This window comes from Virgibacillus litoralis, assembly GCF_017873675.1.
Classification (GTDB): Bacteria; Bacillota; Bacilli; order Bacillales; family Amphibacillaceae; genus Lentibacillus; species Lentibacillus litoralis.
The window spans coordinates 57,672-115,342 of the sequence record NZ_JAGGKK010000013.1 but is presented as its reverse complement, the minus strand read 5'-3'; the positions used below and the strand labels follow the sequence as shown (position 1 = coordinate 115,342).

60 protein-coding genes and 1 other RNA gene (1 of these 61 only partly in view) are annotated in these 57,671 nt (G+C 35.6%); 7 read left to right on the top strand and 54 right to left on the bottom strand.

The genetic code is table 11. The annotated features are described in order from the left end of the window. Positions 1 to 97: 97 nt before the first annotated feature. Genes J2Z82_RS12360 through J2Z82_RS12350 form a run of 3 tightly spaced genes read left to right on the top strand, consistent with a single transcriptional unit; the run spans position 98 to position 2,431 of the window. Positions 98 to 244, top strand: a complete 147-nt coding sequence (locus tag J2Z82_RS12360; RefSeq protein ID WP_245251623.1) for a cytochrome c oxidase subunit 2A — start codon at positions 98 to 100, stop codon at positions 242 to 244. Between the two features lie 25 nt (positions 245 to 269). Continuing rightward, positions 270 to 773 carry a cytochrome c oxidase subunit II gene (locus tag J2Z82_RS12355; RefSeq protein ID WP_209481097.1) on the top strand — a complete coding sequence of 168 codons (504 nt, stop codon included), beginning with the start codon at positions 270 to 272 and terminating at the stop codon, positions 771 to 773. Beyond that, positions 773 to 2,431 (top strand): b(o/a)3-type cytochrome-c oxidase subunit 1, encoded by a 1,659-nt coding sequence (locus tag J2Z82_RS12350; protein ID WP_209481096.1) that lies wholly within the window; start codon positions 773 to 775, stop codon positions 2,429 to 2,431. The genes J2Z82_RS12355 and J2Z82_RS12350 overlap by 1 nt, the downstream gene beginning before the upstream one ends. A 170-nt stretch (positions 2,432 to 2,601) precedes the next feature. Here J2Z82_RS12350 and J2Z82_RS12345 read toward each other — a convergent pair whose 3' ends face one another. From J2Z82_RS12345 to J2Z82_RS12315, 7 genes are all read right to left on the bottom strand, one after another. After that, complete coding sequence (locus J2Z82_RS12345) at positions 2,602 to 4,092, bottom strand: carboxypeptidase M32 (protein ID WP_390313454.1); 1,491 nt, start codon at positions 4,090 to 4,092, stop codon at positions 2,602 to 2,604. Between the two features lie 22 nt (positions 4,093 to 4,114). Beyond that, the gene (locus J2Z82_RS12340; protein WP_209481094.1) at positions 4,115 to 5,242 is read right to left on the bottom strand and encodes a THUMP domain-containing class I SAM-dependent RNA methyltransferase; all 1,128 of its coding nucleotides are present in this window, start codon (positions 5,240 to 5,242) and stop codon (positions 4,115 to 4,117) included. A 747-nt stretch (positions 5,243 to 5,989) separates the two neighbouring features. Beyond that, positions 5,990 to 6,372, bottom strand: an RNA gene (rnpB, locus tag J2Z82_RS12335) — RNase P RNA component class B. Between the two features lie 67 nt (positions 6,373 to 6,439). Beyond that, positions 6,440 to 6,742, bottom strand: coding sequence for a cell division regulator GpsB (gene gpsB, locus J2Z82_RS12330; RefSeq protein WP_092492744.1), 303 nt, complete (start codon positions 6,740 to 6,742; stop codon positions 6,440 to 6,442). A gap of 313 nt (positions 6,743 to 7,055) precedes the next feature. After that, on the bottom strand, positions 7,056 to 7,457 hold the full coding sequence (locus J2Z82_RS12325; RefSeq protein WP_209481093.1) for a cytidine deaminase: 402 nt from the start codon (positions 7,455 to 7,457) through the stop codon (positions 7,056 to 7,058). A 66-nt stretch (positions 7,458 to 7,523) separates the two neighbouring features. After that, a complete protein-coding gene (locus J2Z82_RS12320; protein WP_209481092.1) occupies positions 7,524 to 7,886 on the bottom strand; it encodes a DUF1798 family protein in 363 nt (120 codons plus the stop codon). Positions 7,887 to 7,960: 74 nt separating this feature from the next. Beyond that, entirely contained in the window at positions 7,961 to 8,221 is a 261-nt protein-coding gene (locus J2Z82_RS12315; protein ID WP_209481091.1) for a hypothetical protein, read from the bottom strand. A 148-nt stretch (positions 8,222 to 8,369) separates the two neighbouring features. Here J2Z82_RS12315 and J2Z82_RS12310 point away from each other — a divergent pair, with 148 nt between their 5' ends. Then, positions 8,370 to 8,474 (top strand): spore protein, encoded by a 105-nt coding sequence (locus J2Z82_RS12310; protein ID WP_209481090.1) that lies wholly within the window; start codon positions 8,370 to 8,372, stop codon positions 8,472 to 8,474. Positions 8,475 to 8,511: 37 nt separating this feature from the next. Here the strand turns inward: J2Z82_RS12310 and J2Z82_RS12305 are convergent, their stop codons facing one another. Then, a complete protein-coding gene (locus tag J2Z82_RS12305; RefSeq protein WP_245251619.1) occupies positions 8,512 to 9,555 on the bottom strand; it encodes a DUF2515 family protein in 1,044 nt (347 codons plus the stop codon). 60 nt (positions 9,556 to 9,615) lie between these two features. Here J2Z82_RS12305 and recU point away from each other — a divergent pair, with 60 nt between their 5' ends. Together recU and J2Z82_RS12295 are read left to right on the top strand one after the other, a co-directional pair. After that, positions 9,616 to 10,230 carry a Holliday junction resolvase RecU gene (recU, locus tag J2Z82_RS12300; RefSeq protein WP_209481089.1) on the top strand — a complete coding sequence of 205 codons (615 nt, stop codon included), beginning with the start codon at positions 9,616 to 9,618 and terminating at the stop codon, positions 10,228 to 10,230. Between the two features lie 18 nt (positions 10,231 to 10,248). Then, the gene (locus J2Z82_RS12295) at positions 10,249 to 12,993 is read left to right on the top strand and encodes a PBP1A family penicillin-binding protein (protein WP_209481088.1); all 2,745 of its coding nucleotides are present in this window, start codon (positions 10,249 to 10,251) and stop codon (positions 12,991 to 12,993) included. 65 nt (positions 12,994 to 13,058) lie between these two features. Here J2Z82_RS12295 and nth read toward each other — a convergent pair whose 3' ends face one another. The 15 genes from nth to J2Z82_RS12220 form a co-directional block, all read right to left on the bottom strand. After that, entirely contained in the window at positions 13,059 to 13,718 is a 660-nt protein-coding gene (gene nth, locus J2Z82_RS12290; protein ID WP_209481087.1) for an endonuclease III, read from the bottom strand. Then, positions 13,719 to 14,411 carry a DnaD domain-containing protein gene (locus J2Z82_RS12285; RefSeq protein WP_209481086.1) on the bottom strand — a complete coding sequence of 231 codons (693 nt, stop codon included), beginning with the start codon at positions 14,409 to 14,411 and terminating at the stop codon, positions 13,719 to 13,721. It lies immediately after the preceding gene. Positions 14,412 to 14,559: 148 nt separating this feature from the next. After that, positions 14,560 to 15,852, bottom strand: a complete 1,293-nt coding sequence (gene asnS, locus J2Z82_RS12280; protein ID WP_209481085.1) for an asparagine--tRNA ligase — start codon at positions 15,850 to 15,852, stop codon at positions 14,560 to 14,562. A gap of 17 nt (positions 15,853 to 15,869) precedes the next feature. Continuing rightward, positions 15,870 to 17,054 (bottom strand): pyridoxal phosphate-dependent aminotransferase, encoded by a 1,185-nt coding sequence (locus tag J2Z82_RS12275; RefSeq protein WP_209481084.1) that lies wholly within the window; start codon positions 17,052 to 17,054, stop codon positions 15,870 to 15,872. Between the two features lie 12 nt (positions 17,055 to 17,066). Further along, complete coding sequence (locus J2Z82_RS12270; RefSeq protein WP_209481083.1) at positions 17,067 to 17,600, bottom strand: cell wall elongation regulator TseB-like domain-containing protein; 534 nt, start codon at positions 17,598 to 17,600, stop codon at positions 17,067 to 17,069. Between the two features lie 448 nt (positions 17,601 to 18,048). Beyond that, a complete protein-coding gene (dinG, locus tag J2Z82_RS12265) occupies positions 18,049 to 20,853 on the bottom strand; it encodes an ATP-dependent DNA helicase DinG (RefSeq protein ID WP_209481082.1) in 2,805 nt (934 codons plus the stop codon). A gap of 128 nt (positions 20,854 to 20,981) precedes the next feature. Next, positions 20,982 to 21,365, bottom strand: coding sequence for an aspartate 1-decarboxylase (gene panD / locus J2Z82_RS12260; protein ID WP_209481081.1), 384 nt, complete (start codon positions 21,363 to 21,365; stop codon positions 20,982 to 20,984). An 11-nt stretch (positions 21,366 to 21,376) separates the two neighbouring features. Further along, positions 21,377 to 22,246 (bottom strand): pantoate--beta-alanine ligase, encoded by an 870-nt coding sequence (panC, locus tag J2Z82_RS12255; RefSeq protein ID WP_209481080.1) that lies wholly within the window; start codon positions 22,244 to 22,246, stop codon positions 21,377 to 21,379. Position 22,247: 1 nt separating this feature from the next. Continuing rightward, the gene (gene panB, locus J2Z82_RS12250; protein WP_209481079.1) at positions 22,248 to 23,087 is read right to left on the bottom strand and encodes a 3-methyl-2-oxobutanoate hydroxymethyltransferase; all 840 of its coding nucleotides are present in this window, start codon (positions 23,085 to 23,087) and stop codon (positions 22,248 to 22,250) included. Beyond that, positions 23,077 to 24,081: a biotin--[acetyl-CoA-carboxylase] ligase gene (locus J2Z82_RS12245; protein WP_209481078.1), complete on the bottom strand. Its 1,005-nt coding sequence runs from the start codon at positions 24,079 to 24,081 to the stop codon at positions 23,077 to 23,079. Before J2Z82_RS12245 ends, panB begins: the two co-directional genes overlap by 11 nt. Then, entirely contained in the window at positions 24,057 to 25,259 is a 1,203-nt protein-coding gene (locus tag J2Z82_RS12240; RefSeq protein ID WP_342453632.1) for a CCA tRNA nucleotidyltransferase, read from the bottom strand. Before J2Z82_RS12240 ends, J2Z82_RS12245 begins: the two co-directional genes overlap by 25 nt. A gap of 27 nt (positions 25,260 to 25,286) precedes the next feature. Continuing rightward, on the bottom strand, positions 25,287 to 26,408 hold the full coding sequence (bshA, locus tag J2Z82_RS12235; protein WP_209481076.1) for an N-acetyl-alpha-D-glucosaminyl L-malate synthase BshA: 1,122 nt from the start codon (positions 26,406 to 26,408) through the stop codon (positions 25,287 to 25,289). Continuing rightward, positions 26,405 to 26,827: a methylglyoxal synthase gene (gene mgsA, locus J2Z82_RS12230; protein ID WP_209481075.1), complete on the bottom strand. Its 423-nt coding sequence runs from the start codon at positions 26,825 to 26,827 to the stop codon at positions 26,405 to 26,407. The genes bshA and mgsA overlap by 4 nt, the downstream gene beginning before the upstream one ends. A gap of 14 nt (positions 26,828 to 26,841) precedes the next feature. Next, positions 26,842 to 27,639, bottom strand: coding sequence for a 4-hydroxy-tetrahydrodipicolinate reductase (dapB, locus tag J2Z82_RS12225; protein WP_209481074.1), 798 nt, complete (start codon positions 27,637 to 27,639; stop codon positions 26,842 to 26,844). A gap of 43 nt (positions 27,640 to 27,682) precedes the next feature. After that, positions 27,683 to 28,021: a nucleotide pyrophosphohydrolase gene (locus J2Z82_RS12220; protein ID WP_209481073.1), complete on the bottom strand. Its 339-nt coding sequence runs from the start codon at positions 28,019 to 28,021 to the stop codon at positions 27,683 to 27,685. Between the two features lie 181 nt (positions 28,022 to 28,202). Here J2Z82_RS12220 and J2Z82_RS12215 point away from each other — a divergent pair, with 181 nt between their 5' ends. Continuing rightward, positions 28,203 to 29,075: a YitT family protein gene (locus J2Z82_RS12215; RefSeq protein WP_209481072.1), complete on the top strand. Its 873-nt coding sequence runs from the start codon at positions 28,203 to 28,205 to the stop codon at positions 29,073 to 29,075. Between the two features lie 520 nt (positions 29,076 to 29,595). Here J2Z82_RS12215 and J2Z82_RS12210 read toward each other — a convergent pair. The 31 genes from J2Z82_RS12210 to J2Z82_RS12065 form a co-directional block, all read right to left on the bottom strand. After that, positions 29,596 to 30,279, bottom strand: coding sequence for a zinc metallopeptidase (locus J2Z82_RS12210; RefSeq protein WP_209481071.1), 684 nt, complete (start codon positions 30,277 to 30,279; stop codon positions 29,596 to 29,598). A 67-nt stretch (positions 30,280 to 30,346) separates the two neighbouring features. After that, positions 30,347 to 30,619, bottom strand: coding sequence for a sporulation protein YpjB (locus tag J2Z82_RS19775; protein ID WP_390313442.1), 273 nt, complete (start codon positions 30,617 to 30,619; stop codon positions 30,347 to 30,349). Between the two features lie 65 nt (positions 30,620 to 30,684). Then, the gene (lhaT, locus tag J2Z82_RS12200; RefSeq protein ID WP_209481069.1) at positions 30,685 to 31,263 is read right to left on the bottom strand and encodes a lipoprotein heptaprenylglyceryl N-acetyltransferase LhaT; all 579 of its coding nucleotides are present in this window, start codon (positions 31,261 to 31,263) and stop codon (positions 30,685 to 30,687) included. 183 nt (positions 31,264 to 31,446) lie between these two features. Beyond that, positions 31,447 to 32,226 carry a c-type cytochrome gene (locus J2Z82_RS12195; protein ID WP_209481068.1) on the bottom strand — a complete coding sequence of 260 codons (780 nt, stop codon included), beginning with the start codon at positions 32,224 to 32,226 and terminating at the stop codon, positions 31,447 to 31,449. Positions 32,227 to 32,245: 19 nt separating this feature from the next. Continuing rightward, positions 32,246 to 32,920 (bottom strand): menaquinol-cytochrome c reductase cytochrome b subunit, encoded by a 675-nt coding sequence (gene qcrB, locus J2Z82_RS12190; protein ID WP_209481067.1) that lies wholly within the window; start codon positions 32,918 to 32,920, stop codon positions 32,246 to 32,248. A 6-nt stretch (positions 32,921 to 32,926) separates the two neighbouring features. After that, positions 32,927 to 33,439 (bottom strand): QcrA and Rieske domain-containing protein, encoded by a 513-nt coding sequence (locus J2Z82_RS12185; RefSeq protein ID WP_209481066.1) that lies wholly within the window; start codon positions 33,437 to 33,439, stop codon positions 32,927 to 32,929. 252 nt (positions 33,440 to 33,691) lie between these two features. Further along, on the bottom strand, positions 33,692 to 34,156 hold the full coding sequence (locus J2Z82_RS12180) for a DUF2487 family protein (protein ID WP_209481065.1): 465 nt from the start codon (positions 34,154 to 34,156) through the stop codon (positions 33,692 to 33,694). A gap of 96 nt (positions 34,157 to 34,252) precedes the next feature. Continuing rightward, positions 34,253 to 34,825, bottom strand: coding sequence for a ReoY family proteolytic degradation factor (locus J2Z82_RS12175; protein ID WP_209481064.1), 573 nt, complete (start codon positions 34,823 to 34,825; stop codon positions 34,253 to 34,255). Between the two features lie 343 nt (positions 34,826 to 35,168). After that, complete coding sequence (locus J2Z82_RS12170; RefSeq protein ID WP_209481063.1) at positions 35,169 to 36,434, bottom strand: tetratricopeptide repeat protein; 1,266 nt, start codon at positions 36,432 to 36,434, stop codon at positions 35,169 to 35,171. Positions 36,435 to 36,546: 112 nt separating this feature from the next. Next, a complete protein-coding gene (gene aroA / locus J2Z82_RS12165) occupies positions 36,547 to 37,821 on the bottom strand; it encodes a 3-phosphoshikimate 1-carboxyvinyltransferase (protein WP_209481106.1) in 1,275 nt (424 codons plus the stop codon). Positions 37,822 to 37,864: 43 nt separating this feature from the next. Then, complete coding sequence (locus J2Z82_RS12160) at positions 37,865 to 38,965, bottom strand: prephenate dehydrogenase (RefSeq protein WP_209481062.1); 1,101 nt, start codon at positions 38,963 to 38,965, stop codon at positions 37,865 to 37,867. Then, the gene (gene hisC / locus J2Z82_RS12155; protein WP_209481061.1) at positions 38,962 to 40,068 is read right to left on the bottom strand and encodes a histidinol-phosphate transaminase; all 1,107 of its coding nucleotides are present in this window, start codon (positions 40,066 to 40,068) and stop codon (positions 38,962 to 38,964) included. Before hisC ends, J2Z82_RS12160 begins: the two co-directional genes overlap by 4 nt. Before the next feature lie 17 nt (positions 40,069 to 40,085). Beyond that, positions 40,086 to 41,165, bottom strand: coding sequence for a 3-dehydroquinate synthase (gene aroB, locus J2Z82_RS12150; RefSeq protein ID WP_209481060.1), 1,080 nt, complete (start codon positions 41,163 to 41,165; stop codon positions 40,086 to 40,088). After that, positions 41,165 to 42,331: a chorismate synthase gene (gene aroC, locus J2Z82_RS12145; RefSeq protein WP_209481059.1), complete on the bottom strand. Its 1,167-nt coding sequence runs from the start codon at positions 42,329 to 42,331 to the stop codon at positions 41,165 to 41,167. Before aroC ends, aroB begins: the two co-directional genes overlap by 1 nt. Before the next feature lie 662 nt (positions 42,332 to 42,993). Next, positions 42,994 to 43,770 (bottom strand): CheR family methyltransferase, encoded by a 777-nt coding sequence (locus J2Z82_RS12140; RefSeq protein ID WP_209481058.1) that lies wholly within the window; start codon positions 43,768 to 43,770, stop codon positions 42,994 to 42,996. A 123-nt stretch (positions 43,771 to 43,893) separates the two neighbouring features. After that, complete coding sequence (gene ndk / locus J2Z82_RS12135; RefSeq protein WP_209481057.1) at positions 43,894 to 44,340, bottom strand: nucleoside-diphosphate kinase; 447 nt, start codon at positions 44,338 to 44,340, stop codon at positions 43,894 to 43,896. Positions 44,341 to 44,664: 324 nt separating this feature from the next. Further along, on the bottom strand, positions 44,665 to 45,636 hold the full coding sequence (hepT, locus tag J2Z82_RS12130) for a heptaprenyl diphosphate synthase component II (protein WP_209481056.1): 972 nt from the start codon (positions 45,634 to 45,636) through the stop codon (positions 44,665 to 44,667). 45 nt (positions 45,637 to 45,681) lie between these two features. Beyond that, entirely contained in the window at positions 45,682 to 46,392 is a 711-nt protein-coding gene (locus tag J2Z82_RS12125; RefSeq protein ID WP_209481055.1) for a demethylmenaquinone methyltransferase, read from the bottom strand. Positions 46,393 to 46,395: 3 nt separating this feature from the next. Beyond that, positions 46,396 to 47,190: a heptaprenyl diphosphate synthase component 1 gene (locus J2Z82_RS12120; RefSeq protein WP_209481054.1), complete on the bottom strand. Its 795-nt coding sequence runs from the start codon at positions 47,188 to 47,190 to the stop codon at positions 46,396 to 46,398. Positions 47,191 to 47,430: 240 nt separating this feature from the next. Then, positions 47,431 to 47,703: an HU family DNA-binding protein gene (locus J2Z82_RS12115; RefSeq protein WP_092492704.1), complete on the bottom strand. Its 273-nt coding sequence runs from the start codon at positions 47,701 to 47,703 to the stop codon at positions 47,431 to 47,433. Positions 47,704 to 48,069: 366 nt separating this feature from the next. Then, positions 48,070 to 49,548, bottom strand: coding sequence for a stage IV sporulation protein A (gene spoIVA, locus J2Z82_RS12110; protein WP_209481053.1), 1,479 nt, complete (start codon positions 49,546 to 49,548; stop codon positions 48,070 to 48,072). A gap of 215 nt (positions 49,549 to 49,763) precedes the next feature. After that, complete coding sequence (locus J2Z82_RS12105; RefSeq protein ID WP_209481052.1) at positions 49,764 to 50,492, bottom strand: hypothetical protein; 729 nt, start codon at positions 50,490 to 50,492, stop codon at positions 49,764 to 49,766. A gap of 10 nt (positions 50,493 to 50,502) precedes the next feature. Beyond that, the gene (locus J2Z82_RS12100; protein WP_209481051.1) at positions 50,503 to 50,700 is read right to left on the bottom strand and encodes a DUF2768 domain-containing protein; all 198 of its coding nucleotides are present in this window, start codon (positions 50,698 to 50,700) and stop codon (positions 50,503 to 50,505) included. 214 nt (positions 50,701 to 50,914) lie between these two features. Next, the gene (locus J2Z82_RS12095) at positions 50,915 to 51,175 is read right to left on the bottom strand and encodes a stage VI sporulation protein F (RefSeq protein ID WP_209481050.1); all 261 of its coding nucleotides are present in this window, start codon (positions 51,173 to 51,175) and stop codon (positions 50,915 to 50,917) included. A 59-nt stretch (positions 51,176 to 51,234) separates the two neighbouring features. Next, complete coding sequence (locus tag J2Z82_RS12090; protein ID WP_209481049.1) at positions 51,235 to 52,272, bottom strand: NAD(P)H-dependent glycerol-3-phosphate dehydrogenase; 1,038 nt, start codon at positions 52,270 to 52,272, stop codon at positions 51,235 to 51,237. Between the two features lie 13 nt (positions 52,273 to 52,285). Further along, the gene (der, locus tag J2Z82_RS12085; protein WP_209481048.1) at positions 52,286 to 53,596 is read right to left on the bottom strand and encodes a ribosome biogenesis GTPase Der; all 1,311 of its coding nucleotides are present in this window, start codon (positions 53,594 to 53,596) and stop codon (positions 52,286 to 52,288) included. A gap of 93 nt (positions 53,597 to 53,689) precedes the next feature. Continuing rightward, on the bottom strand, positions 53,690 to 54,292 hold the full coding sequence (locus J2Z82_RS19770; RefSeq protein ID WP_425348064.1) for a YphA family membrane protein: 603 nt from the start codon (positions 54,290 to 54,292) through the stop codon (positions 53,690 to 53,692). A 156-nt stretch (positions 54,293 to 54,448) separates the two neighbouring features. Then, positions 54,449 to 55,579 carry a 30S ribosomal protein S1 gene (gene rpsA, locus J2Z82_RS12080; protein WP_209481047.1) on the bottom strand — a complete coding sequence of 377 codons (1,131 nt, stop codon included), beginning with the start codon at positions 55,577 to 55,579 and terminating at the stop codon, positions 54,449 to 54,451. 94 nt (positions 55,580 to 55,673) lie between these two features. Beyond that, positions 55,674 to 56,258, bottom strand: a complete 585-nt coding sequence (locus tag J2Z82_RS12075; protein ID WP_209481046.1) for a lysophospholipid acyltransferase family protein — start codon at positions 56,256 to 56,258, stop codon at positions 55,674 to 55,676. 12 nt (positions 56,259 to 56,270) lie between these two features. Further along, positions 56,271 to 56,948, bottom strand: a complete 678-nt coding sequence (gene cmk / locus J2Z82_RS12070; protein WP_209481105.1) for a (d)CMP kinase — start codon at positions 56,946 to 56,948, stop codon at positions 56,271 to 56,273. Between the two features lie 224 nt (positions 56,949 to 57,172). After that, positions 57,173 to 57,671 carry the 3' portion of a flagellar brake protein gene (locus tag J2Z82_RS12065; protein WP_209481045.1) on the bottom strand. It continues 152 nt past the right edge of the window, so only the last 499 of its 651 coding nucleotides appear in the window; its start codon lies beyond the right edge, outside the window; its stop codon occupies positions 57,173 to 57,175.

Below are 57,671 nucleotides of genomic sequence, written 5' to 3'. Positions count from 1 at the left end.
ACAATTTATGAATTATCGTGTAAATCAACAATTTTCATTTTTGATAGGTGTATCATTAAAGATAGAACAGTAATTTGATTTTATGGGGGTGAGTAATTTGACGAGTCTACATCATCAAAAGGACGAAAAAGCTAATAAAAAAGAAAGTCCAGACTTAAAAGGAACATTCATTTCGGTTATGATGCTTGGACTATTTATTTTGGCTAGTTGGTTTGGTGTATATGCTCTTTTTGTTATTAGATAAAAAAGAAATATGGGAGATGTTTTAAATGCATTTACACAAATACGAAAAGATTTGGCTAATGTTTGGGGTAGGATCACTTGTGGTATTCCTTCTTGTTATAGGTATCGGTGCATTTTATAAGGGAACACATCCACAAAGCCAGATGACAACAATTGATCCACAAAATGTCGAAGCAAATGAGGCATTTAAACAAGAAAATCTTGGTTTGACTAAGGTAGATGAAAATAAATATATTCTTAATGTTGTTGCTTCAGCATTTAATTATGATTTAGGTGTTGATGAGGAAGGGGCTCAGGTGAAATCTATCAGAGTACCCAAGGGATCAACTGTTTTGTTCCATGTAACGTCAAAAGATGTTGTTCATGGATTTGAACTTGCTGGAACGAATGTAAACATGATGGTTGAACCTGGTTATGTCAGCAGTTATGAAACTGTAATGGAAAAACCCGGTGAATATACTTTAGTTTGTAATGAATATTGCGGGACAGGACATCATTTGATGTACGCTACTGTGGAGGTGTATGAATAATGATTAATGAAAAATTAGGTTTATCTAAACAGGAAACGAAATTATCTATGGCTTATATTTATGTAGCTTTTATCGCCCTGCTAATTGGAGGTCTAATGGGATTACTCCAAACATTGGTTCGTTCCGGGACATTCACACTTCCATGGGGTATTGACTATTATCAAGTATTGACTGTTCACGGCGTTATATTAGGGCTTGTCTTAACAACATTCTTTATTATTGGATTCCAGTTTACGTTAATTAATAAAACAATTGGATTAACAGTTAAACAGCGTAAGATCTCCTGGGTTGGCTTTTGGGTTATGCTCGTCGGTACTGTTATGTCTTCAATCACAATTTTATTAGGTAAAGCAAGTGTACTCTATACCTTTTACGCTCCATTAAAAGCACATCCGGCCTTTTATATTGGGTTGGCATTAGTAATTATTGGAAGTTGGGTTGCTTGCTTTGTTAACTTCAGGCAAATGTTCTTATGGAGAAAATATCATAAAAATGAAAAGTCACCTCTATTAGCATTTATGGTTGTTATAAATATGTTGCTATGGTTTATTGCAACATTAGGTGTAGCATCTACAGTATTGATTCAGTTTATTCCTTGGTCACTTGGTTATGCTGACACGATAAATATCTTAGTAAGCAGAACATTATTTTGGTATTTTGGACATCCGTTAGTTTATTTCTGGCTGCTTCCGGCATATATGGCTTGGTACGCTATAATCCCTAAAATTATTGGTGGAAAAATATTTAGCGATTCGTTAGCTCGTCTAGCCTTTGTCCTATTTTTAATGTTTTCCATTCCGGTAGGGTTTCACCATCAACTAACCGAACCTGGAATTGACCCAATGTGGAAATTTATTCAAGTTGTACTAACATTTATGGTTATTATACCTTCTTTGTTAACTGCCTTTTCCATGTTTGCAACGTTTGAAATTACGGGACGCAAAAAAGGATTTCAAGGCATATTTGGCTGGGTAAAACATTTGCCATGGAAGGATGTAAGATTCTTTGCACCGATGGTAGGTATGCTTGCATTTATTCCCGCTGGGACTGGCGGTATAATTAATGCTTCTCACCAGTTAAATGCAGTCGTGCACAACACGATTTGGGTAACAGGACACTTTCACTTGACTGTTGCAACAACTGTTATTTTAACCTTCTTTGGAATTTCTTATTGGTTGATTCCGGCTTTAACCGGAAGAAAACTGACAGCTGAAATCAATAAATTAGGTATAATTCAAACGATTATATGGACAATTGGTATGACCATTATGTCTGGTTCAATGCATATTGCAGGTTTATTTGGAGCACCACGTCGATCAGCTTATTCAACATATGGCGGTACCGAACAAGCGTCAGAGTGGATTGGTTATCAGTACTCACAGGCGATTGGCGGTTCAATTTTATTTATAGGTATCATATTGATGGTGTATATATTTATTAAATTAGCTTTCTTTGCACCAAAAGGAATAGAAGAGTTTCCTATTGCAGAAGAAGAACCAGATGCAGAACCTACACCAAAATTCCTGGAAAATTGGAAACTTTGGATTGGGTTAACAATTGCACTGATTCTATTTGCATATACCATTCCGTTTATAGAAATTATTCAGCATTCACCTCCAGGCTCTCCACCATTTGCTTGGCCGATTGGAAATAACTGATAATGCTACATTAGAAAAACTTATTATTAAAGGGGTTCTATAAAAGCGTATATTGCTTTTCAATAGAACCCCTTATACTTTGCAGTGCAATCTTTAATTGCGTTTATTCAGTAGGAGAGAGAATTCTTAACTGCCTAAAAAAACAGGGGAGCTTCCCCTGTTTTTGCATATTAAAGATTATATAATTTGGTGTATTTATTTGTCAGATAATTCACAAGATAATCCGGATTTAATTCTTCCTTTGTTACATCTTCGATTATTTCAAGTGGTTTTTTCATTTTCCCATACTGATGAATATTCTCTGTCAGCCAATTGCGTATTTGATCAAACTGATTATTTTTTATTAAATCATCTACATTCATCTTAGTCTTCATTGTGTTATGAAACTGTGCTGCATACATATAGCCTAACGCATAGGAAGGGAAATAACCGAAATCACCTCCGGACCAGTGAATATCCTGTAAGACTCCCTCTCTGTCAGTTGGTGGTTTTATTCCAAGGTATTCCTCCATCTTTTCGTTCCAGAGATGTGGTAAATCACTAACACTAATTTCATTATTAATTAATGCCTTTTCTAGTTCATATCGAATCATAATATGAAGTGAATAGGTTAGCTCATCTGCTTCAATTCGAATTAATGATGGTTTCACTTCATTAACAGCACTGTAAAATTCACGTAATGGAAGGTGCTGGAAATGCTTTGGTGCATATGACTGAAATAACTCGTAATTACTATCCCAAAAAGACTTATTTCTTCCCACAAAGTTTTCCCAGAACAGTGACTGTGATTCATGTATCCCCATGGAAGTGCCGGTTGCTAACGGTGTATTAATTAGTTTCTTGCTAATGTTTTGTTCATATAAGGCATGTCCGCCTTCGTGAATCGTACCAAAAATAGCTGTTCGAAAGTCTTCTTCGTCATAACGAGTGGTTATACGTACATCATTCATATTTAATGAGATGGCAAATGGATGTACAGTTTCATCAAGACGTCCTGAAGAGAAATCATAACCCATTTGCTCTAAAATCTTAATAGTAAAGTCTTCCTGGTTTTTTTTAGGGAAATGTCCTATTAAGACAGCAGGATCCGGCTTATGGCTGCTCTGGTTTATTTTGTTCAATAACGACGATAAGGATTTTCTAACTTCAGGGAATACTTTATCAAGCGTTTCAGTTGTAACGCCAGGTTCATAATTATGTAAAAGAGCATCATAGATATTATCCTCATAACCCCAATACGCTGCAAACCTTTGATTATATGCGACTAACTCCTCCAGATAAGGTTGAAAAAGAGAGAAATTATCTGTCTCTCGTGCTTCCTGCCAGATGGACTCTGATCTAGACTGAAGCATTACATATTCCTTGAATTCATCATTGGGGATTTTTCGATTTCGTTCATATATTTCTTCGCATTCTTTTACAGTCTTTCTAACGATTTCATCTTCGGTATTGTCTTTTAAAAGATCAATAAAATATTTCATCTTTTCTGATGTTTCAAGTTGATGTACTTTCTCAGATAAAAAACCAACTACTTCCGAACGTTGCTCTACTCCCTTTTTGGGAATTTTTGTACGCATATCCCATTGTGTTAGGGTAATTGCTTCACGATAAACATCTAGTTCATTTAATAATTCTTTGAAGTCCTTTTGAGCTTGTGCTATATTATCCACATTGAATTCCCCCTTATCTCTTGCCAAAATACTGATAATAATTTGTTTGGATGAACCCGTTGAATAGTTTCCGCTTTTTAGTAGCCTTTTGTCCGTATTCTTTTTCGAATGCTTCATATGCAGTTAATATATATACACTCCAAGTTGGATGCTGTTTCATTACATTGCCCAAATTCTGGTATATTTTTGCTGCGCCTTCCTGATCTCCAATACGTTGGCCATATGGGGGATTACCTACAATATACCCATTCTCTTTTCGTAAGAACAAATCCTTTACTTGCATTTGTTTCCATGAAATTAGATCTCCTAACCCAGCTTCCTTAGCGTTGTCGTTCGCAACTTTGATCATTTTATGGTCAATGTCAGATCCCGTGATATCCAATTTTTGATCATAGTTTGCTTTATCTTCAGCCTCTTGAAAAGCTTCTTCCCAATACTGGTCTTTGACGAATGGCCAGTTTTCAGAGGCGAATTCACGATTAAACCCAGGAGCAATATTTTGACCAATTAATGCTGCTTCAATCGGGATTGTACCAGATCCGCAAAATGGATCTATTAAAGGCTGCTCTGGCTTCCAATTCGTTAGCTTCAAGAGTGCTGCAGCCATTGTTTCCTTAAGTGGGGCTTCACCTTGTCCAACACGGTATCCTCTTTTATGTAACCCAGCACCTGATGTATCTAATGTTAGTATTGCTTCATCCTTATAAATCGCGACTTCTACTTTGTATAATGAGCCGGTTTCCGGCATTGTTGAAGCGACACCATATTTTAATTTTAACCGTTCAGCTATTGCTTTTTTAACGATAGCCTGACAGTCTGGAACGCTAAATAATGTAGATTTTACAGATTTACCTGAAACAGGAAACTTACCATCTTCCATAATATATTGTTCCCATGGCAGAGCCTTTGTTGATTCAAATAATTCATCGAATGTAGATACCTTGAATACACCTACCTTCAGTTTCACACGATCCCCTGTTCGTAACCACAAGTTACACCTGGGAATTGCAGACACTGGTGCTTGAAATACTACTTTACCGTTTTCGACTTCTACTTCATAGCCGAGCTGTTTTACTTCATTTGCTACTATAGATTCAAGTCCCATAGCAGCTGTTGCGATTAATGTTACCTCTTGTGTCATACATTTAGTCCTTTCATTTCCAAGAATTAGTTATAGTTTACCATATCATTTTAAAATTACTAATAGAAAACTAAGTCTAGGATTACTCATCTTTCGCATCTATAGAATAAGCTCAAACAGCTATTTTGAAAATTTCAAACGTTTTTACTTGCTGCCTTGACAACATTGATAAAAGTTTTTCGTACCTATAAGATATAAACGGCGAACGAGTGAAATTTGTAAGTTTCTCTAACCACGAGCTGGAATATGCCCTTTCCGTGAGCAAGTGCCTAGCTTGTTCTTCCCACAGGAGTCTCGCATATTCCAGCTGCTAGTTTAAATGATTTAATAATTTTTACTTTTTATCCATCACAATGTATAGTTTGTTATATTTTATCAAGTTATAACGAGCAAATCCCAGCGCAGGAAATACACGTAGACTCCTGGGGGAGGATAGGCCTAGATGAGACATCTGAGTGCGTCAGCACGAAGAGGGCTCAACAGCCGCCCTAGGTGCGCGAAGTGTATTTCCGTAGCGGTGTTACTGCACACACACAACCACTAGTTCGTAGTTTATATCAAATATGTACCATTGATCCAAAGTCAACTCAAGTAGTGTTTCTTCAACCTTTATTATCCTTTCAAGGTTTATGCATTCATTTTACGTTACGAAAGTTGAATTCTTATTATAGTTTCTTCCACAACAAAAAACCTTCCTAATTAAGACAATCAGAAAGGTTTGTTAATTTACGTATAGACCATTGAATACTCGGTAAGCCATGTTCTGTTCCAATGTACTCAAACGGTGGTCAACCTTGTACATTGGTCGTAATCATCTATCTACAAGCAATATATTACTTGTCCCTTTTTCGGTTCAATTTCCCTAATCAAGGATGCCCCTACCAATATTTGGGTTGCTCACTCGTGGGGTTTACCGCGTTCCACTCGGAATGTTTCCACTCCGACTACGTCACTGTGGCACTTTCAAGTGTATTAATCCATGTCATAAGAGTTAGGATTTTCCACTGCCATTAACCCAATCAGGTTATCCTGACTTATGATTTCGTCAGGCACGAACACTACAAACGTCTCAGCTTGTGTGAGCATGGACTTTCCTCTGCATACTAAATATACAGCGATTACGTGAGTACTCAACTTTTTTAGTAACTAAATTATAACATATTCACAAGCCTACTTCATTGGTAAAAAAAACTAAATTTAGGAATCAGCGTATTTTTTGCCAAAGACCGATTTCTCAAGATTGGATAAGCGTTTTAAGATGTCATAATTTACTTGATGGTTTGGAGTTGTTGCAGTTCTAGTTCTAGTTTGATCAGACTGTTTCTTTAGTCGGTCGTTTTCCTGCTTTAATTTCTCTATTTCTTGTTCATATGCTTCATAATCCTGAATGACTGTATCAAGAAACTCATCAACTTCTTCCTGATGGTAGCCACGCATTGCTGTTTTAAACTCTTTTTCCAGAATTTCTTTTCCATTGAGCTGAATGCGATTAGTATTCATTTAAAGTCACCTCATACTTTTTTAATTGTTTTTCTCTACTAGTGATTAATAAGTAAATGTCAATTTTAATTGTATTGTTTGTCCCTTTAATTTATGCATGATTTCTTCCTTAACCATAGTATAACATTATTAGGTGAACTTGTCTTTTGGGTTAATAAAATGTTAGGACTTGGCATCCGTTAAATGGATTCTTATGTAGTACATCTTATACTTTGGAATGCAAGCTTTAATATAAGTCTTAATTACTCTTTTGCAGCAAGAAAGTATTCTTACTGCAAAAAAATGAAGCTGAAAGTAACAGCTCCATTTTGATCTATTTTTCGGTTAAATCTTCTGGCTGAAAAGAAAAAGGCAATAGTTCATCCATCGTAACGGATTTAATATCATTATGTAAGTTTGTTAAATGGACTGTTAATTTACTATCAAAAAATTCGCTCATTACCTGCCGACATGAACCACAAGGAGGTACGGGCCGTTTAGTATCAGCTACTACTGCCATTTCTTTGAATTCACGTTCACCATCTGCAATTGCTTTAAAGATTGCTACTCGTTCAGCGCAGCAACTTACAGGATATGCTGCATTTTCAATATTACATCCTGTATATACTTTACCTGATTTGGTTAACAATGCAGCTCCTACAGGGAATTTTGAGTATGGAACGTATGCTTTATTTCGAATAGTAATTGCCTCTTGAATCAATTCTTTTTCACTCATACCATGTTCCCCCTTCACACTAAATGGAAGGTAATTATAATAGATAAAGCTGGTCTTGTAAAGTTTTTACATGTTATTATGCTTAAGCTCTCTTAATAATTGATCCAATACATAGAGTACTGAATGATTTAATTCCATGTACCTTTTTCTCTTTGCATCGATGTAGAAACTATGCATTAATAATAACTCCATATTTTCCTTTGTAGAAGTTACCTGCTGAGGATGGATATTAACTTTACGATCCTTAACAACTTGAAGTGTACTTTCTTCCCATTCCTCTAAGAATAAATATATAGGTGCTGTATATTCTTTTACCATAAGAAAAAATTCTTTATCTTTTTTATTCTCAGGTGGGTTATTTTTTTCGTATCTTTCTTTTAATTTATCTACATGTTCTTTAAATTGCTTTGTTTGTAATTCCAATTCCATAAAAACTGTCCTGCCTTTATAAAAATATTTTCTAACAGGTACATTTTATCATTACTAATTCAAATAAGCACATATTAGGATAATCTTTTTTTAGCTTTCGGTGCATAATTGGACATTAGAAGCTTATCTCTTTTCGTGATTTTTTGGACAGATGAATACACGCGATTAATTTCTTTTTGTTGTTCCTGGAAATTGAAGTCTATGCTATTATCTGTTCCCATCGTAATTTTTTGTTCAATCAGTCTTAATTGATCAGCTAAATCCCCGATTGAATTTCTAAATTTCCTTTTATCTATTCCATGAACCTTCTGATTCATATCCTTAATAATTGCCATAACAACCACCCTTTTTATATAAGTATTAATTACATTTTCGAGGAATATTTAGTCATCCCTTCCCCTTCGACAAAACTAGAAGAAATATGGCAAAACAAGTGTAGTTTCGCTGATATATAGACAAACTAAATGGAAAGGAGGTGTCAATATGGTGAAAAAGAAATCCCAACAAAAAGCAGAAAATGACCGACAAAAGAAGCGAAATCATACAGGAGATAAAAAGTTAGATGGTCCAAATCGTCCATCAACATAATCTTTAGAAAAGGGTTTGTATCATACAAATCCTTTTTCTATTTAATGCTATTTCTTAAGTGATAATAGGCATAAAGTAATTCTCTTCTTTTGTAGAATGACTGGCTGACGTCTGAATTCAAATTGTCTTCTGAGCTTTCCATCCATTTTTTCTTTATCCCCCCTCTTTTATACCAATCCAATCGAATAATATCTTGATGAGTGATTACTGGATACACAGTTCGTAATAAAGGTCCTTTTTCGAACTGTTTTCCAAGAAATTGTTCATAATCCCAGCGAGAACCGGTATGTTCAATTGAATGGGCAAATTCAAGCAACCGATCATAAATCATTGGTTTAAACATGATGGACGCTATACGCTTTCCTAAATCGATACGTTTTGAAAGGTTTGTGAAATCATGTACGTATGTACCATATAAAAGGCTTTTTCTTGTGGGTAAAATAATAGCATTCATAAATAAAAAATCTTGTAATAGGTATGGCAGTCGTAAAAAAATATGATACTTAAAATAAGACTGTTGAATGACAGGTTTTTGTATTATATTCTGTTCATTAATTATTAAGGCAATCATAAGTCTTTCTTTATCATTATCTTTCCAATAATTATTCCATTCTTGAACCATAAACTGTGATACATTTAAATTTGGTAATAGATGGAACATTGATCTGTTTAATTGAATCGAAAGTTTATAAACAAGCAACTGTGGGTACGCATCAGAAAAAATCAGCCAGTTTGCTCGTTCATATGTCATAAACAATTGCTTGTTTTGGTCACTTGAAAGAATTTTTTGAAATGGGGATAAAAATAAATCTGTCATATTCCATCCAGCATTCCGGGATACCATACTTGCAATGAATGCCCATTTTATCTCATTAAACTCCATATAAAAGTTTTGATATGCTTTTGTTCGGGAAATGTTATCGGTGTTATGCTGATTTGTCTTATTTATAATATAATAGAGATAATCATTATTTCTTAGTTTGGGATTCATAATAGCACCTCTTTCAGATGTCTGTTTGATTTTACAAACAAGAAAGATAAATACTTTCTTATCTGCTAAGATAACACCAAAAACTTTCATAAAAATCCCTTTAATGAATGCCAAATTTTTTAATAGTTATCATCTTGTAGTATTTTTGGTATGATATTTAAATATGCAAGGGGGAAAATAATGAATTATCCAAACGGAAAAAAGAATAACGTGAAACAACAATCGTCAGATCCTAAGCTTGGTTTTAGTAACCGTGGGATGACGCTGGAGGATGATATAAATGCGACAAATACCTATTACCTGGATAGAGATAAAGCAATTATTCATAAAAAGCCAACACCTGTACAAATAGTAAATGTACATTATCCTAAACGGAGTGCTGCTGTCATAACTGAAGGCTATTTTAAACAAGCATCTACAACTGACTATAATGGTATATATAAACACAAATATGTTGATTTTGAGGCAAAGGAAACGAAAAATAAAACGCGATTTCCGCTTGCGAATATACATGAACACCAAATAAAGCATATGAAATCGATAATTGATCACGGAGGCGTTAGCTTTTTAATAATTCGCTTCGCAGTATATAATGAAACATATTATATGCCTGCTGAATCCTTCATTCCACTCTGGGATAAGCAGTTTAATGGTGGGAAAAAGTCAATACCATATGAAACCATCAGAGAAAAAGGATATGTAATTCCATTTCACTATCAGGCAAGAGTTAACTATTTAGAAGTAATAGATAAGCTTTATTTTTAGATTGGAGGAAGATGAGCTATGGCAGAAAAAGGCCAGTCTCGTACAGCAAGAAGAAAACAAAAACAATCAAAAAAGAAACCATTATGGAAAAAGATATTATTAATAACAGGTATTGCAGTTCTAGCAATCGGTATTGGTGTAGGTGCACTATTTACCTATTATATTGCTACGGCTCCTGAAATTGATGCGTCTAAATTATCCATCCCATTTTCATCAAAAATATATGATAAAGATGGAGAATTATTTGCCGATTTAGGCGCAGAGCAACGCACGAAGGTCGAGTATAATGAAATTCCCGATGTTTTAGAGGATTCTGTTATTGCTACAGAAGATTCAAGATTCTATGAACACCCTGGAATTGATATATGGCGTATCGGTGGAGCTATAATAGCTAATGTTACCAATGGATTTGGTTCTGAAGGTGCCAGTACAATTACCCAACAAGTAGTTGAGAAATCTTTTTTATCACCTGAAAAGAAAGTTAGCATTAAAGTTCAAGAACAATGGTTAGCTTTAAAACTGGAACAGGAATATTCAAAAGAACAAATTTTAGAGATGTATTTAAACAAAATTTATTATGGTAATGGTGCTTACGGCGTTGCCAAAGCGGCTGAATTATATTTTGGTAAAACTGACTTAAGCAAGCTTAATTTGCCAGAAGCTGCAATATTAGCTGGGTTGCCGCAAAGGCCATCAGCATATAATCCATACAAAAATCCTGAATTAATGAAAAAACGTATGAATACCGTTTTAAGTCTAATGGTTCAGCATGGAAAAATATCGCAGAAACAAGCTGATAAAGCGAGGGAAGTTGATATCCCTTCACTATTAGCTGGCGATCAGCCTGACACAACTCCATATCAAGCGTTCCTCCAAAAAGTACGCGATGAAGTTGAAGAAAAAGTAGATGGCGCGGATATTTATACGGATGGTTTGAAAATTCATACAACTATTGATACAGATGCACAAGAATATGTTGAATTTTTATTATCAGACAGTGAGGATAACCCGATTAATTATCCAGAACCTGTTACAGACCCTGCAAACCCTGATGGTGATAAGGTCAAACTGCAAGCAGGTATGACTGTCCTGGATACAAAAACTGGGGCTATCCGAGCAATCGGTGGTGCACGCGGCGGTCTAGAGAACGATGGTTTAAATTACGCAACTGATATTAGCCGTCAGCCCGGGTCAACATTCAAACCGATAATTGACTATGGTCCAGCAATTGAAAACAAAAAATGGTCAACATATCATCAATTAAATGATGATGGTCCATTTGATATAGCTGGTACAGATGATCAAATAAACACTTGGGTGAACAACGGTCATTATTACGATTGGGTATCAATGCGCTTCGCTTTAGAGCAATCGTTGAATGTTCCTGCTGCTAAAACATTTGAAGAAGTTGGCAGAGGTACGGCAAAAGAATTCGCAAAAGGGTTAGGTATTGAATTTGAAAATGATGAAATACAATTAACTGATTCTATTGGTGGATCCTCAGGTACGAATCCAACGAAATTAGCTGGTGCGTATCGAGCTTTTGCAAATGAAGGTATCTACAATGAGCCTTATGCTGTCACAAAAGTAGAGTTTCCAGACACAGGAAAAACTGTCGATTTAAAGCCCGAGCCTAAACCGGCGATGTCTGACTATACTGCTTATATGATTACAGATATGTTGAAAAATGTTGTTACAGAAGGTACTGGTAAATTAGCCAATGTACCAGGACTGCCTGTAGCAGGTAAAACCGGAACAACAAACCGCGATGATGTAGAAGGTTCTCCAGATTCTTGGTTTAGTGGATATAGCACGAATTATACTATCTCCATTTGGACTGGTTACAATAATAATAATATTGGTATTTCTGACACAAAAATACCGCATGCATTATTTAAAAATACGATGACAGAGTTATCCAAAGATAAGGAGACACCAGACTTTACAAAACCAGATTCTGTCGTAGAGGTTGCTGTTGAAGAGGGATCTAGACCTGCTAAGCTTCCAAGTGACTTCACACCAGATTCGGAGATTGTGACAGAACTATTTGTTAAAGGTAATGAACCGACTGACACATCTGAAAAATATGATCAATTAGATCCTGTTGAAGGTCTAAAGGCTTCTTTTGATAAAGAGTCCAATACTATACAGGCTGAATGGAAGTATAATTCAGATGAGGATGTTTCATTTGAAGTGAGTGCAAGTGTTGATGGTGGAGAAATGCAAAGCTTATCTTCCACCGAAGAAACATCAATTGAAATTTCAAATGTCGAACCTGGTTCTGAATATGAAATACAGGTTGTGGCTGTTAGTAATGAAACAGAAGCTAACTCAAGTGAACCAAAAACAGCGTCAGTTAAAGTTCCTGAGGAAGAAGAAGACGAAGAAGAGGAAGAAAATGGTGAAGGTAATATACCTTCAGTTAGTGATCTGAGCGCTTCAGTGTCTGGCTCGACTGTTGATGTATCTTGGGGATATAATGGACCACCAGCACGTTTTGAAGTGGTTGTCACACAAGATGGCAGTGAGGTTAATAGGCAAACTGTTGAATCCATGGGTATTGTAATTGAAGATGCCCCGCCTGGGTCTTATACCATTACCGTTACACCTATTGGTCAAAATGGGGCTAATCAGGGAGTCAGAGGAGATTCCAGCAGCGCTCAAGCTACTGTTGAAGGTGAATCGGATGAACCGGGCGATGACGGTGGTGGTGGCACCGGTAATGAAAATGACGGTGGCGCCGATGATGAACAAAATAACTAATTAGTTAAAGAGGCAACCTTCTTCATTGAAGGTTGCCTCTTTTTAAGTCTCTATTATTATGTTTGTTAATCAATCATTTCAGCCTTTTTCATCCGTTTCTGCCCTTCCCTGCAAAGTTCCAGTAACGGACATTCCGGGCATTGCGGATTTCTTGCTTTACAGTGATATCTGCCAAAAAATATCATTCGATGATGTGTATCAGCCCACTCATCTTTTGGGACCTTCTTCATTAATGTTTGTTCAACTTCCAACACCGAATCCTTCCACCGACAGATCGCCAGCCTTTTAGCAACGCGCTCTACATGTGTATCTACAGCTATCGCTGGTTCTCTAAATGCAACAGAAGCTACTACATTTGCAGTTTTTCGTCCTACTCCTGCAAGTTTCATTAATTCAGTTTTGGTTTTAGGTACTTCTCCACCATAATCATCGATCAGCATTTGGCATAGCTTTCGAATATTTTTTGCCTTATTTCGATATAAACCAATTGATTTTATATCCTTTTGCAATTCTTCCAATGAGACAGCTAAATAATCTTCTGGTGTTTTATATTTCTTAAACAAAGGTTCCGTTACTTTGTTTACAAGTACATCAGTGCATTGTGCAGATAATAATACAGCGATTACCAATTCAAATGGGTTGGAGTGACGGAGTTCGCACTCAGCTTGAGGATACATTTCCTTCATCACATCTAAACAGTAATTTACTTGATTTTTATTTAGCATTTAATTGTCCTCCCCATCAAGCCAATTATAATAAAAAGATGTATCGCGTTTCTTATTGGTATCAGTTTGTTTTTGTGTTTGTGCTTGGTTTTGATGAAAGGATTTACTAGCCTGGCGAGCTTGTTCAACAGTATGGATTCCTTTCTTTTGCCAGTCTCGAAGAATTCGGTCGATATATTTAAAATTTAGCTTAGCCATTAGTACAGACTCTCGCAATGCAGCCTTAATTAAGGCTGGTTTAAGTTCATCTGCATCCAGCCAGGTATTTATCATTTCGATTTCAAACGGAGACAATGGTCTCCCAAATTCCTGCTCAAATAAAATAAAAATAGTACCATCTTCTTGTGTGCTTACTTTCTCTTCTTCCTTTGTAAATAATTTTTCCCACAGTGGGTTTAAGCTGTATACTTCGCTTAATTGGTCCTGTTCATTTTTCAATTGTTCTATTGACAAAAAGTTTTTTTGGATAAGCTTTCGTAAAATATTTGCACATTCCTTTTCATCAAAAGTTAAATGTGATGCTAGGTCATTAGGGGTAGGAAAGTCATTATTATCCTGCATGAAACGAAGTACTTGTAAAATAAGCATGATTTCTTTTTCATTTAGACCCAATGATGTATAGTCATCAAGTAATTTTATTGGTATTTGCAGTTGATTTGTTATTATATCCTGAAATGAAATCGATTTCTTCATTATGTGTAACACCTCATTTCCCAGTATAGCATGAATTTAATTTTATCAAGATTATAAAATCCCTTGCCATCCATCTGCAAGGGATTTTTACATTATTATAGTGCAAAACTTAGACTCTGTGGATAACCAGAATAGTTTGTCAAGTTCATTAAGGATACAATCGGTTTAATAATCTAGGGAATGGTATAGTCTCTCGCACATGTTCTACACCAGACAGCCATGCAACTGTTCTTTCAAGACCTAATCCAAATCCTGAGTGTGGTACGCTGCCATATTGACGTAATTCCAGATACCATTTATAAGCCGGACCAGTTAAATCATGTTCTTCATATCGCTGTTTCATTAATTCCAAATCATCAATACGCTGAGAACCGCCAATAATTTCTCCATAACCTTCTGGAGCGATTAGATCAGCACATAGAACAACGTCTGATCTTTCTGGGTCTGGTTTCATATAAAATGCTTTTATTTCAGCCGGGTAATTTGTAATGAAAACTGGTTTATCGAAACTTTCAGCGATTGCTGTCTCGTGTGGGGCACCAAAATCAACTCCCCATTCAACATCATCAAACCCTTTATTCTTCAACATCTCGACAGCATCATCATAACTGATCCTTGGGAAAGGTGCTTTGATTTTTTCAAGTTTAGATGTATCCCTTTCAAGGGTATCCAATTCGAGTTTACAATTTGTAAGTACTGATTGAACAACAAAACTCACATACTGTTCTTGCACCTCTAGACTATCATTATGATCCATAAATGCCATCTCTGGTTCAATCATCCAGAATTCAATTAAGTGTCTTCTTGTTTTAGATTTCTCAGCACGGAATGTTGGTCCAAATGAGAATACTTTTCCCAGTGCCATTGCTGCAGCTTCCAAATATAACTGACCACTTTGTGATAAGTAAGCTTCTTCATCAAAATACTGCGTATGGAACAACTCTGTAGTACCTTCTGCTGAAGCCCCAGTTAAAATTGGAGGATCGACCTTTACATAACCATTTTCATTAAAAAATTGGTATGTGGCACGTATAATTTCATTTCTTATTTTCATAACTGAATGTTGCCGTTTTGAGCGTAGCCACAAATGACGATGATCCATTAAAAATTCTGTTCCATGCTCTTTTGGAGTTATTGGATAATCAACTGCTTCTTGAATCAATTTAATGTCACTAACTTGCATCTCATATCCAAATGGGCTTCTTTTATCTTCCACAATATTACCTGTTATGTACATTGATGATTCCTGTGTCATATTCTTGGCAAGTTGAAAGATATCTTCTGCAACATCGCTTTTGGCAACTACTGCTTGCATAAAACCTGTTCCATCCCTGAGTTGTAAAAAGGCAATTTTACCACTCGACCGTTTATTAGAAAGCCATGCTCCAATTGTAACTACTTGTCCTTCATATTTTGGTACTTGCGAAATCGTTGTTTTCAAGAAAATTACCTCCATTGCTATGATTGATGGTTTAACACAAAACGCTTGATTCGCTTTGCGGCTTCTTCTAATAAATCAATTGATGTTGCATAAGATAAACGTACGTTATTTGGTGCCCCAAACCCTGATCCAGGAACTAGTGCAACTTTTTCTTCTTCAAGTAATGCAGTAACCCATTCATCAGCAGATTCAAATCCATTGCTTTTTACTGCGTCAATTACATTTGGAAACAGATAGAATGCACCTTTTGGCCTAATACAGGAGATGCCTGGGATATCATTCAATAATTCCAATAATAATTCAAGACGATTACTGAAAGTAGACCGCATTTCCTCATTTGGATCTTCCTTTGTATTATACGCTGCTAACGCAGCATACTGTGCAATTGATGTAGGATTTGATGTCGAATGAGACGCTAAATTTGTCATTGCTTTAATGATTTCCTTTGGTCCTGCTGCATATCCTATTCTCCAACCTGTCATTGCATGTGATTTCGATACACCATTGACAATTACTGTCTGTTGTTTTAACTGATCTGATAGTGCAGCAATTGAAACATGGTTATCACTGGTATAGATTAATTTTTCATAAATTTCATCTGACACAATTAAGATATTGTGTTCTAAACATATTTCTCCTAGCTTTTTCAGTTCTTCTTCATCATACATCATCCCAGTAGGATTACTTGGTGAATTTATGATAAATGCTTTTGTTTTGGATGTTATTGCCGATTCAAGTTGTTCTGGAGTCAGTTTGAAATTATTTTTTTCATCTGATTCAACGACAATAGGTTTCCCACCAGCTAATTTAATTTGTTCTGGATAACTGACCCAGTATGGTGCTGGAACAATGACTTCATCGTCCTCATTGAGTATCACTTGAAATAATGTGTATAAAGCATGTTTCGCGCCTGTTGTGACAATTATCTGGTCTGTTGAGTATTCTAACTCATTATCTTGTTTAAACTTGCTGACAATCGCTTCTCTAAGGTCCAGAATACCTCCAGATGGCGTATATTTAGTAAAACCATTCTTCATTGCAGATTCAGCAGCCTTAATAATGTATTCTGGCGTATTGAAGTCTGGCTCACCCGCTCCAAGTCCAATAACATCATGACCTTGATTTTTAAGTTCTTTTGCTTTTGCAGTAATTGCTAATGTTGATGATGGCGTTAATGTTTTTACTCTCTTTGCTAAATCCATGTAATCACCTTTCTATTTGAACATATGGTTAAAACGGAATTGTTCAATACGTGTACTATCATAAATGGATAAGTAATCAATAACGTATCGATTTGAATCATCTGTAAACGTAATCTCCCATGATGGCTTATCACCAACTAATGCTGGAGTAATATCAAAAAGATTACAGTTTTTGCAAGATTCATTCCACCCTTTTCGTATAGATTCTTCTGAAATTATTTCAGATTTATCTACAATGGTTATATCTTCAATATTTTTGCTAAAAGGATAGTAAATTATTTTCTGTTTGTTGTTGTTTGTTTCCCCATAAATTATATAATAAGCTTTATCACCGTGAAATCTTTTTACTTTGTCAATTGTTACTATTTCTGTTTCTGCCATCACTTCATCTTTCACATCTTCAAATGATGATGTTTTATCCTGTTGAATAGCATTATATAAATAAATACCATAAATAAAACAAGCAATCAATATAAGTAATGTTACAGCAAAAACCCACTTAAGCCAATCAGGTATGTTAAGCCGTGAATAACGCTTATTTTCCATTGGCCTCAACAAACGGTGAAATAATGTAACCAACTATTTTATAATTAACTGAAGAACAACTAGATGTCTCCAATTTATTATCCATCGTTTTCCCTCCAATAATAAATACTACTTGTTTTATCAAATTTTACTACACATAGTGTTCTTCGTATTTGCGAACAATATAGGTAACGTTGAATAAATAGGATGAATTACAATATATAGTATAACAAGCATTCGTGTAAATTTGTTTTATTTTTATTTATTTCAACAATATCTCCTATCCCATATCATACCATATCATACTGATGTATCACTTGGTACATCAGTATATTTTTTGCCGTTAAGAACGTACAAATACTTTCTTACTGTTTTAGCGCAGTGCAACTAAGGTTTAACCATAAGTCAAGTTTTCTAATATTTAATAATGATCTAAATATGTCACGTCAGTCCACTTATTCACCTATGACTAAAACCAATCCATTGCCTTGTCCATTAGTGCCTGGGTAGAATTATAAGTGGTTGGGACGGAGGGAATTGACTCCGTAAAATATTTTCCATATCGAGCTTTAATAATACGTGCATCACAGACAAAAACAATACCTCGGTCATTAGATGAGCGTATTAACCTGCCAAAACCTTGCTTAAAACGAATAACAGCATTAGGTAATGCTAATTCAAAAAAAGCATTTTTACCTTCTTCTTTTAAATGATTTGATTTTGCTTCGTATACCGGATGATTAGGCGGTTGGAATGGAAGACGCACAATCATTAGGCATGATAAATCATCGCCCGGTATGTCGACACCTTCCCAGAAGGAACTTGTTCCTAACAAAATTGACTGATCAAACGTTTGAAAATTCTTCTTTAATCGGGATCTGCTGCCGCTTGAAATACCTTGTGCAATTAGCATATATTTATTAATATCAATTGTCTCTCTTAACAAATTATATGATTTTCTAAGCATGTCATAGGACGTAAATAACACGAGCATTCTTCCATTTGTTATTTGTGCTAACGACAAAATGGCCTCACATGTGGAATAAATAAAATCATCCAGGTTTCCATGTTTGATATCAGGAAAGTCATCCGGAATCATTAACTGCACTTGATTCTCATAAGAGAATGGAGAATTAATTTTAGTTGTCAGCGTTTGATCAGATTCCAGTCCTAGCCGATTCTTAATAAAAGAAAATGAATTTTTCATTGTCAATGTAGCACTTGTAAGAATAATACTTTGTTTTTGATTAAAGAAATCCTCTGAAAGCAATGTAGACATATCTGTTGGTTCACTGTATAGGTATACAGCGTTTTTTGCTCCATAAGCCTCAATTTCCATCCATTTAACATTTGCAATTCCCTCATCCGATAAAAACAATTGCTCAAGGGAATCAATAATCAATTGAATTGCTTCCATAATTCTGGTTAGTTCTTCCAAATTATTTTTATCAATATCTTTTTCTTTTAAAAGAGATTGTTTTAATTGTGATAGCAAATGAATAAGATCTCTAAGATAGAATGTCAAGCGTGTTGACATTTCTATGATGACATTCCATTGTGCTGAATTTTTTTCTACTTCATCAAAGCGATACTGGATTCTTCCAATATCACTTAATGATTTTTCCTTCTGTTTTTGTTCTATAACATACTGAAAAAGCATACGGAATAAATCATCAACCTCATATTTAGCTTTGTTATAAATGTTATCCCATTCATCCACTGCAAAGCTTTTATTGTTAGCAGGGTAATTTGTAAGTAGCTTACCTAGCCAATTTCCATCATTTGTATCACCTATTTGCGTTAATGTATACTGCACATGGACATAATCAAGCTTTAAACCATAATGTTTTGAAGCTGTTTCTTCCAAATGATGTGCTTCATCAATAATTGCCTTGTCATAGGAGGGTAATAATTGATAATCATTAAACATATCAGTACATAATAATGCATGGTTCGTTATCAAGATATCTGCCTGCTGTGCTTTTTTACGCGCTTTTTGATAATACGAACGTGAAAACCAAGGATTTGTTGGATCAATTGAACCTTCTGTATCTGTTGATACTTTTCTATAAAATAAGTAACCGCTTGAAGGTAACTGGATTTCATCGATATCCCCTGTAACTGTTTCAGTCAACCAAACAAGTATCATTGCCTTAGTCAGCGTTATATCATAGTTATCTGCTTGTTCTGAAGATAATGCACGTTCAAATTTTTCCAAGCTAATATAATGTTGTTTTCCTTTAAGCAAAGCTATCTTAAATGGAATTGGCACCAGTTTATGAATTAATGGAATCTCTTCATCCATTAACTGGGATTGTAGCTGAGTTGTATATGTACTAATAATAATTCTCTTTTTTTCTGATACCGCCTCATAAATTGCAGGGATTAAATAGGCTAACGTTTTACCCGTTCCGGTCTCTGCTTCAATTAAGGCGTGATTTTTCATTCGAAAAGCATCGTAGACGTTTTCGGACATTTCACGTTGCCCTTCTCTTTTTTCATAATTAAGCATTTGTTGGTGCATTGTACCGTCATTTTCATAAATTTCGTCAAGAAAATTTCCAAAAGCTGTTTCGATATCTTTTTTATCTTGTTTCGTTTCATCTGTTGACTTAAAGGCCAACCCTCTGTACGTATCAATATCATCATCTTCATAAACAGAAAAAGCTAGCTCTTGCTGTTGTTCATAAAGCAAGTTATATATGTCTGACTTTAGCATCTTTTCCAGCTTTAATAAATGCGTAACGGTTTCATAAGGTAATGAATTTATCTTCTGCTTTAATTTTAAAAACAATTTCGCTGTCACATATGCATCTGACAAAGCTCGATGTGGATCATTATGCATAATTTGGAGGTGCTCTGCCAATTGCCCCAATTTATAACTGGGAGCCTTGGGATATAACATACGGGAAAGCTCAACCGTATCGATTACCGAGTTACTTAGTTGCCGATAACCATTAGATGCCAGCTCCTCATTCAAAAACCCTAAGTCAAAAGGAACATTATGAGCAATTAAATAGCTATTATCAAATAAATTAATAATTTCTTGAGCCTTTTCTTCAAACATTGGGGCATCTTGTACATCATGATCAGTTATACCAGTCAAATTTGTTATAAAAGATGGAATTGGCATATTCGGATTAAAGAAGCTGGAAAATTCGTCAGTAATTTCATTATTTTGAATAACAACGATTCCAACCTCGATAATTTTATCATGTTCTGCCGGAAAATGACCTGTAGTTTCCAGATCAATCACAACAAATTTTTCATCCATACTTCCACCTATCTCTCATGTTACTTAGCTTTAATTGTATATCCACATTTCTTATTATCGTTTCCGTATAAGCAAAAAAAACTCTTACCATATAAACTGATAAGAGTTCTACCTGATAACCAAAAATATTACATCTCGGTCAGCGGTGGTTCTTGCTCAATAAGTTGCTCAATCTCATTACTGTTATTCATAATGGCAACTTTTGGTTTATATGATGCTAATTCATCATTCGAAATAAGTGCATACGAAACAATTATAACAATGTCATTTGGTTGGACAAGGCGTGCTGCAGCACCATTTAGACAAATAGTACCTGACCCTCTTGCTCCGGGTATCACATATGTTTCAAGCCGTGATCCATTGTTGTTGTTCACGATTTGAACTTTTTCATGTGGCAGCATATCAACCTGATCCAATAGATCCTGATCTATTGTAATACTGCCCACATAATTTAAATTCGCTTCCGTAACTCGCGCGCGATGTATTTTTGCTTTCATCATAGTACGAAACATGAAACTGCCTCCTAGTAAAATTGCTTTATCAGCTTTCCATTTTCATTAAAGATAATATTGTCAATTAATCTTGCGCGATTAAATTGCACTGCAACTGCTAAAACAACATTATTTTTAATGGTGGAGACTGATTGCAACTCTGGATAACTCAGCATTTCGACATAATCGACAGTACCAGAGGTTTCTCTGTTTATTACATCAATTACCTCTTTTACAATAATAGCAGGATTTTGCTCTCCGTCAACCACTAGTTGGTGACCATACTCAAGTGCTTTTTTTAGCCAAACTGCCTGATTTCTTTCGACATTGGCTAAATTCACGTTTCTGCTGCTCTTTGCTAATCCATCATGCTCACGGATAGTTGGTAATGCAATAAGTTGAATAGGAAAATTCAAATCATTTATAAGTGCGTCGACAACTGCTACTTGTTGAGCATCTTTCAAACCAAAATATGTTTTATTCGGGCGTATTATATTAAATAATTTGGTTAAAACAGTTATAACTCCTTCAAAATGACCTGGTCGTGATCGCCCGCATAGAACATTCGCTCTCTCTTCAACCGATAAGGTTATATTCATATTAGTCGGGTACATTTCCTTAACATTTGGAATAAACAATATATCTACTCCTGCCTGTTCTGCAAGCTGGATGTCTTGTTCCTCATCGCGCGGATAATGCTCATAATCTTCATTTGGTCCAAATTGCAAAGGGTTCACAAAAATACTTGTAACGACAACTTCATTATCTTCGGCTGCCTGCTTCATTAATGCTAAGTGTCCTTCATGAAAATATCCCATGGTTGCAACAAATCCTATGCTTTTGGATTTGGATATTTTAATCATTTTTTCCTGCATTACAGTTGTTGAACGTATTATTTTCATATTATCTACCTTCTGTATTGTTTGGTAATAAATCTTTATTCCTAATCATAAACGAATGTTCATCTAGTGGAAAAGTTCTGTCTTTAACATTTGATATATAGGACTCGATAGCCTGTGTTCCGACTTTATTAAAATCAGCATACGGCTTTACGAATTTTGGTAAACGATCCACTCCATACTTTAAAATATCATGATAGACGAGAACCTGTCCATTGCATTCCACACCAGCACCAATTCCGATTGTAGGTATTGAGACTGTATTTGTCACGATTGCTGCAAGCTCCTTAGGAACACATTCCAATACTAAAGCAATAGCACCCTTAGCAGCTAATTGCTTTGCATCATGAAGCAGTTTTTCACCTGCCTCTTTATCTTTCCCTTGTACTTTGTAGCCACCTAGTACATTTACGGATTGAGGTGTTAGACCTAAATGTGCAACAACTGGGATCCCAGCATCTGTTAGACGTTGTACAAGTAATAGAACTTCTTCTGATGCACCTTCTACTTTGACAGCCTGTGCATCTGTTTCTTGAAAGATTTGCTGTGCATTTTGTAAAGATGCTTCTAATGAAACATGATAAGACATAAAAGGCATATCCACTACAATATAAGTGCTTTTAGCTCCACGTTTTACTGCTTTAGCATGATGAATCATGTCATTTACCGTGACTTTCACTGTGGAATCGTACCCTAACATAACCATTCCTAACGAATCACCGACCAGAATCATATCAATCCCAGCTTCCTCAGCAAGTTTTGCAGAAGGATAGTCATATGCAGTTATCATTGTTATTTGTTCTTCTTCCCGCTTCATTTTCTGCAAATCCATTCTACTTAGCATTTTCGCTCTCTCTCCCCATAAACCATTCGATCTCCCCTGAATATATTTTTTTGATTTCATCATTTTCTGTTTTTGTTAGTAATGCTCCATCTTCAGCTATTCCTAAAAATTTGGCTTTCCATTCTTTATGTAACGTCTTTATTTTAATTTGCTCGCCGATTCGATAACCATAGCTCTCCCATTTATATTTCACATCTGGAAATCCGTTTTGCATGAAAGAGTCGTAAGAATTCTCGAATGATTGAAGTACATGCTGGATAAAATCTTTTATATTCCATTGATGTCCGGTTTGAATATGAAGAGAAGTTGCTTTATCTTGTATTTCTTTATCAAAATCTTCTGTTATTTGATTAACATTTATTCCTAACCCAATTACGACATATTGGATTTGATCTTGTTCTGCCTGCATTTCCGTTAGGATACCAGCAGTTTTTTGATCGCTAATTAATATATCATTTGGCCATTTGATCTTTGGTGTTAACGCAGTGTGCTCTGCAATTACATCAGCAAGTACTGTTGCTGATAATAAAGTTAACTGTGGTGCCATTACTGGCAGAAAGTTTGGTCTAAGAATAATACTCATCCAGATTCCTTTACCCTTCGTGGAATCCCATTGGCGATTCATTCTTCCTTTACCCTTCGTTTGTTCATCTGCTATGACTATTGTACCATGTTCAGCATTCTCTTGTGCAGCCTGATGGGCAATTTGCTGAGTAGTAGTTGTTGATGTCTTGTGAATTATCTTTTTTCCAAGCCAACCGGTTCTTAAGCCCCATTGAATTGTGTTTTCACTCACTTTATCCGGGAATTTAACAATTCGATATCCTTTTCTTGAAACTCCTTCTACATGATACCCGTCTTTTTCAAGTTCTTTCATATGTTTCCAGATAGCACTTCGGGATATCTTTAGTTTTTCAGATAAGAACTGTCCAGATACAAATTGTTTGTCGCTGGTTTCTAATAATTCGATTAATCTATTACGTGTGGATTCCATTTTATCCAATCCTTTAAATCAATTTTATGATTCTTTAAATTCCCTGATAACACTTCATGTTCAACTTTAGTTAATGTATTTCCAATCCATGGTCCGCTTTTCAATTGAGGGAACAATCCGCGCACATCATCTCCGGTGATTGCCAGGTCTTTTTTTGACTTGATTGGTAGACTATTGTCTATTTGCACCAGTTCATCTATTAAAACAATCTGATTAAAGATCATATTAACTAATTCTGAAAAAACCTGGTAATAGTTGGATGGTAAACAATATACCAACAAACGATCCAACCCGCAATTTTTATATTGCAATAAAGCATCATTTAGAATCAGGGCTTCATTTTTAACGTTATTTGAGCATTTCCATTCACTAACCCATTTTTTTATACTTATTGTCGGAGCTAAAAAATGAAAAAGCGCAATAACTCCTCCAAATGATTGTATTGCTTGCATGTTCTTCGGAAGGAGTTTGATGATATCTGGGTGTTCATTCATGATAGGTAAATGTTGATAAACCTTTGTATTTGATAAATAGTTAATACCATTTTCGATATAATCCCCAGCAAATAATTTAGCCATTTCATTATTTACTCGCTCAACAGCAATGTTTTCAATTTCGCTTTTAACTAACTTCATATCTTTTATAGTATTGGGGCTGATGTGAAAACCCAGTTGACTGGAAAATCGCAGCGCACGAATAATACGCAAAGGATCTTCCTTAAATCGATCATAACCATTACCAACCGACTGAATTACTTTGTTTTCAATATCGCTTCTCCCGCCGAATAAATCAATAACATCTCCTTTTTTATCCATAGCGAGAGCATTAATTGTAAAATCACGGCGTTTTAGATCCTGATCTATTGTTTGAATAAATTCAACCTTGTCAGGATGTCGTTGGTCCGAATAACTTCCTTCAACGCGAAAAGTAGTGACTTCGTACGACTGATGGCGATGACGCACAATTACTGTGCCATGCTCCAATCCGACTGGAATGACCTTATTAAAAATTTGCTGGATTACACTTGGAGGTGCAGATGTTGCTATATCAATGTCACCAATTTCGCGTTTGAGTAATAGATCCCTTACACATCCACCAACAAAATATGCTTCATAACCAGAATTTTCAATATGATTTAGTACCTCTTTTGCTTCAATAAACGGTTTGGTAAATAACACAGTAATCACCATTATTTCTGTTTAATATTAATTCATTATATCATCATATAAATCTGTATACTGCTGAACAATATCATGCGAATAAAAATGATCTTTGGCATGTGTTAAAGCATCTTTGGAAAATCGGTCTAAAAGTGTTTCATCTTTAAGTAAATGAATTGCGTATTCCGATGCTTTAGTAATATCACCTAACTCAATTATGTAGCCAGTTTTATTATGATCGATTACCTCAGGTATTCCACCGACATTTGTTCCAATACACGGTACCTCACAGGACATCGCTTCTAATAAAACAAGTCCAAAACTTTCCTTTTCTGACATGAGCAACTTCAAATCAGAAATAGATAATAAGTCACTAACTTTCTTTTGTTTGCCTAGAAAAAGAACTTGGTTTGTAAGTCCTAATTTTCCAACTAAATGATATACCTCAGAATATTCAGGTCCATCTCCGACCAAAATTAATTTTGATCTAATATTTTTTTGAATTTTGTAGAATGTATGAATTACATCTTCCACCCTTTTTACTTTACGGAAATTTGATATATGAATGATTACTTTTTCATCGGGTGCGATTCCATATTGTTGTTTAATTCCAGGAGGTTCGTTTTTATAATATTCTTCTTCGTTAACAAAATTATATATAACATTGATATTCTTATCGACACCAATTATATCTTTAGTTTGTTTCACCAAACTATTTGATACGGCTGTAACAGCATCAGACTTTTCTATGCCATGTCTGATCATTTTTTTAAGGGAATGATCAATCCCCAAAACAGTAATATCCGTACCATGTAATGTTGTCACAATTTTTACATCATGTTTTGCAATATCTTTCGCCAGAATTGCACATATGGCATGGGGCATTGCATAGTGTACGTGAAGAATATCCAATTTTTCCTGATCAATCACTTCAGCCATCTTATTTGCTAGAGCAAGGTCAAATGGAGGATATTGAAAAACTGGATAGTGATTTAGTTCAACCTCATGGTAATAGATATTGGGATGTACCCGATTTAACCGGAACGGTAGACTGGATGTTATAAAATGAATCTGATTTCCTTGTTTTGCCATTAGCATCCCAAGTTCGGTAGCAATAATTCCTGACCCACCTACAGTCGGGTAGCAAGTTATTCCAATCTTTTTCATTTGTCAATTTCCTCACTTCTATTTTGCTTTACAATTTCACGCCACTCGAAGTCACCTCTTCCTAATGCTCGTATCACAATCTCAGCTGCAGCTAAATTAGTAGCAAGAGGAATTAAGTGAACATCACAAAGGCGCATTAATGCGCTAACGTCTGGCTCGTGTGGCTGGGCTGTTAATGGATCTCTGAAAAAAATGACAACATCCATTTCGTTATTTGCAATCTTCGCACCTATCTGCTGATCTCCTCCAATTGGACCCGACTGGAATCGGTGAATATTCAGTCCGGTCTCTTCAGTTATTCTAGTTCCCGTAGTTCCGGTTGCAAATAAGTCATGATCCTGTAAGACATGTTTATATGCAATACTGAAATTAATAATGTCCTGCTTCTTTTTATCGTGTGCAATTAATGCGATGTTCATTGGTATCCGCCTCACTACTCCAGTATATTTTCTAATCCGTAGACTAGTTTATTTAAATTCATTACTTCATTAACAGATAGTTTCACCCCATCCATAAATGATTGACGGTTATAGGAATCATGTTTAATTGTTAACGTTTGACCTGGACCCCCATAAACCACTTCTTGATGGGCAACAAGTCCTGGCAGGCGTACACTATGGATTCTAATTCCATCTGTTTCTGCCCCTCTAGCACCTTCCATTACTTCACGTTCGTCGGGATGTCCTTGTTGCTTACTCTCTCTTGTTTCCTTTATCATATCTGCAGTTTTAACAGCTGAACCTGATGGCGCATCTAATTTCTGATCATGATGTTTTTCAATGATTTCTACATCCGGTAAGTATTTTGCGGCTGTCTTGGCAAATTGCATCATCAGAACAGCACCAACTGCAAAGTTAGGTGCAATGATACAACCTATGTTATTCGTACTGGATAAGTCAGACAACATCTTAATCTGCTCAGCTGAAAATCCTGATGTTCCTACTACTGGTCTAATATTGTGTTGAAGAGCTAATTTTGTATGTAAATACCCTGCATCCGGGACTGTCAAATCAATTAAAACATCTGCAGTCACTTCTTGAAAACATACTTCAGGATTTTCAAAGATTGGTACATACAAATCTGGAAGGTCATTAATATCTTTTATTTTTTTGCCATGATTTTTTCGATCAAGACATGCAACCAATTCAAATGATTCCTCATTGTTTACCATATGAACAGCCTCAGATCCCATTTTCCCTCTTGGTCCTGCAATAATTATTTTAATACTCATGTCTATATGCCTCCTGTTATGTCTACTTATACTTGTTAGTGTATTAATCTTTGTGTGTCCAACGATCTTTATCTCTTGATTCTATTTTGTTGATAGATAAATCAAAGGCTTCCGACATATCTATGTCAAGTGAATTTGCAAAGCAAGTAAGAACGAATATGATATCACCAAGTTCTTCATCAATATTCTTCTGTGTTTCAGATGATTTTTTAGGTTTTTCACCATAGTAATGGTTTACCTCTCTTGCCATCTCTCCTAATTCCTCAGTTAATCTGGCCATAAGACTTAATGGAGAAAAATAACCTTCCTTGAACTGTGAAATATATGCATCGACTCTTTCCTGAATTTCATCTGTGCTATATGATTTACTTTTTTCTAACATACTAAATTACTCCTCTAACTTGTTTAATCTTCTTTCATGTTAGCTAAAAGGCCCTGATTTGACAAATTATTAATCTGATTATCGTTTTTTGTTTGATTGTTCTTCGTTGTTAAATTGTCTATAATAATAAAAGTGTCATTTAAGAGAATGTTACATATAAAAGGGATCGGAGGTTGTGCGGATGGTTTTTGGTCTTAAAATAAAAAATATTATATTTATTCTGCTGGGGTCTGCCATTTTTTCATTTGGAATTGTTCACTTTAATATGCAAAACAACTTAGGAGAAGGTGGATTTACTGGAATTACATTACTCCTTTATTTTTTATGGGAATGGGATCCAGCAATAACAAATATTGTTCTCAACATTCCTGTCTTTTTCATAGGGTGGAAATTTCTTGGACGTAATACATTTTTGTATACGATAATTGGTACATTTGCTGTATCCGTTTTTCTGTATATTTTTCAAATCAACCCATTCCCAACATACCTGCAGTCAGATATGACACTTGCAGCACTTTTTGCAGGTGTCTTCATCGGTATCGGATTAGGTATTATCTTCCGTTATGGAGGTACAACAGGCGGTGTTGATATCATCGCAAGACTAGTCCATAAATATGCAGGCTGGAGTATGGGTAAAACAATGTTTCTTTTCGACTTTATTGTTATTTCAACATCGGTCTTCACCATTCTTGAATTGGTTGAGGGCATGTACACATTGGTAGCTGTATATATTGCAGCTCGGGTAATTGACTTTATCCAGGAAGGTGCTTATTCAGCTCGTGGCGCAACGATAATTTCCAGTCATAGTAAAGATATTGCCTCAAAGATTAATAAAGAAATGGATCGTGGTGTAACTGTATTGTCTGGGAAAGGAAGCTTTACCGGTGAAAATCGCGATGTTCTATATTGCATAGTCGGAAGGAATGAAATCGTTCGGCTTAAAAATATTATAAATGCAATAGATCCTCATGCCTTTGTTGCGGTAAGCTCTGTTCATGATGTAGTTGGTGAAGGATTTACATTAGATGAAAACAAAAATCCAATAGATGACTAATACTTCTATTATTATTATCGAACACCGAAGCAAAAAAGTGGCATAATTTTATATTTTAGACTGCTTTCTAGACACGTTTTTTAAAATATGCCACTTTTCAATACTGACAAACGATTGTAGTTGTGAAGTGACACAGTAGGTACTGCGGAAGTTGCTTGCCTTAAATCTATGGATGCGTCCTATTCAGTCTTCCCAACAATTATTCAGTCCTTAGCTAGTCACTTGGACATTTATTCAGCTTTCAGTGTGTGGTATTCAGTATTCAACAAGATTTTTTCAGTTTTCAGCAGTTTTTTATACTCAAATTGAAAAGCATTACGAACCAGTGGTCGCAAAATACATTAGGGTGTTTGCCTATTAAGTCTAGACTAATACAGTGACTCGGCCGTAAACCTTTCAAAGTCAATAATTCCTGGTGAACTAAAAAGAGCATTGAATTGCTTTACAATTCAATGCTAGATTTACTCTATATTCTTATTTTAATTTGTACACTAAAAAACTGGACAACTTAAATTAAATTTTATTCACTGCTCGCAGCATAGATTAGAACAAACCTGATAAGTTCAGCTAGAGCCACGACTGCCGCGGCTACATACGTTAATGCTGCAGCATTTAGTACTTTCTTCGTTTCACGTTCTTCATTATTTCGGATAACACCGGTTGAAACTAATTGCCCCATTGCTCTATTTGAAGCATCAAATTCAACTGGCAGTGTAACTAATTGGAATAACACCGCAGCAGACATGAAAATGATTCCAAATAGTATCAAATTAGGCGAAAAAAGAATACCGGCAAATATTAGAAAGAACGACATTTTAGAACCAAAGCTTGCTACAGGGACCAATGCATGTCTGAAACGCAGAAATGCATAATCTTGTGCATCTTGTATCGCATGGCCAACTTCGTGAGCAGCAATAGCGGATGATGCCATTGATTGTCCGTAATAAATATCTTTTGAAAGTCTTAATACTTTTTTACGTGGATCGTAATGATCGGATAGAACACCTTTTGTTACTTCTATATCCACATCAAATATTCCGTTATCATTTAAAATTTTACGTGCAACTTCGGCGCCTGTCATTTGTGATGAAGTCGCTTTTTTTGAATATTTTTTATACGTTTTTTTAACCTTTGATTGAGCCCAAATTGGTATTATCAACAACAGTGCTATATAAATTAAATATCCGCCAAGACCGCCTAGCATATTCATTCCTCCATCATTAAAGTATATAATACCTTATGGTCAATTTTAGTCAAAAAGTGGTGCTTAGTCAACTATTTGAATCTCTCTCACTTTGTTTCTTTTTCTCACCCTTATATTTTCTCCAACTTACATAAGTTAATGTAACAGCTATACATCCACCAACAATTGTCACCATCCAGTAAAAAGGCATCATTTCTGCATTATTATTTGATGACATAATAAACTGATTCTTAACTGGGATTATTTGCTGTGCGTAAGTTATTGCAGTAGTAAATTGGAAGTAAATGTAAACTCCTATGATTGTAGAAAATATAAGTTTAAGTTCACGACTATGCTTCATAGAGTTCACCTCACATAACATCTTCTCCCAATAATGTATGTGCGGTCATGGTATTATATAACACGTTACGATAACGAATTTACGGGTTTAATCGTTAACCTATACGCTATAAAAATCGACAAAATGCTTAACCAAAATGTAAAATATCCTATCTCCTCCATGTATATTGTTAAAGAGGAATACATCGGCATCATGTCAAATACATAGTCAATCACATCATTATGCAATGTCCATAAGGCAGCAAACATTATATGGCGTACTTTTATTGCGTAAAATGGAGCATATAATAATCCCTGGATTGCCATTGCACCATGTGAAATCATCAACATGTAGCCTTGCCAACTCAGAGGGCCATCGACGTATAATGTGAACAAATTCATTGCAACTGCCCAAATACCATACTTAAAAAGTGTGATAATCGCAAGTGCTTCTATGTAAGGAGTATTTCTGTTAAATAAGAAGAATAGTAAAAAGACAGTAAAAAACAAACTAGCTGTTGGGCTATCAGGAATAAATACTAAAAATATATCTGGTGTTATTGTTAGCTGATAACGATACCAATAATATCCATAAATTGTACCTAGTAAGTTTACGAAAAATAAACCGGTTAAAAAACGCTTATCTAGAAGTATATATTTTATCATTAAATGAATCCCTTCTTTGCATAATCCTATTCACAATAACTAAAGGCAAGTACACGTTAAGCTGCTGCATGGTGCAGAGCAGCAGCCGCTTCGGTAGTCCAGTTATCCACAGCACTTAAAATTTATAGTTTCCTAAACTATAAAAAAACACCTTCACCAGCTGTTTGGCAAAGGTGTTTTAAATTAATTTCCTTGTTCGTTTACAGAAACAATAAAATCAGCTAATTTCTTTAACTCTTCATCTGAACCTGTAAATTGATCTGCTGGCATTGTGCCTATCCCTTCACGAGCAATTTTTGCAATTTCCTCAGCAGAGCGGTCAATACCAATTAAAGGTGGTGCTGCTGCTCCACCAGATAAATCACCGCCATGGCAAGTCATACAGTTACTTTCATAAATTGCATAGCCTGGGTCTTGTTTATCAATTTCAACTTCTTCTGATGGAGGTATAGGTTTATTTGCTTCAGCCCTCTGTGCCCAATCAACATGTGAGGCTGACTCATATGTTAGCCATATGACAGAAGCTAATCCTAATAACATCATTCCAACAGCAATTGGGCGTTGGTGTGGTCGTCTGCCAGGACCTTTATCTAAGAATGGTGCTAATAATAGTCCACCAAATGCTAGTCCAGGAATTACCAGTATACCTAATAGAATAAAAGGTCCACTAGCAAAGTCATATTTTAAAAGTTCATATAAGAATAGAAAGTACCAGTCTGGCAAAGGTATATAACCTGCATTGGTTGGATCAGCCATTCCTTCAAGCGGAGATGGATGCGCAAGTGTTAAGCACATAAAACCAACTAAAAATACAGAACCTGCCAACCACTCTTTTAATAAGAAGTTGGGCCAAAATGCTTCAGTTCTTCCGGGATATTCAGAATAATCTTTTGGTATGTTTGGTTTACGTTCGGCCGAAATCCTCGAATCACCGACGAATTTCATTCCTTTACCCTTATGCACAGCTTTACCTCCTTTTTATTTATAGTGGTCCTGAAATTCCTTGTCTTCGTATTAATATAAAGTGTGCCGCCATTAATCCGAATAAGGCAGCCGGTAGGAAGAATACGTGGATTGCAAAGAATCTAGTCAATGTCTGTGCACCTACAATATTCGCATCACCAGCAAGTAAAGTTTTAATTTGTTGTCCCATAAATGGAACTTGTTCTGCTATTTCAAGGCCAACTTGAGTCGCGAAATATGCTTTATTATCCCAAGGCAATAAATATCCAGTAAAACCAAGTCCAAGCATAACAAAGAATAAAAGAACCCCAACGATCCAGTTTAGTTCACGTGGTTTTTTATATGCACCTTGGAAAAATACTCTCAGTGTATGTAGTAGCAACATTACAATAACGACACTGGCACCCCAGTGGTGCATGCCTCGTACAATTTGGCCATGCGCAACTTCAGTTTGTAAGTAATAAACTGACTTCCACGCATTTTCGATATCTGGAACATAATACATCGTTAAAAACATACCTGATAAAATCTGTATAACGACTACGAAAAATGTCAATCCTCCAAAGCAATAAACAAAAGCTGAGAAATGATGGGCAGGATTAACATGCTCAGGTACTTCATGGTCCGCAATATCACGCCACAAAGGCGAAATATCTACGCGATCATCAATCCAATCATATATTTTCTGTAGCATATACTATTAAGCCTCCCCTTGTGGTTGTGCATTACCAAGATATAACATCCCATTTTCAACTTTTTGTTCATATACATCCAATGCCGCTGTTGGTGGTGTGTTTGGTACATTTACGCCACTCTTATAATAACGGCCGTCATGGCATGGACAATAAAATTGATTTGGATAATCTTCACTGCCTTCCCATGAAACAACACAGCCAAGGTGCTTACAAATTGGGGAAAGTGCTATTATATCGCCATTATCATCTTTGTACACCCATGCAGATTTAGTAACTTCAGATTCATACCAACCATCAACCTGTTTAATCTTCCAATCAACACGTTGTGGTTCATTTGTAATATCCTCTACTGCCAAACTAACATTTGCAAAATCCCCAGCTGCTGATTCTTGTAACACTGGATCAACTGCCATACGTAACATGGGAACAAGCATACCTGCTGCCATGAATCCACCTACACCAGTAAGTGTATAATTTAGAAATTGACGACGGGATACTTGCTGTTTCTCTTCGCTCATGAATTTTCCCCCCTCTATACATTTTTCACGGACAAGATTATTTTAATCAGATTACTAGGACATTACCATAATAGCGCAATCTGTTTATCTGGTCAATAAATAATCTTCTTTGACATAAAACTTTCGTAAATGGGTGAATAATACGTAATTAAAAAGTACTATTTTTACACTGATAGGAAAATATAAATCATTAGAAATCGTATTAGTACAAGTAAGTTTTTTGCCACTACTATTTTGCGATTAGTAAATTATTTAACCTTTCCAGTACGACCTTATAAGCTCACTTACTTGTTCAACATTACTTCGTATAATGGAATGCATTTCATTTGATTGTAGTGTACCATCTGTGACGCCAGGTAGCCATAATAGGGTGCCATGCATTCCTTGTTCATTCTTTTTCCATGCAGAATCAAATGTAACATAAAAAATATGGTTGAAAGGTTGTTGTTCTATGTCATCAATCCATGAATTTATTCGAACTATTTCCTGCTCTTTATTGGATGATTTCAGATAATTATAATTCGGCGTAAGTAAAACCCTTCCGGTAAGCTCTTTCTCAAGGTCGTAGGAAAAAGCAACTAAAACTTCTCGCTGAAATGCATCCTTTTCAAGTACAGAATCGTTTGATAGCTGAAAGGGTATAAGTGGAACAATTATTGTATCCACATATTCTTTTGCATTAACATACTGGTGTAAATCACTTTTTTTCCATTTCATAGTATACAACCCTTCCTCTATTCTATTCTTCTTCATATTAGAAAAAATATTATTTAACCTAAATTTTATCCTAAATCAACAAAAAAAATCAACCTATTACCTTTGTAAGTTAGGTTGATTTAATTTCATGTTATCCAATCTATGTAGTTTTTTTGCCAACTCTTGAAATGTTTGTTGATCTTTTTCATCTAGTGCACGGTCTATTTTCACCTGAAGTTGATTCTTTTGATATTCAAATAACGACTTTTCCAATAGTAGTTTTGCTGCTTCCTGATCCTTTTTTGTTATAAAGTACTCGTCAGGAATAAATGGATTTTCAACTAAAACTGCTGCATATAATATATTCTGATACGATTTTTTAAAATTCAATTGGATGTATAAAGGCTCATGTTGATTCATTCTAATATCATGAAATGACTTTTCAGCATCAGTTGTAACTAATTGATTTTTATAAAAACGAAATGGTACTTCTTCAGAACAGTGACTGGTAATTATGATACCTCTTGGACAAAATTTCGCTTCACGTACAAAGTGTACGTTAGCTAAGATCTTTTTGTGATTTATTAAATAATTTAAAATCCAAACACTTTCACGCTTTTTTAACTGATAGTGATTTAAAAACCATTGAATAAAACTTTTCTTATCCTGCACGGAAATAGGAGTATGCATTCGTGAAACCAACCTCCCTTAATATCCATAATTTTTTAGCAGTTATGAAAGTATAAATACTGTCTTACTGCATAAGCGCAACTATACTTTCGCCATAAAGGCCTGTTAAGCCAAGTTTTTTAATAAATTTAAGTGATGTGTATAGCTGTATTTCCTGGTCTGCCGCGTCCTGCTCTAACCGTATTGATCTTCCCCCCCTTGTTTGTGTCCACGATAATTCAAGTTAATCTAATTTCAGTAAAAAGGAAGATCAGATCGCCACTTTGTGCGGCAAGGTTGTTCCACCCGTAATATGCGGCGGGAGTCCATACGGCATTATACAGGAGTTTGCACTTTTATTTTATTATAATTCTCTTGATTGTTTTAGTCGAGCGATATATTCTTCGACATCAACATCTAATGGTTGTAGTTTTAAATATTCTTCAAATATACGGATGGCTGTTTTCATCCTCCCTTCTTCTGTTAGAAAGTATCCATATTCTTTTAGAAAGTCGCTGTCTTGGTTTAAGCTATTATATGCTTCATCATAGTGTTTTAATGCATTGTCATATGATTCAATTTCATTATACGCACGTGCTAGTTCCCATTCATAAAGTGGGTCATTAGCTCCCATTCCTTTAATTTCAACAATCAGTTCAACTATCGTTTCTTGCTTATTTTGTTTTTTTAGCAGCTCAATTAAAAATAAAACTGCCTCTTTATAATCAGGATCAAGTGCTATTGCTTCTCGTACCAACTTTTCACTTTCACTGTCTTCATTTAATTGGTGTGCTAAAGACCCGGTAAAGAAATACAGTTCTTTATTAAACTCATCAACTTGTAATCCCTGTTTCGCTGTATCGTAAGCCTCTTTAGGCATTTCTTCTGCTTCGTATGCCTTTGCTAATTGATAGTATGCAGCATGATAATAGGTATCAAGTTCAATTACTTGCTTCCATGCTTTAATTGCTATATCACGCCGGCCTGCATGCATGGCTGTGAAACCGTATTTAAATATTGTATCTGGATTCTCACTATCTATATCCTGAAAGATACTTAGTGCAATTTCGTATTCTCCTATCGCTGCGTATGCTTCAGCTATACGGTCATTAATTGGTACATTGGCCATTTCATTTGTTATAGGCAGTATCTTTTCATAATACGTAATAGCATTTTTATATGAACCGGTAGAAAACAGCAGTTCAGCTAGAGCAAAGTCAATGATAGGCTCATTAGGCTCATATTGTTTAGCAATTAACAGTTTTTGCTCTGCTACTTCAAAAAGGCCCTGTGCCTGATAAAGGTCTGCCAGCTGAATCATACTCTGAACAAATGCCGGATCGTCTTCATCAATTTCGCTTAGTAAATTTATTGCTTCTTCATCATTCTCGAGTTCAGTATATACATCAGCAAGCATTACTTTAATTTCGCTTTCTTTTGGATATTTTTGTAATAATTCTTGTAACACATTACTAGCCTCTTTTAGAAAACCCCACTGGATATAAAGTTCTGCAATTGTATACTTTTCTTCATCATCAGCTTTTGGTAAATAATTTTCCAAGAGTGAGATTGCTTTTTCTGATTGTCTATTTTCCATTAAATTAACTGCTTCCATAATATTGGTATCCACTATGAACTTCCTTTCTTTTCGTGCAAAACTATCTAATGCATTTTATCATACAGAAAAGTGTATTCTTGTTCAAATAGAAAAGAATCTGTATGTAAACAGATTCTTTGCCAAATTAACTACATACGGATGTAAGATCTTGAAAGAAATTAGGATAAGAAATTGCTATAGAAGATACATCATCAATTACAACTTCCTTTTGTGTTATTAAAGATGCTATAGCATACATCATGGCTATACGATGATCGTTATATGAATTGACGCTTCCGCCACCAAGTACTGCATTTCCTTCAATTATCATCCCATCTTTTGTTGACTTAACTTTAGCACCCAGAGTTGTAAATCCCTCTACAACCGCTTCAATACGATCTGTTTCCTTTAATCGCAGTTCTTCGGCATCACCTATTACTGTCTCGCCTTCAGCTTGGGTTGCTAATAATGCAATTATTGGAAGTTCATCAATTAACCGCGGGATGATATCACCATTAATTACAATACCTTGCAATTTACTATAAGAAATGGTTATATCCCCGAAATCTTCCCCGCTGATTGTTTGTTTATTTGAAATGGATATAGAAGCTCCCATTTCAGTTAATACATCAATAATACCTGTTCGTGTAAAGTTTAGACCAACGTTCTTCAAAGTCAAGTTACTACCAGGAACGATTGCGGCAGCAACCATGAAAAATGCTGCAGAAGAAATATCCCCAGGTACAAATACATCTGTCGCGGTCAGAGGTTCATTTGTAATACTTATAGTATCCTCTATAGTGATATCCGCCCCAAAAGCCTTCAGCATATTCTCAGAGTGGTTTCTGGTGGGTGTCGGTTCAATAACCTCGGTCGTCCCTTCAGCAAAAAGACTTGCTAATAATATTGCCGATTTGACCTGGGCGCTTTTTACAGGTAAGACATATTGAACACCCTTCAACCCACCTCCGCTTATTGACAGCGGTAAATAACTGGCATCACTTCGTCCGTTTATACTAGCTCCCATCTGCTCTAAGGGAATAATAACACGATCCATTGGACGTGATGTTAATGAATCATCCCCATAGGAAGTAGTGAAGAAAGGCAGTCCAGATAACACTCCGAGCATTAATCTGGCGGTGGTACCAGAGTTTCCGAAGTAAATTGGTTCTTTTGGTTCTTTAAAATGAGACAAGCCATTACTGCGTATATATAACGTTGTGTTATCTACTTCAATATCTACCCCCAGCAATTTAAATGCATTAATGGTTCGCAGACAATCCTCGCCAGTTAAAAAATGAGTAACTTTTGTAGTACCTTTCGCAAGCGAACCAAGAATTACTGCTCGATGCGAAATAGATTTGTCTCCTGGGATTTCCAAGATTCCGTTAAGAGCATTTGAACACGGTGATAACTTCATATCCTTCAAATCTATTCACTTCCTTTTTCTTTTTCAATTCACCCTATTTTTCAAGCATCAATTCATATCCATTATTATGTAATACTTGATAACTTTCCTTCTGATCATTTATCGTTGGAACACTTAAGCGCAAAACACCAGTAATTCCTTCTCGTATCTCCAATATTTGCATGTTTTTAATACTTATCTTCTCTTGAGCCAGTAATTGTGCAACAGAAGCGATTGCACCTGTTTGATCTCGTATATCAACATATAGGTCATAAAAGGATGGAATGACTCCCTTTTTAGTTGTACCCAAACCGTCTCGGTACTCCTTTGCTTGATTCAGGTAAGAACTTAGTTTTACTGTATTATTCTGTTCAAGCATCTGTTTTAACTCATTCATTTCCATTATCCAGTCGTCTATCAGATGCATCACTTTTCCTCGATTATGGTAAAAAATATCCTGCCACAGTTCGGGATTACTGGATGCAATGCGGGTAATATCCCGGAAACCTCCGGCTGCAAGTTTCGGAATAAATGAATGTGTGCTTTGCCACTTTTTCGCTTGATGAACAAGTGCAGATGCAATCAAATGAGGGAAATGTGATATAACTCCAGTCATTTCATCATGATCATTCGCCTCTAACACGACAAAGTTACTTTTTGTAGCTTTTAGTGTAGTTTTAAGTGTGTTTATCATCGTCTCAGTACAGGTATCGGAGGGCGTAAGAACATATATAGCATTCTCAAATAAGTGTCCCTTTGCTGCTTTAATTCCCTTTTTATGTGAGCCAGCCATAGGGTGACCGCCAATGAATTTAATGTGTTTATTGGTAATTCTATTTGCAATGTCACTAACTGGCTTTTTTACCGACGAAACATCTGTAACAATTACATCATGATTAAAGGATATTTGATCTAATTCTTTCATAAATTTTATAGTTTCTGTTATTGGCGTTCCCAGTATTATAACATCGGCCATTTGAGCAGAATCAGTAATAGTTGAACAAGACTCATGAATGATTTCATTCATGAGCGCAAATTCAAGCGTTTCTTTATTTGTATCATAACCAATGATATGGTTTTCGTCTGACTCGCCAATACTCTTTGCTAGAGAGCCGCCGATCAATCCTAAACCAATTACGAGAATTGTTCTTTTCATGACTTTCTCTCCTTGTTTATATCAAGATGTAATTGGTAGATAATATCTTGCAGCTGTTTCATATCATCTTCATTTCCAATAGTTACACGGATTGTATTAGGACAACCTAAACCCTCGCCAGATCTAACAATAAATCCATTTTCCAATAAGTGCTGAAATACTTCGTCACCATTAATTGGCGTAGAAATCAGTAAAAAGTTTGTTTGTGAATCATAGTAATGCCAGCCTATCGAATCTAAAAACCGCTGAAAACTATATTTTATACTACTGTTCCTTGAGGTTGAATCCAAAAGAAACTCATCATCATCAAGTGCTATTAATGCCGCTTTTTGCGCCATGGACGATGTATTGAATGGTCCTCTAACAACATCTAGTTTTGCGATGAGTTCTTTATTTGCTACCCCATAGCCAATCCGCAAACCAGCCAATCCATAAGCTTTAGAGAACGTACGTAATATTAACAAATTTTTATAGCTTGATAATCTAGCTAAAATATTTGATTTCATACTGTTTTCTACATATTCATAATATGCTTCATCCAAGACCACGAGCACATGCTTCGGGCACTTCTCCATAAAAGCATTGAAATCATCATGAGCAATTATACTTCCTGTTGGATTATTCGGTGAGCATAACCAAACCACTTTTGTATTTTCATCAATTGCTTTTTGCATTTCATCGAGATTATGATATCCATTTACAGTTGGTACCTCTTTTACTGCTGCTCCTTCGATTATAGCGTTATGCTTATATTGTGGGAATGTTGGTGCAGGCATTACTGTATTTACACCAGGGTATAAAAATGCTCGACCTACCATTTGAACAATTTCATCAGTTCCACTTCCAAAAACAAGTTGATCTTCTTTAATATTTAATTTGTTTGCCACAGCTGTACGCAATTCTGAAGTATATCCATCTGGGTAAATATCAAATGAAGGTAGTTGTGTATTAAAATATTCATTAATCTTCTTTGAGTATCCAAACGGATTTTCATTCGATGCCAACTTAACAATTCGTTCTAATCCGTATTCTTTTTTAACTTCATGCATTTGCTTTCCTTGTTTATACGGGGTCATTTCCTTCAAAATTCGTTTTCCATTCATTCGTTACTCCCCCTCCTCTAATTAACGTTGTTCTCAAGTTCCTTCAAAAAGGAATCTAAATAAGTTAATAAGTCTTCATCACCAATTTCGACTACAACTGGTTGTGCAATATCTTTTAAAAGTACCATTTGTATCGTTGTATTTACTGTCTTTTTGTCTAATTTCATTCTATTTAAAACATGTTGTTTATTTATATTTGTAAGCTGAATTGGATACTCATTTAAGTTCAGCCATTTTAATAGTTGATTGTAAGGGAGCTTAACTGAGAATACCTTTTCACTGACTCGTATCGCAAATAATAAACCGATTGCAACCATTTCCCCATGTGTACGGACCCCATATCCAAGGATAGATTCTAAGGCATGACTTAATGTGTGTCCCAGGTTAAGATATTTACGTACACCTGATTCGCGTTCATCCTCTTCAACGATTGAAGCTTTTATTTCAATTCCTCTGTTTAACTGATTGGTCAAGACATCGTTAGTTAATGAAGAAAGGTCTGAAGCTAGTAATGCTTGGAAGAAAGCATCATCCTGGATTAATGCTTCCTTAATCAATTCAGCATAACCTGACCTTACCTCTTTTTCATTTAATGTTTGAAGTGTTTGTACGTCATAGACAACTGCGGCAGGGGGATAAAAATTACCAATCAGGTTCTTCCCTTGTTCGTGATTTATCGCAACTTTTCCACCGACACTGCTGTCATGGGCAAGAATTGTCGTTGGCATTTGGATATAATCAACCCCGCGCATATAGGTCGCTGCAACAAAGCCTGCTATGTCCCCAACTACACCACCACCAAGAGCGATGATAAGTGACTGTCTATCTAATCCGAACTCAATTGCATCCGTGTGCAATTGATAAAACGTGTTTATACTTTTTGATTTTTCGCCATATGGAATGATTGAAGAATAGACATGCTTATGTGACAAGCATTTTTTTATCTCCTCTAAATAATACTTTGCTACTATATCATCTGTAATAATAAAAATAGATGAGTAATCTTTTGGCAAATAGGATATTAAATCATACCTTATATTTTCACCTACATAAACATGGTAGGTATTTGAAGCAGATTTAACTTTTGTTGCTTTCACTAAAAACACCTTGTTTCTTCACGATAATCTTCAATTGCTTTCTGTAAAGACGGAAATTGGTCACTTGGAAATTGTTCAGTAATTGCTTTTGCAAGTTCAAATGCAACAACATGTTCCACTACAACCGATGCAGCAGGTACCGCACAAGAATCAGAGCGCTCAACACTTGCATTAAACGGTTCTTTTGTTTCTATATCAACACTTTGAAGAGGTTTATACAAGGTTGGGATCGGCTTCATTACTCCCTTGATTACGAGGGGCATGCCAGTTGTCATTCCCCCCTCAAATCCACCTAAACGATTTGTTTTCCGGTAATAACCAACATCTTCGTTCCAGGCAATTTCGTCATGGACTTTACTGCCATTTTTTCGAGCCGCCTCAAATCCTAAGCCAAACTCAACCCCTTTAAAGGCATTGACACTCATTACACTGCCGGCAATTCTGCCATCCAGCTTCCGGTCATAATGTACATATGACCCAACCCCTGCAGGCATTCCTTCTACGTATACCTCGACAACTCCACCAATTGAATCTCCTTCTTTTTTCGCTTGATCAATCGCATCCATCATTTGCTGTTCTACATTTTTATCAAGTGTTCGAACAGGTGATTTTTCGGAAGTCAATTTCCTATTTTCCATTGTCATAGTTGGATTATCTTCCGCTACGATACCAGCAATCTCTTTTACGTAACCTGAAATTTCTATTCCCAGATGCTTTAAAAGTGTTTTAGCAACAGCGCCTGCTGCAACTCTAGCAGCGGTTTCACGTGCCGAAGAACGTTCAAGCACATTACGCATATCACGATGCCCATATTTCAATGCTCCGTTTAAGTCAGCGTGACCAGGTCTTGGGCGAGAAACAGTTCGTCTAATTTTTTTATCACCTTCAATAGGGTCCTCACCCATTATATCTATCCAATGTTTAAAATCATCATTGTGTATCACTAGTGATATAGGTGACCCTAGTGTGTAACCATGACGAACTCCACTTGTGATTTCGACCAGGTCCTTTTCAATTTGCATTCTTTTTCCTCTGCCATGTCCTTTTTGCCTGCGAAGTAATGATTCATTAATATTATCTGTTACCAGAGGCATATTTGAGGGGATTCCTTCAATAATTGTAGTTAATTGTTTACCATGTGATTCACCTGCAGTTAAATAACGCATGAAACCTCCTCCTTCTCGATAATTTTGTATTACTATATCATATCTCATTTTACTTTTGTTGTATTTAGTAAAAATTTTCAATACTTTCTTACTGCATAAGTGTAACTAAGGCTTGTTAACAAGCAAAGTTACTAATAAATTTCTGTATCTTATAGAAGGATTCTTTCAGCAAACTTTGTTACTCTTTAACCATCGTAATAGATATATACGACGAACTAGTGGTTGTGTGCAGTAACACCGCTACGGAAACACACTTCGCGCACCTAGGGCGGCTGTTGAGCACTCTTCGTGCTGACGCACTCAAATGTCTCATCTAGGCCTATCCTCCCCCAGGAGTCTACGTGTATTTCCTGCGCTAAGATTTGCTCATTATAACTTGATAAAAAAACAAAATATACATTGTGATGGATAAAGAGTTAAAATTTATAAACCATTTAAACCAGCAGCTGGAATATGCGAGACTCCTGTGGGAAGAACAAGCTAGGCGAGACCCCACAGGCGAGGTACGAGCTGAGGAGGCTCGGCACTTGCCCACGGAAAGCGAGCATATTCCAACTGCGTAGTTAGAGAAACTTACAAATTCACTAATTCGCAGTTTATATCTTTTGTGTCATAAACAATAAACTTTTAGAAAACATACATAAAAGCGTGCAATAATAATTCTAATCATTCTTTTGATAAAAAAATGTATCTATTAATGACATATTATATTTATCAGGACTGAATATTTGTTCGGTACTGCCTACAAACAATACACCATCACGTTTTAAAGAATCTGAAAAATTCTGATAAATTATGTTTTTTGCTTCATTGGTAAAGTATATCAACACATTTCGGCACACAATTAAATCCATGTTTCGAGGATATACATCGGCTAATAAATCGTGTTTTTTAAAACGTACGTGCCGTTTCACTTCCTCATCGATATGGTACAGTCCCGATTCTTGTTTAAAGAATTTATGTTTTATTGAATCAGGTAATTCTTTAAGTGATTGTTCTGTATAAGTTCCTTTCTTTGCTCTTGCCAATACCATATTATCAATATCTGTAGCTAAAATCTGGAACTCTATATTTGGAAAGTGTTCCTTCATCATCAATGCTATGCTGTATGGCTCTTCCCCTGTAGAACAAGCTGCACTCCATATGGTTAACTTCTGAGCGTTATCCAATAAAGAAGGCAGAATAACAGACTGCATTACTTCCCACCTCTTGGGATTACGATAGAATTCGGAAACATTTATTGTAATACGATCTAGAAATTCGTTTAAAAGTAATTCATCCTGGGATATCGCTTTAAAGTAAGCCTTAAAACTTAGATATCCACGTTTTTCCCGTAATGAGGTAAGACGACGCTTCATTTGTGTTTCCTTATATAAGGTTAAATCAATTTCTAATTTTCGCTTAATATCAGAGACAAAATTTATGTAATCCTGTGACATATAATGAACGCCTCTTTCATGTTAGAAACTTGGTTAACGTTGACAGGGACCTAAGAAACCGACTTTTCTTTAAATAGAGCCCCTTAAAAGAAAACCTCCGTTAGAAAACGGAGGTTCGACTAATTAGTAAATCCATTCACTATCTTGTTTTGAATAAGACAACACGTCATCTTTATTAAAAAATAAGTTAATTTCTCTTTCAGCACTTTCCGGTGAATCTGAGCCATGAATTATGTTCTTTCCAACAGTCATGCCAAAGTCTCCACGAACTGTTCCTGATGCAGCTTCAAGTGGATTAGTTTTCCCCATCATGTCGCGAGCAATTGGAATGACGTTTTCGCCTTCCCATACCATTGCAAATACTGGTCCGGAAGTAATAAATTGAACTAATTCTCCAAAGAAAGGTCTTTCCTTATGTTCACCATAGTGAGTTTCGGCTAAGTCATTGGAAATCTTCATTAGCTTTGCACCAACTAATTTAAATCCTTTGCTTTCAAAACGGTTGATAATTTCTCCGACTAAATTACGTTGAACGCCATCTGGTTTTACCATTAAAAATGTTTTTTCCATGTTTGCACCTCATTTAGTATGTATTTTTTCTTATATAAGCAACCTTTAAAATTTTAACAAACTTTTATCAAAATAACAATTATCTATACTGTTTTCGAAAAGCTAACAAATAGTGATAGCGACACAGATTAAAGATAACCTATTCGACCATTTAGTGTGGCTCACTAATCACGTAGGTTTTCACAGTGTTTTCTTAGTCGTGTGCTCACCACGAGCCTTTGAAGCATAGAATGTGCTAGTGCAGACGTTGCCACAGGAGCACTTAAAATATTTCTCAAACAATACGTAAATTTATAATAGCAACAAACTTAAAAAAGAAATTATCTATGAGCGTCTTTTGCCAATGTACTTTGCAATACTCTGTAATGTTTGTTTAGCCTTGTGATTTGGAATGGTTTCTAATTCATTTAATGCTTTTTTCAGATAGTGATCACTTATCTTATAAGATTCTGTTATAGCATCTGTTTTCTTCAACTCGGTCAACAAGTTAGCCATTTGAGTTTTTGATACCTGTTCGGGATCTTCAAATGTCTCTCTTACTAAAGCGTTAAATTCCTTATCCTTCATTGCAATTAAGACAGGTAATGTGATATTTCCCTGAAGAAGATCATTTCCAGCAGGTTTCCCTAGTTCATTTTCAGAAGCAGTGAAATCAAGAATATCGTCAATAATCTGGTAAGACATCCCTATGTAGTATCCATAACGATATAGTTTTTCTGCGTTTTCTTCAGGAACGTCTGTAGCAATTGCACCCAATTTACAGCTTGTTGCAATTAATAAAGCTGTTTTGCGTTTAATTCTACGTAAATAATTTCGTAAATTCTGATCCCAATTAAACTTGTCTTTAATTTGTTCAACTTCCCCCGTAGCCACTTGCACCATCGTTTTAGAAAGTACACGGTGTGCTGTTGGCTTTGGTAATGACGTTATATTTTCCAGAGCTCGAGCCAATATGTAATCACCTGTATACATTGCAACACGATTCCCATATAGTTGTTTTATTGTAGGTTTACCTCTGCGTAATTCTGCGTCATCAATTACATCATCATGGACTAAAGATGCCATATGTATTAATTCTAGCGAGACCGCAACCGTTTTAATACGATCAATATTAAAGTTTCCAAGTTGTCCGCATAGCAATACAAAAACAGGGCGAATTCTTTTCCCCCCTGCCTGAAGTAACTGTGTGGAAGCTTCACGTAATACATCGTGGTCAGCTTGAATAGCGTTACCTAATGCATACTCAATTATATCCAATTCTTTGTTTAAATACCCGTAAGTTTTAGATAGTTTCATGCATGTCACCTTTTACTTTAAGTTCCCGAACTAAAGTCGTTTTATTTATTGTTCTTTTGTTGCCATATGCATTGCAGCTACACCACCCGTATAGCTTTTTACTTGTACATGAGAAAAACCTGCTGATAGAAACATCTGTTTCAGTTCTTTTTTATCAGGAAAGTTCTTTGCTGACTCATGTAACCATGCATATTCTTTATAACTTTTAGCAAACATTCTACCTAATAATGGCATAATAAAGCGGAAGTAAAAATAGTAGCCTTGACGAAATCCAATCATTGTTGGCTGTGAAGTTTCTAGACAAACTACTATACCATTTGGTTTAACAACACGATACATTTCTTTTAATACTGTCATATAATCTGGAACATTGCGTAACCCAAAACCAATTGTGACATAGTCAAATGAATTATCCTCGAATGGCAATTCCATAGCATTTCCTTGTACGAAACGAAGCTGGCTGTACTTCAATGCCTCATTTTTTTCTTCTGCGACAGATAACATATTATGACTAAAATCAAGCCCGATTACTTCGCCTTTACTGCCACTTGCTTCAGCAAGAGCGATAGACCAATCTCCTGTACCACAACATACATCAAGTGCAATTGATCCTTTTTCAACATTCATCCGCTGCATAACATTTTTTCTCCATGCCTTGTGACGCTGAAAGGAAATTATCGAATTCATGGAGTCATAGTTATCATATATTTTTTCAAATACGTGATGTACACGTTCTTCTTTTGATTGTTGATGCATTTATTACCCTTCCTCCACAATTGTTCTGTTTTCAAATGGAAATTCATTTAAAGTCTCTAAAACATGTGTTTTGACTACCTTAAGATGATTTGGAAAATGAGCTAGCCGATTTCTAACCGTTACTGTTTCTTTGTTAATATGATTCTTTGCAACGCGAATTGTGATCGCATCATTTGAAGATGTCTGCTTGTGCCAAATAGAAAACATCGTGGAAGTACCTGTATGTAGCATATGTTGTGTTTCATTATTGAGCTTTCTAGTAAATAGCCATTCAGCCGCGATGCCACTAATAGTCGTTTCACCCACAAATTCAGCAACATGAGTATACAATAGCGTTTCAATTTTTTTTGCGATTATTAGAAACGTATCAAAAGACTCTATTTCTCTATAATATAATTGCATTTTATACTCGTTTATTTCTTTAATTGCAGTAGCTAGAATATGAACCATTTCTACATCTTCTATTTCAGATAGAAGTAGGTAGTATAATCCACTATAATAATCCCCGGCCAATACCGACAGTTGCTTTGTTACCTTATCTGTATTGGATTGCTCTGAATCGTTTGTTTTGGGAACCAAATCATGTGTGTCCAATGCCATTTGAACAAGCATTGTTGATATAATGTAACTCTCTTTCTTATAGTCAGGCAAATCGGTATTATTTAAAATCGAAACTAACATGAATAGTTTATCTTCACTCAAAACTGGTGTTTTTACATATTTTTCTAAATATGAATTATGCATTTTTTCTTTTATTAGTGTTTTTAAATTTCCCGTATCCATACTGGATGTCTGCAAAACAACCACCTGTTCCCTTTCGTACATTCCTTATTGATATTGTTATTATAGCATAATTTGAGTATGTTCCATAATCAAAAAAGCAAAGGCAAGAACGTTGAAATAGGAATTATATTTATGTACCTAAATCTGTGCATAGCAGTATGGTAGCCAGGGCATTTAGTCACAAAAATTTATATTTGTAATGCAAAGAAAAAAGGACACGTAGTTTACGTGCCCTTTTCCGCCCTATGTAAGATATTATTTAACGCTTTCCTTTAGGGCTTTTCCTGGTTTGAATGCAGGAACTTTACTTGCAGGAATTTTGATCTCTTCCCCAGTTTGCGGGTTACGACCTTTACGTGCTGAACGCTCACGTACTTCGAAATTCCCGAATCCAATCAATTGTACTTTTTCACCATCTTTAAGTGAATCCATGACAGATTCAAAAACTGCATCTACAGCTTTAGTAGCATCCTTTTTAGAAAGCTCACTTTTTTCTGAAACTGCATTTACTAGGTCTGTTTTATTCATGACATTCACCTCCTCCCAAAATTCAATTGACATTGGTACAAATTTATTCTAATTCCATTTGTTACCAATCTGTCGTTTTTTATACTTATTACCATCAAATTCATTGATGACAAGGCTTATACTAACCGAGATTGAAATAAATTTCAACAATAATCGCCTATTTTCTCGGTTTTTATTTGATATTTAGCTATTTTTTCCCATAATGGTCTCTAAAATTTGCTCTTTTGGAAAAAATATCCATAAATATTAGGTGCAGTATAAAGCCGTAGTATAATAGGCTCTTTTAGATATATACGACAATGATAATGAAATTCCTGCAACCTTTTTAAAAATAAAAATAAAAAAAATAGCAACTAATTAAAGCTGCTATAAAATAATTGCTATTAAACCACCTGAACCTTCGTTAATAATCCGTTCAAGTGTATCTTTTAATTTATACCTAGCATTTTCCGGCATTAACGCAATTTTTGCTTGGATGCCCTCTCTTACAATCGAACTTAAGGATCTGCCGAAAATATCAGATTCCCAAATGGATAAAGGATCCTCTTCAAAGTCTTGCATTAGATACCTTACTAGTTCTTCACTCTGTTTTTCAGTTCCAATAATTGGTGCAAATTCTGACTCCACTTCAACCTTTATCATGTGTATGGAAGGTGCGACCGCTTTTAGTCTAACTCCGAATCTTGAGCCTTGGCGAATAATTTCTGGTTCTTCTAATTCCATATCCTCCAAGGTTGGGGCTGCTATACCATAACCGGTTTGTTTTACCATTTGCAATGCACCAGAAACATTATCATATTCACGTTTCGCAAAAGCAAAATCCTGCATTAATTCAAGCAGATGGTCTTTCCCTCTAATTTCTTCTCCAACTATTTCTTTTAGCACTTCATCATACAAGTAATCTGGTGCATGAAGATCAATTTCTGCAACTCCATCTCCCATCTCCATACCTGCAAGATTTGCCTTGTCAATATAATCGTAATCTGAAAAGTCTCCAACTATATGATCCACATCTCTTAGTCTTCGTATATTTTTTACTGTTGCTTGAATTGCTTCCTGATAATTTTTTCTTAACCAGTGATCCTCATTTAATACCATAACCCAGCTAGGCAGATTCACATTAACTTCAAGAACCGGAAATTCATAAAGCGATTCTCTTAATACATTATAAACGTCATGCTCAGTCATAGATTCAATACTCATAGCCAATACTGGTATATCGTATTTTTCTACTAATTCCTGACGAAGTAATTCTGTTTCCTGACTTGTTGGTCTAACGGAGTTAACTACCATGATAAATGGTTTACCAACTTCTTTTAATTCTTCAACAACTTTCGTTTCTGCTTCTTGATAATCGGATCTTTCAATCTCCCCAATAGTTCCGTCGGTGGTAATTACGACACCAATTGTAGAATGCTCCTGGATTACTTTCCGTGTACCAATTTCCGCTGCATCATGAAATGGTATAGGATCTTCGTACCATGGTGTATTAATCATCCTAGGACCATTTTCATCTTCAAACCCCTTAGCGCCGTTAACAGCATAACCAACACAATCCACTAGACGGACGTTTACATCAAGCCCTTCATCCACATGTACCGATACTGCTTGGTTTGGAATGAATTTTGGTTCTGTTGTCATTATCGTTTTTCCTGCTGCACTTTGCGGTAACTCATCGTGTGCTCTTCCTCGTTCACTTTCATCTGCAATATTCGGTAAAACTACCAACTCCATAAAGCGCTTAATAAAGGTTGATTTACCGGTCCGGACTGCACCTACAATTCCAAGATAAATATCTCCATTCGTCCGTTTCGAAATATCTTTAAAAATATCAACTCTCTCCAAACGATCCCCTCCCGATCTCCTTATCCATTAATAATAAACAAACTACGAATAATTGACATTACAATTCTATGATGTTGTCCTATCAAAATATGACTTAATTATGTTTAAATATTATTTTAGTTATCAAATTCTTAAGTCATGGAAGAGGTTTATACTTTAAACGCAAAAAACCCCTTGCAAAACAATATATGTAACAAGGGATTTATTATGATAGTTTATTTTTTTGCTTTATTAAAAACAGGCTCGCCTTCTCGAATTGTATATGGTAAAGAGTAAGCAGGTACAAAGGGGCTATTGTTAGCCAACAAGTATCGGATATCTTCTCCTGTTTCGTAATTGTGTTTATATTCTTTTAATGCGTTCATTAAATCTATACGATAATCCACATAAAGTTTTCCCTGATTATCCATTACGATAGGCAGATTTTCTTTTGAGTATGGACTCTTAACATAAGGGTAAGCCTGTAAATTTAGTTTTTTATAATCCACTTTGAAAACACCATCTGCAATCTCTTTTCCATATGGTGGATAAATATGTTCGGTTCGGTAAATTTCCAGTTTTACACTTACCTCTCTAATTGCTTCAGTTGTCTGTAAATCAATAAGCTTCACTCGTGGGTTCTTTTCAGGAGTTATTAGCACGTATTGATAAATACCTCCATTTTGATATGCATTCGCAGGTATTTCCGATATATTATTATTTTCTTTTAGCTTACTAAAATCGATTAAATATTTTTGAAAAATTGGTGTATCACTTGGTTTTGTTCTAATTGGAACCATACCATTAGTTTCATTCTGATACGTATCAACTGCTGATTGTATTTGTTCGAGTTGGGCTTGATTTGGCACTTGGTTTTTTGATAATTCATTATTTGGATAGAGACATCCTGTCAGAAAGAATATGATAAGAAATGCACCCATAGCCCAGATATATGTATTTTTCATGATAAGCCTCCTATCCTGTTGGACCACTAAATACGATATATAAAATAATTATTCCGCCGATCACCAGAGAAAGATATGCTAAAACAGACACAATTCCGGCTAAAAAGCCCTTTAATTTATATCTGCTGAGTATAACAAGCCCAATAGCTAAAAGTAATAGCGCCATGCCTCCGAATGATATATACATTTTAAGCATTGATACTGACATTGCTTTCACTCCTATTCTTAATATGCACAACGTATTATAACATAAGGGCGTTTATTAGAGCATTACGCACACATTAAAAAATCCGAGATGAAGGGGGCTGATCTCCATCCCGGTTTGACTAAATAATACCCACAGCAACTCTATCCATGAATGCTTGTGCGATTCATTTTATGCGAGCATACGCACTAATGTATCCTCACTTGCCCAGATATGACTATTTTTTGAACATTTTATTTAAAGATTGCATATCCACTGGCATGTTACTACTTGTTATAGACTTAACAATCTTATCTTCCTTAGCTTTGGAAATTGGTTTATTGGCAATTCTGGATAATCGCCTAACTAGATCTCTTACAGTTTTTTCATCAGAAAAATCTGCATGCTTTACTGAGTCTGCAACTTTATAAATTTCATCAGGATTTACATCTGACTTTTGTTGAATTTTATCAAAAAGATTGTCTTGAAAATTACTCACATGCTCGCCTCCTTGCATAGTTAATTCACCATATTGTATGCAAGGAGAACGATTACGTGTTATTTTGAATAGTTTGTACGGAGCAATGTTGCAAGGTCGTCCATTTCTTCTTTTTTAGTTCGATTCATTAACTCTTCAACAACATCTCTTGGATTTATGTCTTCAAACAGGATCTTATATATTCCATTAGTAATTGGCATTTCTATCTGCTGTTTTTGGGCAAACTGATTGGCAGCCTTAGTAGTTCTTACACCTTCAACAACCATACCCATCTGTTCTAATACTTCTTCCAGTTTTTGGCCTTTTCCTAACAAATTGCCAGCACGCCAGTTTCTGCTATGAACACTTGTACATGTAACAATAAGATCACCTACACCAGGTAACCCTAGAAAAGTTAGTGGATTGGCTCCAAGCGAGGCACCCAATCGCGTGATTTCTGCCAACCCTCTTGTAATAAGAGCTGCTTTCGCATTATCTCCATAACCCAATCCATCCGAAATTCCAGCTCCAAGCGCAATAATGTTTTTTAACGCACCACCAAGTTCTATCCCTACAATGTCTGGACTTGTATATACTCGAAAGGATTCATTAAAGAACAAATCCTGTGCTAATTCAGCATTTTTGATATCTTTTGATGATACCGTTACGGTAGTTGGCTGTCGTTTTCCAACCTCTTCAGCATGACTGGGTCCGGATAATACTACAACATCTTCTTGTGTGTATTCACCCATTTCTTCGCCGATCATCTGTGACACTCTTTTAAGCGATTCTGGTTCAATACCTTTGGAGGCATGAATAATAGTAACTTTGTGTTTTAATATCGTGTCCAATTGCTTACAAACCTCACGAATGGCTTTCGTAGGGACCACTATAACAATAGCGGAAACATCGTCAACTGCTTCTTCCAAATCATTAAATGCTTTCAGGTGTTCCGGTATCATTATATCCAAATAATTTTCATTCTTATGTTTTGTGTTAATTATATCAGCTTGTTCCTTACGATGGGTCCATAAACGAACATCATGTCCATTATCAGCTAATACAATACTTAATGCTGTCCCCCAGCTTCCAGCACCTAATACTGCTACTTTACTCAATTGCAATTCCTCCTTATTGACGACTTCGTGCAAATATTTTTATTGGAGTTCCAACAAAACCAAAAGCATCTCTAATTTTATTTTCCAAAAATCTTTCATATGAAAAATGCATTAACTCAGGATTATTAACAAAAACAACAAAGCTTGGCGGTTTAACAGCTACTTGTGTTGCGTATAATACCTTTAAGCGTTTGCCTTTTACTGTCGGGGTTGGATTCATTGCTATCGCATCCATAATTACGTCATTCAAAACATTGGTTTGTATACGCTTCGAATGATTCTCACTGGCAACTTTTATTGCAGGAATTAATGTATGCAATCGTTTCTTCGTTTTAGCAGATAGGAATACAATAGGAGCATAATCCAAGAATAGAAAATGCGAACGAACTTTGGTCTCAAATTCTTTCATTGTTTTTTCATTCGTTTCAACTGTATCCCATTTGTTTACAACAAGTATAACAGCTCTTCCTGCTTCATGTGCATAACCAGCTATTTTTTTATCCTGTTCCCTTATTCCTGTTTCAGCGTCAATTAAAACCAAAACCACATCAGAACGCTCTATCGCTTTTAATGCACGTAAAACACTATACTTTTCTGTAGTTTCGTATACCTTTCCACGTTTACGCATTCCAGCTGTATCAATTATTACATAATCCTGGTCATCTCTTTTCAGGTATGTATCAGTAGCTTCTCTTGTAGTCCCTTCTATCTCACTGACAATAACCCTTTCCTCATTCAGCATAGAATTAACTAACGAAGACTTACCTACATTGGGTCTCCCAATTAGACTAAAATAAATTGTATCTTCTTTTATTTCAACATCACTTATTTCAGGGAAATAACCGACAACAGCATCCAATAAATCTCCTAAACCAAGTCCATGAGACCCTGATATAGGATAAGGTTCACCAAACCCTAATGAATAATATTCGTATATTTCTTCACGCATTTCAGGATTGTCCATTTTATTAACAGCAACAACAACAGGTTTGTTTGATTTAAATAAAAGTTTCGCAACTTCCTCATCAGCGGCCGTAATTCCTTCGCGACCATTTAATAAAAATACAATTACATCCGCTTCATCGATAGCAACTTCAGCTTGTTGACGCATTTGTACTAGTAATGGTTCATCACCAATTTCAATGCCACCCGTATCGATCAGATTAAATGTTGATGTTAACCATTCAGCTTGAGCGTATATTCGGTCTCTGGTTACACCAGGTATATCCTCCACAATAGATATTCGTTCTCCTACCAGTCTATTGAAAATAGTCGATTTGCCTACATTCGGTCGACCTACAATTGCTACAACAGATTTCCTCATGAAAGGAACATCCTTTCTTTAAATATCTCTAATTTTATAATTGCATTAACTTTTACTAATTCTAGCAAAAGAAAGTTATATTCACAATCATTATCAAGCACGCTGCCTTATCGAATGTCTAGTTATTGAAATTAATATATAAATTTTCCGATTCAATGTAAGTAGTAAGCTATTACAGAGTAAAATAGCTGTAACGATAAGCACACAATCAAAAAACTCCATATCCCCCACTGTTTTTGGTATGGAATAATCAGCCATAATCATACTATATACTATTTCTCCGCATGCAATACCAAATAAACCAGTTCCCAGTCTGTTTAAAAGACCATTCGTCAATAACATAATTAATATCACAAGGAACAAAGAAATAGTTATAAGCTGGGGGAAAAAGAGCCTTAACGGGGTAATATTTATACAAATCACCATGCCAATGTATCCGATACTTACAATGAAAGAAATAAGTGAATGAAATATTAAACGTGGGAGCTTTACATGTAGAAGAAGCGTTCCCCCGAGAAAAACCAGGAAGCTTACAGAAATTTGATAAAAATTTATTGAGAAGTGCAAGTTGGAAAATAAGATTAATAAAAGAATCCAGCATGCCAAAAACGCTCTCCGCTTATCTTTTTTCATGAAGAACGTAACCACAATCCATATAACCCAACAAAACCAGTAAAAAATAAGTCCACTACCCATGAATAACCACCTACTATATTTAGTATTATGGCAATTATTTTTTACTTTTAAACAAGGCTGTATGTTAATAAATGATGCGAAATGTGCATCAAAACTACAAAAGAGTTTTTCAAAAACAACAGCCCTTCCTGCTGTAGGAAGGGCTGTGCAAAAATATTATTTGTATTTATTTAATTTATCACCAATGAAATCACCTAGCTGAAATCCTGATTGGTCCTCATCTTTTTCATACTGTTTAAATTCTGCTGCCTCTTGTTCTTGCTCAAGTTCTTTAATGCTTAGCGACATCCGTTCTTCTTTTTCACTAACATCAAGTACTTTCACTTTCACCTGTTGACCAACTTCAAGTACTTCTTGAGGTGTTCCTACATGGCGGTTTGCAATTTGAGAAATATGAACAAGTCCTTCTACTCCTGATAAAACCTCTACAAATGCGCCGAAATTCACAAGACGTTTGACTGTGCCTTCAAGTACATCTCCTTTTGATACTCGGTCCTGGATATCTGACCAAGGTCCAGGCAGTGTTTTCTTACGTGAAAGAGATATACGTTCATTATCTCGATCAACAGATAAGATTTCGACTGTAATTTTATCACCTTCAGACACAACATCTGAAGCTTTTTCGACATGCTCGTGCGCTAGCTGTGAAATATGAACAAGTCCATCAATACCACCCAAATCAACGAAAACGCCAAAGCTAGTTAAACGTTGGACAACACCTTCTAATACTTGACCTTGTTCCAACGATTGAAGGACTTGTTGCTTTTGTTGCTTTGTTTCATCTTGAACAACATCTTTATGAGATAGTATCACTCGATTTTGTTCTTTATCCAAATCAACAATCTTAACTGTTAACTTCTTGTCTTTATAATCTGCAAAATCTTCTACAAAATAAGTTTCAACTAAGGAAGCAGGTATAAATCCACGCAGTCCAACGTCTACTACTAGACCACCTTTTACCACTTCTTTAATTTCTGTTTCAAAAACTTCATTATTTTCATAACTTTCTTCTAATGTTTCCCATGCCTTCTCAGCATCTACTGCCTTTTTTGATAGAATAATTTCATCATCTTCCATTTTCTTCACTTGCAGTGTAAGTGTATCATTTTCTTTTACAAGATCACTCGCTTGTTCGATGTGAAGATTTGATAGTTCACTGATTGGGATAATTCCCTCAGACTTATATCCAATATCAACAAGAACTTGTTTATCTTCAACTTTTACAACCGTTCCTGTTAGAATATCTCCTACCTCAAACTGCGTAATTTCATTACTAGATTCACTCATACAATTAGCCCTCCTTAAAGTACAAAACAACAATACATTAAACTCTCTTTTTTATAACTTCTAATATTTATAATTATTTGTCAAGTAATGCAGACTAGGAATTATGTTTTTCTTTTAAAATTTTAATCTCAGACATAATCGCTTCGGCCGCATCTTTCGCGGAAGATTTGGCTGCTCTGTAAGCTTCCATATCCATCGGTTCCCCGTAAATAACAGTAAGTTTTTTTCCTGGCTTATATGGCCCGATTATTGCACAGGGTACAATAGCGGCATTAGATCTTAACGCGAAGAACCCAGCACCTGCCAATGGTTCACCAAGTTCGCCGTTCTTACTCCGGGTACCTTCAGGAAACAGGCCTAAAGTCTCGCCATTCTCCAATATTTGCAATCCTTTACGTAGTGCATTTCGGTCTTTTAATCCCCTTTTAACGGGAAATGCACGAATTGCTAATAATAGTTTCCCCAAAAATGGCTTTTCAAATAGTTCACCTTTCGCCATAAAAAATATATCACGAGGGGAAGTAATTCCAACAACTGGTGGGTCAAGATTTGAGATATGATTTGAACATATTATTACTGGTCCTTCTTTTGGTACATTCTTCTTTCCGATTATTTGAATGCGAAACAACGGAAAAAAGATTATTGCTACAACTGCTCTTGCAAATTTATAAAGACTCATGTTTATTCCCCTCTACTCAGTGATTACTTTAGCTGCTTCATTTAGTATTAATTCAGCCACTTCATCAATTGTTAAGGCGGTAGTGTCAATCTCTATTGCATCATCTGCTTTTGTTAAAGGAGCTGCCTCTCGTTTAGAATCAATCAAGTCCCTTTGTTTAATTTCCTTTTTTAATTTCTCCAAATCAGCAGGAAATCCTTTTTGTATATTTTCTTCATATCTTCGTTTAGCTCGTTCCTCAACAGTCGCAATCAGGAATATCTTTATCTCTGCTTCTGGCAGAACATGTGTACCAATATCCCTTCCATCCATGACGACTCCGCTTTTTTCTGCAAGTATTTGTTGTCGTTTCACCATTTCTTTTCGAATGCTGGGATGTTTGGCTACAAATGATACATTATTTGTTACTTCATCTGAACGTATACTGCGTGTTACGTCATCCTTATCTATCATAACGCGCTGTCCATTTTCCCCTTGGACAAGCTCTATATCTGTATCTGCCAATAATGCTGCAAGCTGTTGTTCATCTTCCAGCGAAATTTGTTTATTAAGAGCTTTTAATGTCAACCCCCTGTACATAGCTCCTGTATCGATATAAACATATGTAAGTCGTTTTGCGACAATTTTAGCTACTGTACTTTTTCCTGCTGCAGCCGGTCCATCAATTGCGATTGAGATTTCTTCCATTATTATTGTTCATTCCTCTCATTATCCATCCATGTCACTAGATTTCTTTTCATTACAGGAAAAACTTGGCACAGAAGCCAAGTTTAATTAAAACCCTTATATAAAATAATAACATAACTATAAAAACACGGTCTATTGCTTTTAATATAATACAAAATAATTAAACTTAAACTATGTAAAAATTGCCACCTTAAATCAACTCTTTTTGTAATTAACGAAAATATATTCTATAATAATTCTTTTTTTCTTGCTTCCCTTTGTTTCTCGAAACAATATCGTACAATATTTTGCCGATCTGGTTTTGTAATCGAAATAATTTTCAAGGATGCCGTACTTGCTCTGCTTTCTGATTCTTTAACACGGATAACTTCTGTTAATGCTGTTACATATTGAAATTCACCTGAGTGCATCTGGAGAACTATCCAAACGCTAGCCTCTTCTTTTTCTTCGATTTTTTTATCATTAGGTATAATGATGGACATACCACCACCACTTATATCGGAAGTCACAGTAGTAAATGAATCTTTTGAACCATGAAAAGCTATATCAATTGCGGTTTCAATTCGCACATACTCACGGCGCTGTATCCTTTTAATATTTTCTTTACGAGGGAAATCGATTATAAGTGCCGGTACATTTAATTTAACGCTAGCAATTATCTCTGTATGGAACTTATAAACAGATTGGTCTTCTCCAACGTATTCAACTGACAAAAGTGATCCTTTT

Bases quoted from the DNA above. Each gene is read 5' to 3' on its own strand.
- J2Z82_RS12355 (WP_209481097.1), top strand. From the start codon at position 270: ATGCATTTACACAAATACGAAAAGATTTGGCTAATGTTTGGGGTAGGA.
- J2Z82_RS12350 (WP_209481096.1), top strand. From the start codon at position 773: ATGATTAATGAAAAATTAGGTTTATCTAAACAGGAAACGAAATTATCT.
- J2Z82_RS12340 (WP_209481094.1), bottom strand. From the start codon at position 5,242: ATGACACAAGAGGTAACATTAATCGCAACAGCTGCTATGGGACTTGAA.
- gpsB (WP_092492744.1), bottom strand. From the start codon at position 6,742: ATGAATACTAATCGCATTCAGCTCAATGGAAAAGAAATTCTGGAAAAA.
- J2Z82_RS12325 (WP_209481093.1), bottom strand. From the start codon at position 7,457: ATGAGTGAAAAAGAATTGATTCAAGAGGCAATTACTATTCGAAATAAA.
- J2Z82_RS12320 (WP_209481092.1), bottom strand. From the start codon at position 7,886: ATGGAATTGGAATTACAAACAAAGCAATTTAAAGAACATGTAGATAAA.
- J2Z82_RS12315 (WP_209481091.1), bottom strand. From the start codon at position 8,221: ATGGCAATTATTAAGGATATGAATCAGAAGGTTCATGGAATAGATAAA.
- J2Z82_RS12310 (WP_209481090.1), top strand. From the start codon at position 8,370: ATGGTGAAAAAGAAATCCCAACAAAAAGCAGAAAATGACCGACAAAAG.
- J2Z82_RS12305 (WP_245251619.1), bottom strand. From the start codon at position 9,555: ATGAAAGTTTTTGGTGTTATCTTAGCAGATAAGAAAGTATTTATCTTT.
- recU (WP_209481089.1), top strand. From the start codon at position 9,616: ATGATATTTAAATATGCAAGGGGGAAAATAATGAATTATCCAAACGGA.
- J2Z82_RS12295 (WP_209481088.1), top strand. From the start codon at position 10,249: ATGGCAGAAAAAGGCCAGTCTCGTACAGCAAGAAGAAAACAAAAACAA.
- nth (WP_209481087.1), bottom strand. From the start codon at position 13,718: ATGCTAAATAAAAATCAAGTAAATTACTGTTTAGATGTGATGAAGGAA.
- J2Z82_RS12285 (WP_209481086.1), bottom strand. From the start codon at position 14,411: ATGAAGAAATCGATTTCATTTCAGGATATAATAACAAATCAACTGCAA.
- J2Z82_RS12275 (WP_209481084.1), bottom strand. From the start codon at position 17,054: ATGGATTTAGCAAAGAGAGTAAAAACATTAACGCCATCATCAACATTA.
- J2Z82_RS12270 (WP_209481083.1), bottom strand. From the start codon at position 17,600: ATGGAAAATAAGCGTTATTCACGGCTTAACATACCTGATTGGCTTAAG.
- dinG (WP_209481082.1), bottom strand. From the start codon at position 20,853: ATGGATGAAAAATTTGTTGTGATTGATCTGGAAACTACAGGTCATTTT.
- panD (WP_209481081.1), bottom strand. From the start codon at position 21,365: ATGTTTCGTACTATGATGAAAGCAAAAATACATCGCGCGCGAGTTACG.
- panC (WP_209481080.1), bottom strand. From the start codon at position 22,246: ATGAAAATAATACGTTCAACAACTGTAATGCAGGAAAAAATGATTAAA.
- panB (WP_209481079.1), bottom strand. From the start codon at position 23,087: ATGCTAAGTAGAATGGATTTGCAGAAAATGAAGCGGGAAGAAGAACAA.
- J2Z82_RS12245 (WP_209481078.1), bottom strand. From the start codon at position 24,081: ATGGAATCCACACGTAATAGATTAATCGAATTATTAGAAACCAGCGAC.
- bshA (WP_209481076.1), bottom strand. From the start codon at position 26,408: ATGAAAAAGATTGGAATAACTTGCTACCCGACTGTAGGTGGGTCAGGA.
- mgsA (WP_209481075.1), bottom strand. From the start codon at position 26,827: ATGAACATCGCATTAATTGCACACGATAAAAAGAAGCAGGACATTATT.
- dapB (WP_209481074.1), bottom strand. From the start codon at position 27,639: ATGAGTATTAAAATAATTATTGCAGGACCAAGAGGGAAAATGGGATCT.
- J2Z82_RS12220 (WP_209481073.1), bottom strand. From the start codon at position 28,021: ATGTTAGAAAAAAGTAAATCATATAGCACAGATGAAATTCAGGAAAGA.
- J2Z82_RS12215 (WP_209481072.1), top strand. From the start codon at position 28,203: ATGGTTTTTGGTCTTAAAATAAAAAATATTATATTTATTCTGCTGGGG.
- J2Z82_RS12210 (WP_209481071.1), bottom strand. From the start codon at position 30,279: ATGCTAGGCGGTCTTGGCGGATATTTAATTTATATAGCACTGTTGTTG.
- J2Z82_RS19775 (WP_390313442.1), bottom strand. From the start codon at position 30,619: ATGAAGCATAGTCGTGAACTTAAACTTATATTTTCTACAATCATAGGA.
- lhaT (WP_209481069.1), bottom strand. From the start codon at position 31,263: ATGATAAAATATATACTTCTAGATAAGCGTTTTTTAACCGGTTTATTT.
- qcrB (WP_209481067.1), bottom strand. From the start codon at position 32,920: ATGCTACAGAAAATATATGATTGGATTGATGATCGCGTAGATATTTCG.
- J2Z82_RS12185 (WP_209481066.1), bottom strand. From the start codon at position 33,439: ATGAGCGAAGAGAAACAGCAAGTATCCCGTCGTCAATTTCTAAATTAT.
- J2Z82_RS12180 (WP_209481065.1), bottom strand. From the start codon at position 34,156: ATGAAATGGAAAAAAAGTGATTTACACCAGTATGTTAATGCAAAAGAA.
- J2Z82_RS12175 (WP_209481064.1), bottom strand. From the start codon at position 34,825: ATGCATACTCCTATTTCCGTGCAGGATAAGAAAAGTTTTATTCAATGG.
- aroA (WP_209481106.1), bottom strand. From the start codon at position 37,821: ATGAAGTTATCACCGTGTTCAAATGCTCTTAACGGAATCTTGGAAATC.
- J2Z82_RS12160 (WP_209481062.1), bottom strand. From the start codon at position 38,965: ATGAAAAGAACAATTCTCGTAATTGGTTTAGGATTGATCGGCGGCTCT.
- hisC (WP_209481061.1), bottom strand. From the start codon at position 40,068: ATGAATGGAAAACGAATTTTGAAGGAAATGACCCCGTATAAACAAGGA.
- aroC (WP_209481059.1), bottom strand. From the start codon at position 42,331: ATGCGTTATTTAACTGCAGGTGAATCACATGGTAAACAATTAACTACA.
- J2Z82_RS12140 (WP_209481058.1), bottom strand. From the start codon at position 43,770: ATGTCACAGGATTACATAAATTTTGTCTCTGATATTAAGCGAAAATTA.
- ndk (WP_209481057.1), bottom strand. From the start codon at position 44,340: ATGGAAAAAACATTTTTAATGGTAAAACCAGATGGCGTTCAACGTAAT.
- hepT (WP_209481056.1), bottom strand. From the start codon at position 45,636: ATGAAACTATCTAAAACTTACGGGTATTTAAACAAAGAATTGGATATA.
- J2Z82_RS12125 (WP_209481055.1), bottom strand. From the start codon at position 46,392: ATGCATCAACAATCAAAAGAAGAACGTGTACATCACGTATTTGAAAAA.
- J2Z82_RS12115 (WP_092492704.1), bottom strand. From the start codon at position 47,703: ATGAATAAAACAGACCTAGTAAATGCAGTTTCAGAAAAAAGTGAGCTT.
- J2Z82_RS12105 (WP_209481052.1), bottom strand. From the start codon at position 50,492: ATGAAAAATACATATATCTGGGCTATGGGTGCATTTCTTATCATATTC.
- J2Z82_RS12100 (WP_209481051.1), bottom strand. From the start codon at position 50,700: ATGTCAGTATCAATGCTTAAAATGTATATATCATTCGGAGGCATGGCG.
- der (WP_209481048.1), bottom strand. From the start codon at position 53,596: ATGAGGAAATCTGTTGTAGCAATTGTAGGTCGACCGAATGTAGGCAAA.
- J2Z82_RS19770 (WP_425348064.1), bottom strand. From the start codon at position 54,292: ATGGGTAGTGGACTTATTTTTTACTGGTTTTGTTGGGTTATATGGATT.
- rpsA (WP_209481047.1), bottom strand. From the start codon at position 55,579: ATGAGTGAATCTAGTAATGAAATTACGCAGTTTGAGGTAGGAGATATT.
- J2Z82_RS12075 (WP_209481046.1), bottom strand. From the start codon at position 56,258: ATGAGTCTTTATAAATTTGCAAGAGCAGTTGTAGCAATAATCTTTTTT.